Below are 56350 nucleotides of genomic sequence, written 5' to 3' on the forward strand. Positions count from 1 at the left end.
CGGGGAGTGGGCGGCCGAGGCCCGCGCACCAGCCGGCCCAGCAGCACCCAGGCCGCGATCAGCAGGACGACGCCGAAGTACACACCGACCAGACCGAGGGCCGCGCCGGCGGAGGCCGGGTGGAGGAGGTCCCGTACGGGCAGGGCGCCGGCCGTCTCACCGCCCGCCGCGAGGAAGGCGGTACCGGCCAGACCGAGTATCTGGCAGCGGCGGAGATCGACGGGGAAAGCCATGGCCAACACTCAGTCAGGGTGTCGACGTCGGATGGCCGGAAGCTGACGGGGTCTGTTCCAGGAGGAAGCGGCAGTGTGACCGGCCGGTGATCAGGCGCGGGCCGGTGGGGGCTTGTCGCGCCCACGCGGCGGAGCCGCACATCGATACAGCCCCGCGCCCGTGAGGGGCGCGGGGAACCGCCTTCAGAAGACGGAAAGGCCTGTCAGCGTCGTGAATCGGTCGAGGGCCGCCATGCCCGCCACCGAGTTGCCGCGCTCGTCCAGGCCCGGGCTCCACACGCACAGCGTGCAGCGGCCCGGGACGACGGCGATGATGCCGCCGCCCACGCCGCTCTTGCCGGGCAGCCCGACGCGGTAGGCGAAGTCGCCCGCCGCGTCGTACGTGCCGCAGGTCAGCATGATCGCGTTGATCTGCTTGGCCTGGCTGCGGGTGAGCAGTCGGGTGCCGTCGGCGCGGACGCCGTGGCGGGCCAGGAAGCTCGTGGCGAGGGCGAGGTCGGCGCAGGACGCGGTGATCGAGCACTGCCGGAAGTACTCGTCGAGCAGGACCGGCACCGGGTTGTCGATGTTGCCGTAGGAGGCCATGAAGTGGCCGAGGGCGGCGTTGCGGTCGCCGTGCGCCGTCTCGGAGGCGGCGACCTCCTCGTCGAAGCTCAGGTCCGGGTTGCCGCTCTCCGTTCTCAGGAACGCCAGCAGTTCGCCCGAGGCGTCGCCGGTACGGGTGTGCAGCCGGTCGGTGACGACCAGGGCGCCCGCGTTGATGAACGGGTTGCGCGGGATGCCGTTCTCGTACTCCAGCTGGACGAGGGAGTTGAAGGGGTTGCCGGAGGGCTCACGGCCCACGTGCTCCCACAGGGCGTCGCCCTCGCGGGCCAGGTCGAGGGCGAGGGTGAAGACCTTGGTGAGGGACTGCGCGGAGAACGGCTCCCGCCAGTCCCCCACGCCGTACACCGTGCCGTCCGGTTCGGCGACGGCCATGCCGAACCGGCGCGGGTCGCGGGCCGCGAGCGCGGGGATGTAGTCGGCGGGCCGGCCGCGGCCGGGGGTCCGCTCGATCTCCTCGGCGATGCGCTCCAGGACCGGCTGGAAGGTCGTCGACGCTGTCATGATCACCATTGTCCCTCCGTGCCGGTCCCGGTGCGCTCGGCTGGGTCAGGCCGTCGGAGCCGGGCCGCTGCCCGCCAGGACCTCCGGGCGCAGCAGGCCGGCGAGTGTCTCGGCGGGCAGCAGGCCCTTCTCCAGGACGAGTTCGGCGACGCCCCGGCCGGAGACGAGGGCCTCCTTGGCGATGTCGGTGGCGGCGGTGTAGCCGATGTGCGGATTGAGGGCGGTGACCAGGCCGATGGAGTTCTCGACGGTGGCGCGCAGCGCCTCGGTGTTGGCGGTGATGCCGGCCACGCAGCGTTCGGCGAGGGTGAGGCAGGCCGCGCGCAGATGGGTGATGGACTCCGACAGGGAGTGCAGGATGATCGGCTCGAAGGCGTTGAGCTGGAGCTGTCCGGCTTCGGCGGCCATCGTGATGGTGACGTCGTTGCCGATCACCTCGAACGCGACCTGGTTGACGACCTCGGGGATCACCGGGTTGACCTTGCCGGGCATGATGGACGAACCGGCCTGTACCGGCGGCAGGTTGATCTCGTTGAGGCCGGCGCGTGGGCCGGAGGACAGCAGCCGCAGGTCGTTGCAGCTCTTGGAGAGCTTGACCGCGATGCGCTTGAGCACGCCCGACATCTGGACGAAGGCGCCGCAGTCCTGGGTCGCCTCGACCAGGTTGGCCGCGGTCACCAGGGGCAGGCCGGTGAGGGCCGCCAGGTGGCGGCGGGCCGCCTCCGCGTATCCGGCGGGGGCGTTGAGGCCGGTGCCGATCGCCGTGGCGCCGAGGTTGATCTCATGGATCAGCTCGACGGCCTCGGCAAGACGGGACCGGTCCTCGTCGATCATGACGGCGTACGCGGAGAACTCCTGGCCGAGCGTCATCGGGACCGCGTCCTGCAACTGTGTACGGCCCATCTTGAGCACGTCGTGGAACTCGACGGCCTTGCCGGCGAAGGTGTCCTGCAGGACGGACATCGCCGAGAGCAGCCCGCGCACCGCGAACACCGTCGCGATCTTGACGGCGGTCGGGTAGACGTCGTTGGTGGACTGGCCGAGGTTGACGTCCTCGTTCGGGTGCAGGTACTGGTACTCGCCCTTGGCGTGGCCCAGCAGTTCCAGTGCCCGGTTCGCCACGACCTCGTTGGCGTTCATGTTGGTGGACGTGCCGGCGCCGCCCTGGACGACGTCGACCACGAACTGGTCGTGCAGCTCGCCGTCGCGGATCTCGCGGCAGGCGGCGACGATGGCGGCGGCCTTCTTCGGGTCCAGCAGGCCGAGTTCCTCGTTGGCGAGGGCGGCGGCCTCCTTGACGGCTGCGAGGGCGTCGATCAGATGCGGGTAGGCGGAGATGGGCGTACCCGTGATGGGGAAGTTCTCCGTGGCGCGCAGGGTGTGGACACCCCAGTACGCCTCAGCGGGGACGTCTCGGTCGCCGAGCAGATCGTGTTCGGAGCGGGTGACGGCGGTCATGAGAGTTCTTTCTGAGGGGAGGGGTGAGTACGCGCCCCGAAAGGGGCGCGGGGAACTGCGCGATCAACCACAACCGGCCCGCAGACCGGCGCCGCCCGCAGTCCCCCGTCGGGTCCGGCGCAGGGTCACATGTCGGCCGTCGCAAGAAGAGGATCCAGCGCACGAACGGGTCGCACACACCCCACCGGCTCCCCTCCCCCGAGCAGCGGCTCGCCCGCGAACTCCGCGAGCAGGCCCGGGTCGACGCCCGCCCGGGCCAGCGCGGCGGCGGCCACCGGCACCCGCGCCCGGTTCGCCCCGTCGGAGATCTTCACAGCGACGGCCCGCCCGTCAGGCAGGGCGGCGACCTGCACGCCCTCGAAGCCGTCCTTGGTGAGCAGCCCGGGCACGGCCCGCATCAGCGCGGCGACGTCCCGGCCGGAGCCGGAGGCCATCTCGGCGTGCTCGCGCATCGCGTCGGCCACCCGGGCCTCGGGCGTCCCCGGCGCCGCCGTGGTGATGCGGGCGGTGGCGCGGGCGAGGCCGTGCAGGGAGACGGAGAACAAGGGCGCGCCGCAGCCGTCGACGGTCACGCGGGCGATGCGCTGCCCGGTGAGGTCCTCGACGATCTCGGCGATGGCCTGCTGGAGCGGGTGGCCCGGGTCGAGGTAGTCCTCCAGGGACCAGCCGTTGAGCAGGCAGGTGTAGAGCATGGCCGCGTGCTTGCCGGAGCAGTTCTGCGCGAGCCGTGAGGGCATCCGGCCCTCACGCACCCAGGCGTCCCGGACGACCGGGTCGTACGGCAGATCCGGGACGTTGCGCAGTTGGCCCTCGGTGAGCCCGGCGAGTTCGAGGATGCGCCGGGAGCCGGCGAGGTGGCGTTCCTCGCCGGAGTGGCTGGCCGCGGTCAGCGACAGCAGCTCGCCGTCGAGCGGGAGCCCGGCCCGCACCATGGCCACGGCCTGGAGGGGCTTGACCGCAGAGCGCGGGTAGAAGGCGGCCTCGATGTCGCCGAGCTGGAGCTGTACCTCTCCGTCGGCGCCGAGGACGACGACGGAGCCGTAGTGGATGCCTTCGACGATCCCACCGCGGATGAGGTGGGCGACGGGGGCGTGGACGGGTTCGCGGACAAGGGGTGCGTCCGCAAGGGAACTGCTGTACATCACTGCCTGCTTCTCGGGGAGCGACGCGTCGGTCACGCATCGGCTCCGGTGGTGGACTTGCGTGCGACACGGCCGCGGATGCCGAACCATCCGACGACCAGTGCCCCGACGATCAGCGGCAGGCACAGCACGGTGGTGCGTCCCGCGCCGCCGTCGGCGTACATGAGGACCAGGACGGAGGCGAGGAACGCCAGCGTCACGATCTCGGTCCAGGGGGAGCCCGGGAGCCGGTAGTCCGGGCGGGTCAGCTCGCCCTTCTGGGTCTTCTGCCAGAAGAGGAGGTGACAGATCATGATCAGGCCCCAGGTGGCGAGGATGCCGATCGCGGCGAAGTTCAGCACGATCTCGAACGCCTCGGCGGGCACCACGAAGTTGAGGCCGACGCCCAGGACACAGACGCCGCTGGTGAGCAGGATGCCGCCGTAGGGGACCTGGCTGCGGCTCATCACGGAGGTGAACTTGGGCGCGGATCCGGCCATGGCCATGGAGCGCAGGATGCGGCCGGTGGAGTAGAGGCCGGAGTTGAGGGAGGACATCGCCGCGGTGAGGACGACGAGGTTCATCACGTCGCCGGCCGCCGGGATGCCGATGTTGCCCAGCACGGTGACGAAGGGGCTCTCGCCGGCGGTGTACTTGTTCCACGGCAGCAGCATCGACAGCAGGACGACCGAGCCGACGTAGAACAGGCCGACGCGCCACATGATCGAGTTGATCGCCTTCGGCATGATCTTCTCGGGGTTCTCGGTCTCACCGGCGGCGACGCCGACCAGCTCGACGGAGGCGTAGGCGAAGACGACGCCCTGGATGATCAGCAGCATGGGCAGCAGGCCGTTCGGGAAGACGCCGCCGCTGTCGCTGATGAGGGACGGGCCGGGGCTGTGGCCGTCGACGGGGTGCTGGGTGACCAGCAGGAAGATGCCGATGCACATGAAGAGGACGAGCGCGCCGACCTTGATGATCGCGAACCAGAACTCCAGCTCGCCGAAGATCTTCACCGAGATCAGGTTCACGGTGAGCACCACGGCCAGCGCGATGAGCGCTATCACCCACTGCGGGATGTCGGAGAACATGCCCCAGTAGTGGGTGTAGGTGGCGACGGCGGTGATGTCGGCGATGCCGGTGGTCGCCCAGTTCAGGAAGTACATCCAGCCCGCGGTGTAGGCGCCCTTCTCCCCCATGAACTCACGGGCGTACGACACGAAGGCGCCGGAGGAGGGCCGGTACAGCACGAGTTCGCCGAGGGCGCGCACGACGAGGAAGGCGAAGAGGCCGCAGACCGCGTAGGCGATGAAAAGAGAGGGGCCGGCGTCGGCCAGACGGCCGCCGGCACCGAGGAAGAGGCCGGTGCCGATCGCGCCGCCGATGGCGATCATGTTGACGTGCCGGGACTTGAGGGACTTGCTGTAGCCCTCGTCGCCGGCGTCGACATGGCTGGAACGTTTCTGCACATCGTCGTGCAGGGACTGCTCGCTCACGCCTCGGGTCCGCCTTCCATGGGGGTGTCCGTGCGCGGGGAACGCACGATGTCGGTGAGGGTCGTCTCGACACGGTCGAGGTGGTGGGCCATGGCCTCCACCGCGTCGTTCTCGGAACCGTCGATCAGCGCCTCGACGATCGCGCGGTGCTCGCGGTTGGACTGCTCGCGGCGGCCGCCCAGCTCGTTGAGGAAGGCGGACTGGCGGGCCAGCGCGTCCCGGATCTCCTCGATGACCCGGCGGAAGACCGGGTTCTGGGCGGCCTCGGCCACGGCGAGATGGAACAGCGTGTCCATGGCGACCCACGCGGTGGTGTCCGTCTCCTGTTCCATCCGGTCCAGGATGTGGGCCAGATGGTCGAGGTTCTCCGGGGTACGGCGCCGGGCCGCGTACCCCGCGACCGGGATCTCGACGTGGCGGCGCACCTCCAGCAGGTCGCTCGCCGCGTAGTCGCCGAAGGTGGGGTCCTCGACGGTGCTGGCGACGACGAAGGTGCCCTTGCCGGTCCTGGACACGGTCAGGCCCATGGTCTGCAGGGCCCGCAGGGCCTCGCGCAGCACGGGCCGGGAGACCTCCAGGGTGCGGCACAGCTCCGCCTCGGAGGGGAGCTTGTCGCCGATGGCGTACTCGCCTCGTTCGATGGCGTCGCGAAGGTGCGCCAGCACCGCTTCCATGGCACTGACGCGACGCAGGGGCTGTCCGGCTGTCCGGCTGTCTGACAGGTTCACGGTGGCGATCCTGCGGGGCGCGGGAGGTACCTGTCAAGAGGCCGAAAGGAAACGTTCAAGGGGCCGGAAGCCTGCGTTCAGGCGCCCGGCCCCTCACCTGTGCGGACGGTCAGCTGTGGATCACACCCGCTCCGAGCAGGCCGAAGAGCAGCACCCCGACGATGATCCGGTAGATCACGAAGGCGTTGAAGGAGTGCTTGGCGACGAACTTCAGCAGCCAGGCGATGGAGGCGTACGCCACGACGAACGACACGAGCGTGCCGGCCGCGAGCGGAGCCGCGCCCACCCCCGTGCCCAGGGCGTCCTTGAGCTCGTAGAGGCCGGCGCCGGTCAGGGCGGGGATGCCCAGGAAGAACGAGAGCCGGGTGGCGGCGACGCGGTCCAGGTCGAGGATCAGCGCGGTGGACATGGTGGCGCCGGAGCGGGAGAAGCCGGGGAAGAGCAGGGCGAGGATCTGGGAGCTGCCGACCAGCATGGCGTCCTTGAAGGAGGTGTCGTCCTCGCCGCGCTTGTGCCGGCCCATCTGGTCCGCCGCCCACATCACCCCGCTGCCGGCGATCAGCGAGCCGGCCACCACCCACAGCGAGGCGAGCGGGCCCTGGATGAGCGGCTTGGCGGCGAGTCCGACGGCGACGATCGGGATGGTGGCGTAGATGACCCACCAGGCGAACTTGTAGTCGTGGTGGTACCGCTCCTCGCGGTCGCGCAGGCCCCGCCCCCAGGCGGAGACGATCCGCACGATGTCCTTGAAGAAGTACACGAGCACCGCGGCGATCGCGCCGACCTGGATGACGGCCGAGAACCCGACCACGGCATGGTCGTCGACGGGGATGCCCATGAGCCCCTCGACGATCTTCAGATGGCCGGTGGAGGAGACGGGCAGGAACTCGGTCACCCCCTCGACGGCTCCGAGGACGACGGCCTGACCGACGCTGATGACGCTCATGGGATCCAGTTCTGCTCGGGGGGAAGCGGGAGCGGAGAGGACCGTCTTACTACACGCGGGCGAGAACGGATCTCATCCACGCGGCCGACACCCGCGCACGGCTCACATACGCGTGAGCGCGGCCCCCACGAACGCCGCCCCGAGGCCGGCCGCCACACTCGCCGCCACATTGACGGCCGCCTGGAGACGGGCCCCCGTCTCCGCCAGCCGCAGCGTCTCGTAGGAGAACGTCGAGTACGTCGTGAGGGCCCCGCACAGACCGGTGCCGAGCAGCAGCTGGAGGTGCGAGGCGGCACCGGTGAGCAGGCCGAGGACCAGGCAGCCGGTGACGTTCACCGTGAAGGTGCCCCAGGGGAAGCCCGAGCCGTGCCGGGACTGGACCGCCCGGTCGGTGAGGTAGCGGAGCGGGGCGCCGACGATCGCGCCGCCGATGACCAGCAGCCAGTTCACAACGACTCCTTACCCTTCGTGTCCGTCGTGCCCAGGGCCCAGCGGGCCGACCGGGCCCCGAGCCACACCGCCGTGAGGGCCGCGAGCGGGGTCGCCGCGAGGTAGGCCAGGCCGGTGCCGGCGTGGCCGCCCTCGAGCAGATTCCGGATGTCGACGGCGTACGTCGAGAAGGTGGTGAAGCCGCCGAGGACACCGGTGCCGAAGAAGGGCCGGACGAGGGGATGGACGGCCCGGATCTCGGTGACGACCACCATGAACACGCCGATCACGGCACAGCCGGCGACGTTCACCCAGAGGGTCGTCCAGGGGAAGCCGGCCGCGGCGGCGGGCCACCACAGGGAGGCCGCGTACCGGGCGGCCGCCCCCGCTCCCCCGCCGAGCGCCACCACGGTGACGACGGGCACCTGGGCACGCCAGGAAGGCGGACGTGGGGTGGGGGCCTGAACGCGCAGGCTCTCAGGGGCTGTCATGGGGCGTACGTCTCCTACTCGCCGGTGCCCGGGGTCGTGCGGGCGCGTGCCGTCGCAAGTAGGGACCGTTGGCGGCGTCCTCGCCGCGGTTCGGGTACGGCGGGCCCCACCGCCGCGCCGCGAGCGGTGTCGCGGCCGGGGTTCAGGTTAACCCCGGGCGGTGTTCCGGTGTCGCTGTCGAGCGGGTGGCCCGGGTCACTTCGGCGCGGGCGGCTCGCAGACGGCCACGCCGGGCTCCCAGATGCTGCCCAGCACCAGGTGCCCGTTCGCTTCGCACACGCTGGTGACCATGCGGTAGCCGGAGCGTCGGCGGGCGAGGTGGTGGATCACACGGCCCTCGTCGTCGAAGGCCAGCACGGCGATCGTGCCGGTGGGGCGGAACGGGGCGCGTACGGCCACGCGGGCGGCGGCGCGGCGGACCGCGGGTGCGCCGCGGTGGAGGAGGTCGAGGGGCGGGACGCGGGGTCCGGCCAGCGCGACCCAGACCGGTCCGTCCGGCGCGCCGCGCCAGAGGTTGTCGGGCATGCCCGGGAGGTTCTCGGCGAAGGGCTCGCTGCGTCCGGCCTCGGGCCCGGTGAGCCAGTGGCGGAGGAGCCGGCAGGCGCCGGTCTCGGCGACGACGAGGAAGGACTCGTCGGCGCCGACGGCGAGCCCGTTGGCGAACTGCAGTCCGTCCAGCACCACCTCGGGGGTGTCGTCGCCCGGCGCCAGGCGCAGCAGCCGTCCCGTTCCGACGTGCTCGACGATGTCGCCGATCCAGTGCTCCAGGGGGTGGCGGCGGCTGGAGACGGTGAAGTAGACGGTGCCGTCGGAGAGGGCCACGACGTTGCTGCAGAACCGCAGTGGCTCCCCCGCCACCGAGTCGGCGAGGATGCGGACCGTGCCGTCGCCGGTGTCGACGCGCAGCAGGCCGCGTTCGGCGTCGCACACCAACAGGTCGCCGTCCGGGAGGAGTTCCAGCCCCAGCGGCCTGCCGCCGGTCTCGGCGATCACCTCGGTACGGGCCGTGACCGGGTCCGCCAGACCGTCCAGACGCAGAATGCGGCCGTCCGCCACGCCGGTCAGCACACGGCCGCGTGGGTCGGCGACCACGTCCTCGGGGCCGTGGCCCATCGCGATGTAGTGGCGTGGGACGAGTGCGGGGGGACGGTCCATGGTGCGCATGCCCTTCATCCTCAGGGGGAGATACCGCTCTGCCGGGTCGCCTACCAGCCCTTTTCAAACATGCGGGCGACCTCGGCGATCCGCACCTCGTCGCGGTGGTAGTGCACTCGGCCCGCGGACCGGCTGGTGCGCAGCATGCCGGTGGCTTCGAGCAGCCGGAGGTGGGTGACGGCGACCGGGCGGGGCAGCGAGAACTTCTCGGCGACGGCGTCCGCGGTGACCCCACCCTCGGCGGGGCCGGGTTCCTTCAGCCAGGCCAGGATGCGCAGCCGCGTCTCGTCCGTGGGAGTCCTCAGCATGTCGTGCCCCTGCCTCGCGGCTCTCGCTCTCTTACCGCGTTCTTCCCACTGTCTCGCGGCTCAAGCCGCCGCGTCCGGCAGTCGGCATCGTTGACCGATACCGAACTGCCGTACGATCTGGCCAAGTTCGGGGCCGGGTGTCGCTCTGCCCCGGTGAGATCAGCGGTGGCGGAACCAGGACATCGACGAGAGGGCCCGGTCGTCGTAGCCGAACAGCGCCTGGTTCTCCCAGCCGTTGCCGGAGGAGGCGTCGGTCGGGTCCCAGCCGTTGCCGCCCACCGCGGTCCAGGTGGCCTCCCAGTAGAAGATGCCGAGGCCGCGGCCGTTCGGGACGGCCTCCACGATGCTCGCCACGTCGTTCATCCACCGGGTCTGGCCGGCCACGCTCGCCGGATAGCCGGAGACCAGCTCGTCAGCGGTGTCGATGATGTTCTCGTGCGCGTCCTCGCTGTCCAGGCGGAACGGGTAGGCGGTCTCGGCGACGTACACCGGCTTGCCGTAGCGGGAGGCCGCGTCGTCGAGGGTCGTCTGGAAGTCGGCCAGGGTGCCGTGCCAGTAGCCGTAGTACGACAGGCCGATCGCGTCGAACCTCACGCCGTTGGACCGCGCGCTGTCGAACCACCAGCGGGTGCCCTCCAGATCACCGCCCTCGGCGAGGTGCAGGGCGACGGTGGTGGTCGAGTTGACCGCCTTGACGGCGTCGTGGCCGGAGTTGAGCAGACCGGCCAGTTGCGTCCAGTTGGAGGTGGAGCCCTCGGTCCACAGCATGCCGCCGTTGATCTCGTTGCCCACCTGGACCATGTCGGCGGTGGTGCCCTGCGCCTTCAAGGCGTTCAACACGTCGTACGTGTGGTTGTACACGTCCGTCTTGAGTTGGCTGTACGAGTGTCCGGCCCAGGCGGCGGGCTTGTCCTGGCGGCCGGGGTCGGCCCAGAAGTCCGAGTAGTGGAAGTCGACCAGCAGCTTCATGCCCTGTGCCTTGACGCGCTTGGCCATGGCCAGGACTCGTGCCTTGTTGTTGTAGCCGTCGGCCGGGTTCACCCACACCTTGAGGCGCGCGTAGTTCATACCGGACGACTTGAGGACGGCCAGGGCGTCGCCGGCCGTTCCGGAGCTGTTGCGGTAGACGCCGCCCTTGGCCTCGCTCTTGGCCAGGGACGAGATGTCGGCACCCTTGATCGAAGTACCGGACGTGCCCGACGTGAAGGTCAGGTCGTCCACATTGATCCAGTTGCCGGGATTCGCGTCACTGTTGATGCTGATGGTGCATTGGTTGCCGGTCACATTGACCGGCACGACGATCCGGATCCACCCACTGGCGGAGACCGGCAGATCGGTGCGCTGCTCGGCGCCGCCGCAGTTCTTCAGCGCGATGTACGCGGACTTCTGTCCGCCGCCGGAGCGCACCCAGGCGGTGAGCTTGTACCGGCCGTTGGTGAGTCCGGACAGGTACTGCCAGGTCTCCGCCTTGTAGGCGGTGGAGGCCCAGTGGCTCAGGCGGTAGCTCCCGCCGTGGCCGCCGGACTCGACGAACGAGGCGCCGGTGTCGCCGTACTCGGACCAGCCGCTCGGCGTGGCCGCGCCCGAACCGTCGGTCTCGAAGCCTCCGTTGGTGAGGGTGCTCGCCGCCTGGGCGGTCTGGGCGGGCAGGGCGGTGAGGGCAAGCCCTGCGGCGAGCGGGAGCAGCAGGGCTCTGAGCGTGCGTCTGGGATGGAACATCGTCGTCCGTCGTCCCTTCGACGTCGGGGATGGGGGTGCCCCTCACAGCCGGTGAGGGGCCCCCTCCGCCCGCGGCTCGTGCGGCTCGCACGGGCGGAGGGAGTCGGTTCAGCCGTCGAGCCGGACGACCCGGACGGCTCCGGCCGGGACGGCCAGTCGGCCCGCGGCGCGTTCTCCGGTCAGCAGTTCGGTGCCCGGGGCCTCCAGCGGCACCTTGGTGTCCGAGCCGGTGTGGTTGACGGCGAACAGGTAGGTGCCCGACTCGCCGGTGCGGCGCACCACTTCGACGTCCCGGGGCAGGTCGGCGCGCGGGGCGAGGCGCGCGTCCTCGATCGCCAGGCCGAGCAGCGTGTCGAGGCCGTCGGTGCCGAGCCGGGTGGAGACGTACCAGGCGGTGCCCTCGCCGAGGCTGTGCCGGGTGACGGCCGGGTGGCCCGCGGTGAGGCCGTCGGCGTAGGTGCAGACGGTCTCGGCGCCGCGCGGCACCACGAACTCGGTCCACACGTCGGCGCCCAGTTCGGATCCGTCGGGGCCGGCGACGCGGACCCGTTCGCCGGGCAGCAGCGGTGAGAACTCCTCGACCGTGAGGCCGAGGACGTCCCGGAGCGGGCCCGGGTAGGCGCCCTCGTGGACGGCGTCGTGCTCGTCGACGATGCCGGAGAAGTACGAGACGACCAGCGTGCCACCGTTCTCGACGTAGTCCCTCAGGTTGTTCCCGGCCGTCTCCGTCATCAGGTACAGGGCCGGTACGACGACAAGGGGATACCTCGACAAGTCGGCTTCCGGGTGGGCGAAGTCGACGGTGAGGTGGTGGTCGTAGAGAGCCTCGTAGAAGGCGTCGGCGCGCTCGCGGGCGTCGTGGTCCTCGCTGGGGCGCCAGTCGAGGTTCTGCGCCCACCAGGAGTGCCAGTCCCACAGCACGGCCACGTCGGCCTCGGTACGGGTGCCGCGGATCTCGCTCAACGTCTCGACCGCCGCGCCGAGTTCGGTGACCTCGCGCCAGACGCGGGTGTCGGTGCCGCCGTGCGGGAGCATCGCCGAGTGGAACTTCTCGGCGCCGCGCCGGGACTGGCGCCACTGGAAGAACAGGGCGCCGTCGGAGCCGCGCGCCACATGGGCGAGGGAGTTGCGGGCCATCTGGCCCGGGGCCTTGGCGGGGTTGCGGGGCTGCCAGTTGACGCCCGAGGTGGAGTGCTCCAGGAGCAGCCAGGGGGCACCGCCCGCGACGGAGCGGGTGAGGTCGGCGGCCATCGCGAGGTTGACGTGGGTGCGGCGGCCGTCGGTGATCAGGTAGTGGTCGTTGGTGACGATGTCGACCTCGCGACCCCAGGCCCAGTAGTCGACGGAGTCGCACTGGCTCAGGGCCGTCATGAAGTTGGTGGTGACCGGGACGCCCGGCGAGAGGCGGTGCAAGAGGTCCCGCTCCGCCACGAAGTTCTCGCGCATGGTGGCGTCGGCGAACCGCTTGTAGTCCAGCGCCTGGCCCGGGTTGACGGACGTCGGGGTGAGCCGGGGCGGGTTGATCTGGCCGAAGTCCGCGTAGCGCTGGCCCCAGAAGGCCGTGCCCCAGGCCTCGTTGACGGCGTCGACCGTGCCGTACGTCGTCGCGAGCCAGCGGCGGAAGTGGGCGGCGCACGCGTCGCAGTAGCAGGCCGAGACGGGGACGCCGTACTCGTTGTGCACGTGCCACATCGCCAGGGCCGGGTGGTCGCCGTAGTGCTCGGCGAGCTTGGCGGTGATGGCCGCCGCGGCCGTGCGGTAGTCGGCGTTGCTGTGGCAGATCGCGGCGCGGGAGCCGAACTCGAGGCGCACGCCCTCCGGCGTCACCGGCAGGGCCTCGGGGTGGGCGCGGTAGAACCAGACGGGCGGGCAGACTGTGGGCGTACCGAGGTCGACGCGGATGCCGTTCGCGTGCAGCAGGTCGACCACGCGGTCGAGCCAGCCGAAGTCGTACACGCCGGGCGACGGCTCCAGCAGCGCCCAGGAGAAGATCCCGACGCTCACCATCGTGACGCCGGCCTCCCGCATCAGCCGGACGTCCTCCTGCCAGACGCTCTCCGGCCACTGCTCGGGGTTGTAGTCCCCGCCGAAGGCGAGCCTGGTGAGGCCCCTGGGGGTGGTCTCCGGCATGGATGGTCTCCCGGTCGATCGATCAATTGGGAACGTGCACACACAGCGGCGCAGTGCGGAGGCCAACATAACCGCACAGCAACAACCATTGACAAGTGTCCGGGATGTTTCTCTACTGTGAACGCTCACAGAAGCATGGCTGGTCTTCGCAGCAGGCGAGGACCCCAGGTCAGGGGAGAGATCCATGCCGTACACGAAGCGCCGCCGCCTCGTGAGAACCGCCGTCGCCGTCGCGCTCGGTGCCACCACACTCGCCGCCTGCGGGACGGAGTCCGCGGACAGCGAGACCGAGTCGGGTCCGGCGTCGCTGACGTACTGGACCTGGACGCCCGGCATGGACAAGGTCGTGGACCTGTGGAACAAGGGTCCGGGCAAGAAGGACCAGATCACCGTCACGGTGAAGAAGCAGGCGTCCGGCGACACACTGGTCACCAAGATCCTCACCGCGCACAAGGCGGGCAAGGCGCCCGACCTGGTGCAGGCGGAGTACCAGGCGCTGCCCACGCTGGTCAGCAATGACGCGCTCGCGGACATATCGAAGAACGTGGGCGACGCGCAGGGCAGCTTCGCCGACGGCGTCTGGCAGCAGACGACGCTGGGCACGGACGCGGTCTACGCGGTCCCGCAGGACATCGGGCCGATGATGTTCTACTACCGCGAGGACCTGTTCAAGGAGTACGGCCTGACGGTGCCGACGACCTGGGACGAGTTCGCCGAGACCGCCCGCAAGCTCAAGAAGGCGGCTCCCGACAAGGACCTGACCACCTTCTCCGCCAACGACTCCGGCCTCTTCGCGGGCCTCGCGCAGCAGGCGGGTGCCAAGTGGTGGACGACCTCCGGTGACCAGTGGAAGGTCTCCATCGACGACGCGGCGACCCAGAAGGTCGCGAAGTTCTGGGGCGGCCTGGTCGAGGAGGGCGCCGTCGACAACCAGCCGATGTACACGCCGTCCTGGAACAAGGCGCTCAACACCGGCAAGCAGATCGCCTGGGTCAGCGCCGTGTGGGCGCCCGGCACCCTGACCACGGCGGCTCCCGACACCAAGGGCAAGTGGGCCATGGCCCCGCTCCCCCAGTGGTCCGCGAGCGAGACCCGCACCGGCAGCTGGGGCGGCTCCTCCACCGCCGTGACCACGGACTCCAAGCACCAGGCGGCCGCCGCGAAGTTCGCCGCCTGGCTGAACACCGACAGCGACGCCCTCAACGCGCTGGCGAAGGAGAGCGGCATCTACCCGGCCGCGAAGAACGCCCAGACCAGCGGCGCCTTCCTCAAGCCGCCGGCCTACTTCGCGAACCAGGCCGACTTCTACACCAAGGCCGCCGACATCGCGGAGACCACGGCACCGTCTGCCTGGGGTCCGAACGTGAACGTCGCCTACACCACCTTCAAGGACGCCTTCGGCGCCGCCGCGAAGAACAAGTCCGACTTCGGCGCGGCCCTGAAGAAGATGCAGGACGACACCGTCGCCGACATGAAGAAGCAGGGCTTCGGGGTCGCTCGGTGAAAAGCACGGCACGCCGGCAGTCGTACGGGGTCAAGGGCGCCCCGTACGCCTTCCTCCTCCCTGCGGCACTCCTGTTCACCCTGTTCTTCGCCCTGCCGATCGGCTACGCGGTCTGGCTCAGCTTCCGCAAGGTGAAGGTCTCCGGCCTGGGCCTCGGCTCAGGGGCCCGCAAGGAGGTCTGGGCCGGTCTGGAGAACTATTCCGACGCCCTCACCGACAGCGAGCTGATGCAGGGGGCCCTGCGCGTGCTGGGCTACGGCTGCATCGTCGTACCCGTCATGCTCGGCCTCGCCCTGCTGTTCGCGCTGATGCTCGACTCCGAGAAGGTGCGGCTCGCGCCGTTCACCCGGCTCGCGATCTTCCTCCCGTACGCCATCCCCGGTGTGGTGGCGGCGCTGCTGTGGGGCTTCCTGTACCTGCCGGACGTGAGCCCGTTCTACTTCGTCCTCGACAAGCTGGGCATGCCGCAGCCGGACCTGCTGGACGGCGGGCCGCTGTTTCTGGCTCTCTCCAACATCGCGGTCTGGGGCGGCACCGGCTTCAACATGATCGTCATCTACACCTCGCTCCAGGCGATCCCGGCGGAGGTGTACGAGGCCGCGAGGCTGGACGGTGCCACACCGACGCAGATCGCGCTGCGGATCAAGATCCCGATGGTGGCGCCCTCGCTGGTGCTGACCTTCTTCTTCTCGATCATCGCCACGCTCCAGGTGTTCAACGAGCCGACCACCCTCAAGCCGCTCACCAACTCCGTGTCCACGACATGGAGTCCGCTGATGAAGGTGTACCGGGACGCGTTCGGCGAGGGCGACATCTACAGCGCCGCCGCGCAGGCCGTGATCATCGCCTTCGCCACGCTCCTGCTGTCCTTCGGCTTCCTGCGAGCCGCGAACCGTCGTCAGAAGCAGGAGGCAGCTCGATGAGTTCCAGTTCCCTTGCCGTCCCGAAGGCCCAGCCGGTGGCGGGCAGCACGTCCGGCACCGACCGGGGCCGCCCGCCGCTGCGCCGCCGGATCGCCCTGATCCCGACGGTCACCCTGCTCCTGGGAGCGGTCTACTGCCTGCTGCCGGTGGCCTGGGTGGTCATCGCGGCCACCAAGTCCGGACGTGAGCTGTTCTCCACGTTCACGTTCCTGCCGGGCTCGGGCTTCGCCGACAACGTCCGGGACCTGAGCGCCTACCGCGACGGCGTGTACTGGGCGTGGATGGGCAACTCCGCCCTGTACGCCGGGCTGGGTGCCCTGCTGTCGACCTGCGTGTCCGCGATCAGCGGCTACGCCCTGGCGACCTACCGCTTCCGGGGCCGCGAGGCGATCTTCAACGTGCTGCTCGCGGGTGTGCTGATGCCGCCGGTGATCCTGGCCGTCCCCCAGTACCTGCTGCTGGCCAAGGTCGACCTCACCGACTCCTACCTGTCCGTACTGCTGCCGCAGATCCTCTTCCCGTACGGCGTCTACCTCGCGCGGATCTACGCCGCCGCCGCTGTGCCCGCCGACGTGGTCGAGGCCGGGCGGATGGACGGGGCGAGCGAGTGGCGGATCTTCACGCGGATCGCGCTGCCGATGATGATCCCCGGCATGGTGACGGTGTTCCTGTTCCAGTTCGTGGCGATCTGGAACAACTTCCTGCTGCCGTACATCATGCTCAGCGACGACGAGAAGTTCCCGATCACGCTCGGTCTGTTCACGTTGCTGGAGCAGGGGGCCAACTCGCCGGCGCTGTACACGCTGGTGATCACGGGCGCGTTCCTCGCGGTGTTCCCGCTGGTCGCCCTCTTCCTGGTCATCCAGCGCTTCTGGAGTCTGGATCTGCTCTCCGGAGCCGTAAAGTCATGACCATGAACGCTGCGGGAGGCAGGCGCAGGCCGCCCACGATCCACGACGTGGCGCGCGAGGCGGGGGTCTCGCGCGGCACCGTCTCGCGGGTGCTCAACGGCGGCCACTACGTCAGCCCGGCTGCCCAGGAGGCGGTCAACGCGGCCATCCGCAGGACGGGTTACGTCGTCAACCGCCACGCCCGCTCCCTGATCACCGGGCGGTCCGACTCGATCGGCTTCCTGCTCACGGAGCCGCAGGAGCGGTTCTTCGAGGACCCCAACTTCAATGTCCTGCTGCGCGGCTGCACCCAGGCGCTCGCCGCGCACGACATCCCGCTGCTGCTGATGCTGGCGGGCACCGAGGACGAACGGCGGCGCATCACGCGGTACATCACCGCCGGGCATGTCGACGGGGTGCTGCTGGTCTCCAGTCACTCCGGGGACCCCGTCGCCGAGCAGCTGCGCGGGGCCGGGGTGCCGCTGGTGGCGTGCGGGAAGCCGATCGGGCTGGCCTCCAAGGTGAGCTACGTGGCCGCCGACGACCGCGACGGTGCCCGCGACATGGTGCGTCATCTGCTGTCGCTCGGGCGGCAGCGGGTGGGCATGGTGACCGGTCCGCTGGACACGCCGGGCGGTGTGGAGCGCCTCGCCGGCTACAAGGAGGTGCTCGCGGACTCGGGCCTGGAGTTCGACGAGCGGCTCGTCGTCTCCGGCGACTACAGCCGGGCCAGTGGCGAGGCGGGTGCCGAGCGACTGCTGGGGCAGGCCCCGGACCTGGACGCGGTGTTCGTCGCCTCGGACCTGATGGCCCAGGGGGTGCTGGCGGCGCTGCAGCGGGCGGGGCGGCGGGTGCCGCAGGACGTCGCGGTCGGCGGCTTCGACGACTCACCGGCGGCGCTGGGCGCCGTCCCGGAGCTGACGACCATCCGGCAGCCGTGGGACCGCATCAGCACCGAGATGGTGCGGGTGCTGCTCGCGCAGATCGGGGGCGAGGATCCGGCGGCGGTGATCCTGCCGACGGAGTTGGTGAAACGGGAGTCGACGTAGGTCCGGCCCCGGTCCCGGCCGACCCCGGAAGGACGTCACAAAAGACGCCACTCCATGCACAGTCATTGAACCTCGGACCGGTGTACCGTTCGGTTATGGCAGCGAAAACGGCTGGTGCGCGGCTCGAGGAACGGTGGCGGGACATCCTGTCGGCGCACGCGCGCACGATGTGCGAGATCGACCGGGCCCTGCATCCGCACGGCCTCGGCGCCTCCGATTTCGAGGTCCTGGACATGCTCGCGACCGCTGCGCCCGAGGAGGGCGAGCAGTGCCGGGTGCAGAATCTGGTCGGGCGGGTCCATCTGAGCCAGAGCGCGCTGTCGCGGCTGATCGCCCGGCTGGAGAAGGACGGTCTTGTGGCGCGTTCCGTGTGCGTGGAGGACCGGCGCGGCGTGTGGGTCGCTCTGACCTCCAGGGGCCGTGACCTGCACGCCGAGGTGCTGCCGCTGCAGCGGGCGGCGCTGGCCCGGACACTGGGCGCGTAAGAGGCCCAGGCCCGGACCGGGCCGATCGCCCTACGGACGTGCCAGCAGGGTGCGGACTCCCTCCGAGGTGAGCGTCAGGCGGTGCTCCGAGCTGCCGTCGATGGTGAGCGACAGGTCGTCGGCGGGCCACTGCGCGGCGAGGGCGCCGAGCGGCACCATGCGGTAGCGGGAGACGAACGGCAGCAGCCCGGCCATCTCCACCTCGGAGGTGAACACGGGCACCACCGGTTCGCCGCCCGGCTGCTCCAGCACCGGCAGCGCCACCGCGGAGGGGTTGGCGGCGTCGGCATCGTTCGCGTCGTCGGGCACGGGGATGAGCACGTCGCTGTCGGCGAGCGCGTTCAGAGCCGCCGCGTCCTCGGTGTTCTCGGCGAGGACGTCCAGAGCCCGCTGGGCGGGCGTGGGCGTGGGGTTGTTTGCAGGTGTCTCCATGGCAGATTCCCTGGTAGCGGCGGTCTTGCGGCCCACCCGGGACATGATCCGCCCCGGGCGCGGTCCTGCTCGCGTACCCGATCGTGGACGGGGCAATCCTGGTGGATCACTGAGGTTCAGGGGATCAGTGGGATCTGGCCGGAGGGCAGGCCGGGGCGGTCGCAGCCGACGCGCCTGGCCAGGGGTTCGGCCATGCCGGGGCCGATGTACGTCCAGTAGGTGGAGGCGTCCCGGAAGTAGCGCCGCATCCGCTCGCCGTCCCGGGCGTGCCGGGCGCCTGCCGTGCGGATGAGGGTGCCCTGAAGGAGGTCCCAGGCCATACGCCCGGCGTGCAGGAACATCAGCGCGAGGCGGTTGTCCTCGGCGACGGTGAAGGGGGCCTCCCCGGCGACATTACGGCGGCAGGCCTCCATCCACTGCTGAGCCGTCTGCTGGAGCGCGGCATGCGCGGTGTGGATGATGCCCAGGGATTCGCCGAGGTTGCGCTGGTAGTCGTGCAGGTCGGCGCGGGTGCGGTCGGGTTCCAGAATGAGCGGGCGGGCGGCGAGGATCCGGGCGTACTCGTCAGCGGCGGCGTACGCGGTGCCGATCATGATGGCGGCGAGTTCGCAGTGGAAGAAGCTCGGTGCCCGCCCGGCATACATGGGGTTGCCGTGCAGCTTCGAGCCGGGCTGCCGCCCTCGACGGGCAGGTCGAGCAGGCCGGTTCCGACCGTGTGGTGGGCGGGGATGCGGGCCTGTGCCATGCGGATGCTGTTGGATCCGCTGCCGCGCAGGCCGAGGACGCCGTGCCAGTCGTCGAGCACCGTCCAGACCTCGCGGGGTGCGCAGAACAGCACGAGCGGGCCCGGGGCGTCGCCGGGCTTCTCGGGGGCGCGCAGGGTCTGGCCGACGTAGTGCGTGGAGTAGGGGGCGCCGGAGGAGTAAGGCCAGGTGCCGTCGAGGATCACGTGGTCGCCGTCGGGCTGTGCGACGCCGACCGGTGCGAGGGTGGAGGCGGTGCGGAACTCCCCGTCGGCGCCGAAGATCTCGTCCTGCGCGCGTTCCCCGAAGGCCGACGCGACCTGCAGGACGTGGGCGGCGGTGAGGGACAGCGCCCAGCCACTGGAGGGACAGCCGCGTGCGACCTCGGTGACCACGCGACAGAAGGCGGGCAGGCCGAACTCGTACCCGCCGTAGCGGAGCGGCTGCAGCGCCCAGTGAACCCGGCCCGTGAGAAGTCCTCGTGGGTGGTCTGCGGGTAGTGCGTCAACCGCTCGATCTCCGCCTGTCGTTCGATCAGCGCGGGCCGCAACGCGATGGCTCGTTTCGACGAGTTCGGCTTCGGTCAGTCCGGGTTCGGGCGGGGCGATCACGGGTGTCACGGGTGTCTCCTGACGTGTGGGGACGTCGGTTCGTGACCGATCCGTGCCCGCGCCCCCGAAGCCGGAACCTGGTCGACCACGCCAAGGAGACAGCGGCTCAACGGGCGTGATGTGTAAGACCGCCGGGGCGACGGCATAGGCTGCGTAGATCATCATGGAAGGGGAACGCTCGTGTCTGGTCCAGTCGTACTGGAGGTCGCGCAGTGGCAGGGGTCGGGTGCCTCCACGGCCCGTCGGTTGGCCAGTGGTGCTGCCTGGCTGGCCGAGCTGATACCCGCAGGCCGGCGGCGTACGGTCACACTCGACAACTGCGTCGGCACCGCGCGGGGCGGCGTACGGAACGCCGATGTGCTGGAGCGCCATCTGCTGGCGGTGCGCGCGGCATTGGGCGACGTTCCGCCGGGCGCACGGCCAGTGATCATCGGCGGCGACTGCGGGGTCGACCTCGCCCCGATCGAGGCCGCGCTCTCCGCATTCGGGGACCGGCTGGCCGTGGTGTGGTTCGACGCGCACGCAGACCTCAACAGTCCGGAGTCGTCGCCTTCCGGAGCCTTCCACGGCATGGTGCTGCGCGCCCTCATCGGCGACGGGCCAGAGGGCCTGCGGCCCGCGCGGAGCCTGTCGGCCGACCGTGTGGTACTGGCGGGCGCGCGGTCACTGGACCCGGGTGAACAGGACCTTGTCGAGAGCCGCGGCATACGGCACCTCGGCGTCGAGCAGCTGACAGAACCAGGGCCGCTCCTGGCCGCAGTGCGCGCCACCGGCGCCGAGGCGGTGTACCTCCACATCGACCTCGACGTCCTGGACCCGCGGGTGTTCCCTGCCGTCGGCACACCCGAGCCCGGCGGACTCGGCGCAGAGGACCTGCTCGTGGCAGTGCAGGCGCTGACGCAGGAGTTCACCCTCGCCGGACTTGCGCTCACCGAGTACGAACGGACGGAAGCCGGCGGCGAGGAGGAGGCGGCGGTACTGCGGCGGATCGTCGACGGACTGTTCGGGCTCGACCGACACTGATCAGCGCCCTCTGCCGGCGCTCTCTCTCCCCCCCCCCACCAGCACAGTTCGGGGGTGAACGCCTACCGTGGCAGTGAGCTGGCAGGCCCGAGGACCCGGCAGGGCAGACCGTGCTCACGCGCCCCACCACTCCGGTCCGCCTCCACCCGGTACACCCCTGCTCGCGGATCCCGGGTGACGGCCTCCGTCGGCACACCCTCTGTGAAGAGCACTCCGGCCCCGTCCTCCACCGCCCAGCCCGCCGGCAGTCGCCCCGCCGCCACGGCCGCACGGTACGAGGGGCGCCGGCCCGGTTCACTGTCGTAGTGCGGGCAGACGGAGCCGGGCAGCAGTCCCAGGCCGTCGGGGAGGTACGTCAGCGGCCCGAAGGAGTCGGTGTGCGAGCCCTCGGCCCAGCAGTTGGCGCCGGCGCTGATGCCGCACAGCACCGTGCCGAGGTCGTAGGCCTCCCGCAGCAGCCGGTCCACACCGTGGGTGCGCCAGACCGCGAGGAGGTTGGCCGTGTTGCCGCCGCCCACGTACACGACGTCCTGGGCGAGCAGGAAGGAGCGCAGAGCGTCGTCGTCCAGCTCAGCCGTCGCCGGTCCTTGACCTAGAGCGCGGTCCAGCATCTAGCGTCCCCGTCATGACGACACCTCAGCACAAGATCGGATCGGGGTTCGGCGCCCGGAGCACCGCGGACGACGTCCTGAGCGGCATCGACCTGTCCGGCAGTACCGCGATCGTCACCGGTGGCTACTCGGGACTTGGCCTGGAGACAACCCGCGCCCTGGCGGGAGCCGGCGCCCGCGTCGTGGTCCCCGCCCGGCGACGGGCGGCCGCTCAGGAGGCGATCGAGGGCATGGACGGCGTCGAGACCGACGACCTCGACCTGTCCGACCTCGAAAACGTCCGCGGTTTCGCCGAGCGGTTCCTGACCTCGGGTCGCAACGTCGACATCGTGATCAACAACGCTGGGGTCATGGCCTGCCCCGAGACGCGGGTAGGCCCCGGGTGGGAGGCGCAGTTCGCCACCAACCACCTCGGCCACTACGCGCTGATCAACCATCTCTGGCCGGCGATCGCCCGCGGGGGCGCGCGCGTGATCGCCGTGTCCTCCGGCGCCCACGGCATCACCGGAGTGCGTTGGGACGACGTGCAGTTCGAGCGTGGCTACGACAGATGGCAGGCGTACGGACAAGCGAAGACGGCGAACGTGCTGTTCGCCGTACAGCTCGATGCGCTCGGCCGCGATGCCGGAGTCAGAGCGTTCGCGCTGCATCCGGGCAGCATCCTCACCCCGCTGCAGCGCCACCTTGCGAAGGCGGAGATGGTCGACGCCGGCTGGATCGACGAGAACGGCAACCCGACCGATCCCACCTTCAAGACGCCGGAGCAGGGCGCGGCGACGCAGGTATGGGCGGCGACCTCCCCCCAGCTGGCGGGCATGGGTGGCGTGTACTGCGAGGACTGCGACATAGCCGAGGCGGCCGACAACGGCTCGGAAGGCGGCGTGCACGCACACGCGACGGACCCCGAGCAGGCCGCGCGCCTGTGGGCGCTGTCGGCCGACCTCACGGGCGTCGACGCTTTCGCGGCGGCAACCTGAGGTGCCCCCGAACAACGGCGCCACCTGCCGCAACGTCAGGTTCGTGCGCCGGTACGTCGCCACCAGCAACGCCCGGTCCTCCAGCGGCAGCCGCCAGGGACGGGCCGCGCTGAACATCACCACCGCGACGCCGCACCAACGCCACCGGCCTGGCGAACTGCGACTCGGTCAGCCCGGAGAACGGCTCGATCCACTTCGGATCACTTGCTGAAATCACCCCACCCATGCCCAGCCGAATCACCAACCGTCCCACTGGTTACGGGACAACCTCTAAAGGGTGTTGCACAAGGCCGTGTTCGGGCAGGTCAGGGCTAGTGGAGGCAGTCCTCTGTTCATGACGCGAGGGCGAGGTTGTGCATGTGGGCGACGGCCTGAACTGCGTGGTGAAGTCCGTCGCCGCGTTGCCGGCAGTCGCGGAGGATCTTGTAGTTCTTCATCCGGCCGATCACATGCTCCACCCGCGCGCGGACCTTGCGGTGAGCCGCGTTGTCTTCTTCCTCGCCCGCCAGCAGGGCCCGATGAGGGCGTTTGCGGTGCGGGGTGACCATCCCGCAGTTGAGGTAGGCGCCGTCGCCCAGCACGGTCACGTCCTGGCAGTGCTCGGCCAGGCCGGAGGCACACCAGGCATGGGCGTCCGCGGTGGTGCCCGGCACCGGCCGGGCCGTCGCGATCACCAGACGTGTGTCGGCATCCACGATGACCTGCACGTTGGCCGAGAACCGGTAGTTGCGTGACGAAGAGCCCACGTGCCGGTCGCGGACCGGGACCAGGGTGCCGTCCACGATCCACAACCGGTCGGCCCCTTCAGCCGGACGGGAGACCGGCTCCAGTGCCAGCAGCGGACCGAGCCGCTGGATCACCCGGCACACGGTCGAGGAGGAGATCCCGAACAGCGGCCCGAGCTGTCGCATGGTCAGGTTCGTGCGGTAGTAGACGGCCACCAACAGCACCCGCTCGGCCAACGGCAGCGACCACGGCCGGCCTCGCAGCGTGCCGTTGCCGCCCCGCTCCCCGCACCACCTTCAGCAGCCCCGAAACCTGCGTCACCCGCAGCCCCGTGAACGTCTCCACCCACACCCGCTCAGCGCGTAAGACCCCGGCCATACAAGGAAGATGCCCAGCTCAGAGTCTTGTGCAACACCCTTTAGGGCCTGTCCGGCGGATCTTGCCGGGCCGACGTGCCCAAGGCGGATGAGGCAGTACTCGACGGGGTCGCGCTCATTAATCACTCGACCGCCCCTACGACCTGCGGGAGACTCCCCGCGATGACGCAACGAACCGATACGCCTCCCACCTGGGACGAGCGCACGCAGCTGATCACCTTCCTGGACTACGCCCGTGACACGGCGCGAGCCAAGTGCGAGGGCGTGTCTGTGGAAGACGCCCGCAGCGCCCCGCTTCCGAACTCACCGATGATGACCCTGTGTGGGCTGATCAGCCATCTGCGGTGGGTCGAGTACCACTGGGTCCAAGTGATGTTCCTGGGGGAGGAACCAGCGGGTCCGCTCACGTGGGCGAGTGACGGCGACCCCGACCCAGAGATGCGGACAGCTGTCGAGATCCCATTGCCCCAGCTTCTCGCCGAATATGAAGAGCAGAGCGACCGTTACCGTCGTCTGCTGTCCGACCACGACTTGAACTCAAGGGCCAAGCGCCCCATCAGCGACGGCCGCCACGTAGACCTCCGTTGGGTAATCCTCCACCTCATCGAAGAGATCTCTCGCCACAACGGGCATCTCGACATCGTGCGAGAGCTCGTCGACGGACGGACCGGCGTTTAGGTCCCTTCGGCTGGTCACAAGCGTTGCCAGAGTCTGATCGAAGCGACGGTGATGGTGCCGTGGAAGACGTAGGCACGCTTGTCGAACCTCGTGGCCACAGCCCGGAAGTTCTTGAGGGCATTGATCGTTCGCTCGACTTCGTTCCTCCTCTTGTAGATCGTCTTGTCGAAGCCGGTGGGTCGGCCGCCCCTGCTGCCCCGGCGCTGGCGGTTGGCCCGCTGGTTCCTCGGTTCGGGGATGGTGTGCTTCATCTGGCGTCGTCGCAGGTAGCGGCGGTTGCAGCGGGAGGAATACGCCTTGTCGCCGCCGAGATGGCCCGGCCGGGTGCGCGGGCACCCACCATCGAGACGGGCAATTCGGATGCGTTCCAATACAGGGATGAGCTGCGGGGCGTCGCCCCACTGACCTGGCGTGATCAGCAAGGCCAGCGGGCGGCGTCCGCCTTCACCGGCGAGGTGGATCTTGCAGGTAAGGCCGCCCCGGGAGCGTCCGAGTCCCTCGTCGGGGCGGTGCTGCCGGGGCGTCATTCTTTTCCCGGCACTCGCGGGCGTCTCTTGCGGGCCCCGGCGGCGTGCTGGTGGGCCCGGCAGGAGGTGGAGTCCACGCTCACCATCGACCAGTCGATGCGGCCCTCTGCATCGGCGTCGGCCAGGGCGGCCGCGAAGAGTCTGTCCCAGGTGCCGTCTGCCGACCAGCGTCGGTGCCGCTCGTATGCGGTCTTCCACTTGCCAAACGTGCAGGCAGATCCCGCCAGGGCACTCCTGTGCGGATCCGGTACAAGATCCCGTTGATGACCCTGCGATGGCTCGCCCAACGGCCTCCCCGCTTACCGGACTTCGGCAGATGCGGCCTCAGCCGAGCCCATTCCTCGTTCGTTGGATCTCCCCGCCCCATGGACATGCCAACGAGCCCACCCCGCAACGGTCACATGATCCGCCGGACAGGCCCTAGGTCGTGGGACCACTGTGCAGAGCGGCAAACACCCCCCGGGCGCGGGTGCCGTCCGGCAGTTGTCAGGAGCCGGTGACGTGGCCGGTCGCTCCCTGCGCGGGAGTCAACGGGCCGTCCGGGGCGGGCTGGAGGACCCGGTGCACGTGGAGGGTCGTGCCCTGGGGCGTGGTCAGTCGGGTGCCGTCCCGGTCGTCGATGGCGGTGAAGTCCGTGGGGAGGGGCCCTTCGCCGGTGCAGGAGGCGGTGACCTCGCGGTCGGGGACGTCGCTGAGGTTCTGGTCCTGGGCCTGCACTCGTCCCTCGATCAAGGCCGACAACTGGGCGAGCATCACGGGGTCGTGGCAGCCGTCGTAGGCCCAGCGCTGCCCGAGCACGCCGTGCTCCATGGTGCCGACGAGGGCGTGCTCCGCACCGTCGAGCGGGGCGCCGCGATAGGTGAGCGGCACCAGGTAGCCGGCCGGGCGGGCGCCGGAGGTGTCGGTGACGACGAGGAACTCGATCCCGACCTCGCCTCGCGGGTCGTCCAGCCGGAATCCGCCGGCCTTGACCAGCTTCGGGTCGTCCGAGCCACCGCGGTACCAGGGGCGGGAGGGCAGCCAGGAGGTGAGCAGTTCCAGCTTGGTCGGCTTGAGCGTGGTGCGGTGGATGACGGCCATGCCGAGGGTTCCCCTCCGTCAGGTCGGTGCGAGCCTTGAGATCACGCAGGATACGTTCGAGCGGATCCGGTTCGGGGTGTGGCACCGCCCCGAGCCGGCCGATCGCAGGCCCGGCTGAACGTGAGGAAGCGCCTTGATCTCGGACTACCAGCAGCAGTTGCGAGACCGGTTCCTGTCCGTCTCCGAGACTCCCGCACCCACCCCCTGGCATCCGACCCTGGACAGGCGGATACCCATCGGCGGACTCCTTGGCATCGGATTCGGCACCGCTCCCGGCACCGGCAAGGACCTGGCCATGGTGGTCTCGGTCGACGGGCACGGGCTATTTGACACCGTCACGGGAGAGAAGCTGGCCAGGGACCGTGACCCTGACCCCGACGACAGCACGCCGGACACATCGCCCGATCTCTCGTGTCCCGGCCTCGGGCCGCTCGCCGGAACGCGAATGCGTATCGCCGGTCTCTTCGGAGGCGGTCTCCACACCACCAGTTCCGACGGCTGGAGCGTGGAAGTCGTCAGCCCCGAATGGCCTCACCACCGGGTTCTGCTCTCCAAGGACGGAGGAATGCCCCACAGCGGACCGCACGGCGAGCGCTGGTGGCACATCTTCGACTCCCACTACTCGGAACTGCGGACCGTCGGCTTCTCCCCCTCCGGACGCACCCTCGCGGTCGCCACGAGCAGTGACCTCACCCTCTGGACACGCCGGACTACCGGAGAAGGCCCTGCGGGTACGGCCAACGCGTGACGTGTGAAGAACTCCCCGCCTCACCCACCAAAGGAGTCATCGCGTCAGGAACGGCCAAGACCAACACACCCTGCCAGGTGGCAATGTCGACCCCGGTGAACCCGTCCATCAGGCCCTCGCACGGGAACTCGACGAAAAGCTGGGCTTGGACCTCACGGACGCGAGCGGCGTCCCGCAGTGACCTGGATCCAGGAGGCCATGGTCACCCGCCACGGCAGCACCCCGCCCCGCAAGCTCCACCTCGTCTTCCGCATTCACATCGCCGACCCCACTCGCGTCCGTCTGCGCACCGTCGAGCACGACGACACCGCCGGCGTCGGCCACCTCATCTGGAGCCCCTACAGGGACACAGTCGACCAGGCGCCGTTCCCACCGGTCCCGCTCGCCGCACTCGCGACTCCCATGGCGTCGCTCGACGCTGCGCAGGCCTTCCTGCCGCCCCTCGATGACTCGAACTACCAGTGGATCTGACCTGCCGCTCGACACCATCCGTCATTCAGGCCCCGCGGGCGCATCAAGGTGCTTGTCGATAAAGGCATTGATGAACTCCACTCCGAAGGCGTGTATCTCCGGAGAGACGTCGGAGGGCGACTCGCCGAACCAGAGGACGGTCTCCGGATTCCGCTCGGCTTCATCGAGCCAACTACGCAGCCTGCCGAGTCTTCCCCCGCTCAGTCGGACCAGAGCCTGATGCACACGTTCGCGCTCCGCGCCTGCATAGAGTTCAAGGAGTGAGAGGGCGCTCGCATTCTCGCCATCCGAAAATGTGGCGTCGCAAATCTGACGTGTTGCGCGTGACACCGCCATGCCCGTCATCCTGCCCAGCATCGGCATGGTCGACAACGGTCGTCCGAGCCCGGCGTCAGCGCCCCGGAGGAAGCCGGCCAGTCCGGCCGCGTCCGTGAGGAGCGGCCGCAGCAGCATCTCCGTGGTGTCGGACAGTTCAGACGGCGTGTCAGGAGACCTGGGCCGTCCGCGATCGCGATCAGCGTGAGCATTCCCGGGGCTTGCGCTCACCCACGCTGCCCGAGGGATGTTGACGGACATCATGTTACCGGTAACATCAAACCGCTTCAGCCGTACGCGACTGTGCCCTCCGCCCACCCCACCCCGGTGGGCCGTCCTCCGGAGTCCGCGTGACCGACCAGCCGACCGCACAGCTCGCCTCTCGTCCCTCCCCCGCTTCGCCCGCCCCGGTCTTCAGCAGGTCCGCCGTCGTGGCGTCCTGTGTCGGCTTTGTGCTCATCGGGGCGTTGCAGGCGCTGTACGGGCCCGCGATCCCGGCCTTTCGTGCGGAGTTCGGGCTGTCGCCCTCCGCCGCGGGGCTGGGGCTGAGTGCCCACTTCGTCGGCGGTGTGGCCGGTGTGCTGCTGTTCGACCGGCTCTACGGCCGGGTCGGAAACCGGCACATCCTCGGCAGCTCCTATCTGCTGATGGCCGTCGGCGCGGCGGGCTTCGCGCTGGCGCCCGACTGGCCCACCGCCCTCGCGGCGGCCCTGCTCGCGGGGCTCGGTTTCGGTGGCATCGACTACGGCCTCAACCAACTGTTCGCCGTGGGCTTCGGTCACCGTTCGACCGCGATGCTGAACATCCTCAACGCCCACTTCGGCATCGGCGCCATCCTCGGCCCCGCCCTGATCGGCGTGGTCGGCTCGGAGCACTACCCGGCCGTCTTTCTCTGCTTCGCCCTCGCCAATCTGCCCTTGCTGCTGTGCCTGAGGGGCGTCCGGAACGACGTGCCCCTACCGGGTGGGACCGAGGACAGTCGAGGGCAGGTGCTGGGCCGGAGCCTCGGCTCCGTGCTCGCCGTCTTCGTCGCGCTCTACGTCCTGCACGTCGCCGTCGAGGCCGGTGTCGGCGGCTGGGAGCCCACACATCTGGAGACCGTCGGCTACGGCGCGGGCGTCGCGGCCACCGCCACCTCGGTGTACTGGCTGATGATGACCATCGGGCGCTTCCTGGTCGCCCCGCTCGCGCTGCGGTTCTCCGCCCAGGCCATCATCACCGTCTCGTGCGCGGGCATGACGGTGTGTCTGCTGGCCGCGTCCGTGCCCGCGCTGGCTCCGTACGCGTACGCCGGTGTCGGTCTGTTCATCGCGCCGGTCTTCCCCACCGGACTGCCCTGGCTGAACCGGGCCGCGCCGCGCGCCCGGCGGGCCGGTGCCGTGGTCATCGCGGCCTCCATGGTCGGCGGTGTCGCCGCCGGGCCGGCGCTGGGCAAGGCCATCGAGTGGTCCGGGATCCGCGCGGTGCCGCTCCTGCTGTGCGGTGTCTCGGCACTGTGCCTGGCCGCCACGCTCTGGCTGATCCGCGCCACCCGATCTCACTGACTCCCCCTACCCCGAAGGGAAGCCTCCGCATGCCCGCTCTGACTACGACGTCCGACGGATTCCTGCTGCACGGCGAGCCGTTCCGGATCCTCTCCGGCGCGCTGCACTACTTCCGTGTCCACCCCGACCTGTGGGCCGACCGGTTGCGCAAGGCCCGTCTGATGGGCCTCAACACGGTGGAGACGTACCTTCCGTGGAACCACCACCAGCCGGATCCCGACGGGCCCCTCATGCTCGACGGCTTCCTCGACCTGCCCCGGTTTCTCCGGCTCGCCCAGGACGAGGGGCTGCGTGTGCTGCTGCGTCCCGGTCCGTTCATCTGCGCCGAGTGGGACGGAGGCGGCCTGCCCGACTGGCTGACGTCGGACCCGGACATCCGGCTGCGGACCAGCGATCCGCGCTTCACCGGGGCCGTCGACCGCTACCTCGACCTGCTGCTGCCCGTCCTCCGCCCGCACATGGCCGCGGCGGGCGGTCCCGTCATCGCGGTGCAGGTGGAGAACGAGTACGGGGCCTACGGCGACGACAGCGCGTATCTGAAGCACCTGGCCGACGCGTTCCGTTCCCGGGGCGTCGAGGAGCTGCTGTTCACCTGCGACCAGGCCGACCCGGAACATCTGGCCGCCGGAAGCGTGCCGGGCGTCCTGGCGGCCAGCACCTTCGGCAGCCGCGTCGAGCAGTGCCTCGGGCGGCTGCGCGAGCACCGGAGCGAAGGGCCGCTGTTCTGCGCGGAGTTCTGGATCGGCTGGTTCGACCACTGGGGCGGTCCGCACCATGTGCGGGACGCGGCCGACGCCGCGGCGGACCTGGACCGGCTGCTGTCCGCCGGGGCGTCCGTCAACATCTACATGTTCCACGGCGGCACCAACTTCGGCTTCTCCAACGGCGCCAACCACAAGCACGCCTACACCCCGACCATCACGTCCTACGACTACGACGCCGCGCTCACCGAGTGCGGCGACCCGGGGCCGAAGTACCACGCCTTCCGCGAGGTCATCGCCCGCCACGCCGGCGTTCCCGACGAGCCCGTCCCGGCGCCGGGGCCCAAACTTCCGCCCACCGAGGTCGAGTTGGACGGCCGGGCACCTCTGCTTCCGCTCGCCGGCACACTCGCCGCACCCGTGCACGCCGACGCCCCGGTGACCATGGACGAGCTCGGACAGCGCACCGGCTACGCGCTCTACCGCACCACCCTTCCCGCTGCCGGTGACGGCCTGCTGCACTTCTCCGGCGGTGTCGGCGACCGCGCCCAGGTCTTCGTCGACGGCGCCCCGGTCGGTGTGCTGGAGCGCGAGCGTCACGACGAGACACTGCCCGTGCGCGTCCCACGCTCCGGCGCGACGCTGGACGTCCTCGTCGAGAACATGGGCGGCGTCAACTACGGGCCCCGTATCGGCGCGCCCAAGGGCCTGCTCGGGCCCGTCTCCTTCAACGGCACCGCGCTGCGGGGCTGGGACTGCCGCCCGCTGCCGCTGGACGACGTGGACGGGCTGCCGTTCGTACCGGCCGACGGGGCCGCGGTCACCGTTCCGGCCTTCCACCACGGCACCTTCGAGGTGGACACGCCCGCCGACGCCTTCCTCGCCCTGCCCGGCTGGACGAAGGGCCAGGCGTGGGTCAACGGATTCCACCTGGGCCGCTACTGGAACCGTGGCCCGCAGCACACCCTGTACCTCCCCGCCCCGGTGCTGCGGTCGGGCGCCAACGAGCTGGTCCTGCTGGAGCTGCACGGCACCACCGCCACCCGCGCCCAGCTCACCGACACCCCCGACCTCGGCCCGGAGAACACCTGGTGACCCGGAACCGGCTGCGCGTACCCGCGCCCCCCGCTCCCCCGCTCACCGGCCATCTGCCCCTGGCCGACGCGCCGGGCGTGCCCGATCCGGTCGACGTGACCAGCCGCTGGCTCACCCGTGGCGGCCGCCCCTGGTTCCCGGTCTCCGGCGAGTTCCACTATTCACGCTGTCCGGCCGGGGAGTGGGAGGAGGAGCTGCTGAAGATGAAGGCGGGCGGGGTGACCGCCGTCGCCTCCTACGTCATCTGGATCCACCACGAGGAGATCGAGGGCCGGGTCCGCTTCGACGGCGACCGAGACCTCCGGCGTTTCGCCGGGCTGTGCGCCCGCCACGGCCTGGACTTCGTCCCGCGCATCGGCCCCTGGTCACACGCGGAGGTGCGCAACGGCGGCCTGCCCGACTGGCTGCTCGCCCGCGCCTGCACGCCGCGTACCGACGACCCGGCCTATCTGGAGCCCGTACGCACCTGGTTCACGGCCGTCGCGGAGCAACTGCGCGGCCTGGACCGGGCGCACGGCGGTCCGATCGTCGCGATCCAGATCGAGAACGAGCTCTACGACCAGCCCGGCCATCTGCGCACGCTCAAGCGCCTGGCCCAGGAGGCCGGGCTGAGCGCACCGCTGTGGACGTCGACCGCCTGGGGCGGGGTGCGACTCCCGGGCGAGGAACTGCTGCCGCTGTACGGCGGCTATCCGGAGGCGTTCTGGACGGAGGCGGACGGCGGCTGGCCCGACACCTGCCGCAAGCACTTCTTCTTCACCCACGAGCGCGACGACGAGGGCATCGGCGCCGACCTGCGGCCCACGACCGTGCGCGGCACCGACCCGGCCGCGACGGGCCGGTTCCCCTGGGTCACCTGCGAGTTGGGAGGGGGGATGGCAGTGGCCTATCACCGGCGGCCTCGGGTGGAGGCCGCCGACGTGGCCGCGCTCGGGCTGACCAAGATCGGCTGCGGTTCGGTGTGGCAGGGCTACTACATGTTCCACGGCGGCACGAACCCGCCGGGAGAGCTGACCACCCTTCAGGAGTCGCATGCCACGGGTTACCCCAACGACCTGCCGGTCCTGAGCTACGACTTCCAGGCCCCGCTCGGCGAGTACGGCCAGGTGCGGCCCTCGTACCACGAGCTGCGGCTCCAGCACCTGCTGCTGGCCGCGTTCGGGCACCGGATCGCGCCCATGGAGTCCGTGCTGCCCGAGCGGCTGCCTACCGGGCAGCACGACCGTGACACCCTGCGCTGGGCCGTGCGCACCGACGGCAGCTCGGGCTTCCTGTTCGTGACCAACCACCAGCCGCACGAGCCGCTGCCGGACCACCCGGACACGACGTTCACGGTCGATTTCCCGGACGCGCCTTCGCTGACGCTGCCGAGCGCTCCCGTCACGGTGCCCTCCGGCTCCTACTTCTGCTGGCCACTGCGGCTGGACGTGGCCGGTGTCCGGCTGGAGTGGGCCTCCGCGCAGCCGGTGTGCACGGTCGAGGCGGACGGCCGTACGGTCCTGGTGCTGGCCGCGACCGACGGCATCGCGCCCGAACTGGCCCTGGACGCGGACACGGTGACATCCGTCGTCGTGCCGTCATGGGACGGGGAGGCCACGCCCGTCGACGGCCGGGTCCTGGTCACCGGTCTGCGGCCGGGCACCGACGCCCTGGTCGAGGTGGACGCGGCCGACGGTTCACGCGTCGGTCTGCTGGTCCTGGACGCGGCTACGGCCCGTACCGCCTACCGGGGTGTCGCGTGGGGAGCCGAGCGGCTGGTGCTCTGCGGGGACGGGGTGGTGTTCGACGGGGACGAGGTACGGCTGCACAGCCCGGCCGCCGAGCCGTCGTTCGCGGTGCTGCCCGCGCCTGGTTCCGCCCTGGTGGTGGAGGGGGAACGGGTGCGGGAGGAGGCGGACGGCGTGTGCACGCGCTACACCGTCGGGGCCGGGGCCGTCGGTGACACCGCCGCGCACGTCACCCTGGTCAGGCCCGCCGGTCCGGCCCCCGAGCCCGTGACCGGCGTGCAGGGACGGGCGAGCATGCCCGCCGCCACGTACGTGGACACCGTGGCCGCCGAGTACCGGGTCGACGTACCGGAGGAACTGGTGCGGGCGCCCGCCGGTGTGCTGCTGCGGCTGCACTGGACCGGTGATCTGGCACGGGCCTACGTGGGGGACGTCCTGGTCGCCGACCAGTTCTTCTCGGGGCGGGTCTGGGACATCGGCCTGGACCGGCTGCCCGCCGGGGAGTCGCGTGCTCGGGGGCTGCGGCTGAAGGTGCTGCCGCTGGCGGCGGACGCGCCGGTTCATGTGCCGGGGCAGGTGAGTGATGCCTGGCGGGCGGCCGGGGTGGGGCATGCCGAGTGGGTGGTCACGCGCGTGTGGGCGGTCCGGACCGGCTGAGGCCGTTACGGGCACCGCGCGGCCTATGCTGTGCTCCTTCCGGGCGGGTTCAGGACCGCCGTATCCGACGTCGAGGAATCACCCGCCATGACACCGAGCGCCACCGACGGCCCGGTTCCCAAGGGCCGCAGCAGGCGCAACTTCGCGGGGACGCGGCCGGTGATGGCCGACGTGGCCCGGCTGGCCGGCGTCTCCAAGCAGACCGTCTCCCGCGTGCTCAACGACCACCCGGCCGTCCGCCCCGAGACGCGCGAGGCGGTCCTGGACGCCATGCGCACGCTCGGCTACCGGCCCAGCCGCAGCGCGCGGTCCCTGGCCAGCGGCAGGACCCGGATGCTCGGGGTGATCTCCTTCGACGCCGCACGGTACGGGCCCGCCTCCATCCTGACCGCGATCAACACGGCGGCCCAGGAGGCCGGTTACCTCGTCAGCTCCATCGCCCTGGACACGGCCGACCAGGGCACCGTCGTCGAGGCCGTGAACCGGCTGTCGGCCGAGGGCGCGGACGGCGTCATCGCGATCGCCCCGCAGCAGTGGGTGGGCCGGGCGCTGGCGGAGACCGACCTCGGCACTCCGCTGGTGGTGCTGGAGAGTGCCCTCGACGCCAGCACTCCCCTGGTCACGGGCGATTCCCGCACCGGCGCCCGCAAGGCCACCGAGCATCTCCTCGGCCTCGGGCACGCCACCGTCTGGCACATCGCGGGCCCGACCGGCTGGACCTCCGCCGATCACCGGCTGGCGGGCTGGCAGGAGACGCTCCAGGCGGCCGGTGCCGACGTCCCGGCTCCTCTGGTCGGGGACTGGGGTGCCGACTCCGGTTACGAACTGGGCCGTCGGCTGGCCCGGCGCCCGGAGGTGACGGCCGTGTTCGCCTCCAACGACCAGATGGCGCTGGGCCTGCTGCACGCCCTGCACGAGTCCGGGCGGTCCGTCCCCGGGGAGGTCAGTGTCGTCGGCTACGACGACATCCCCGAGGCCGCGCATCTGCTGCCCCCGCTGACCACCGTCCGCACCGACTTCGCCGAGATCGGCACGCGTTCCCTGCGTCTTCTCCTGGATCGCATCGACGGCCCGGGCGAGCGGCCCAGCCTGGACACCCTCGTCCCCGTGGACCTCGTCGTGCGCGCGAGCAGCGGGCCGCCGCCGGTGGGCTGACGGGCTCAGGCACTCCCTTCGGCGGCGGCCTGCCGCCAGGCCGACTCCCTCAGCAGTCGCAGGCCGTTCAGTCCGACGAGGACCGTGGAGCCCTCGTGGCCCGCGACGCCCAGCGGCAGCGGCAGGTCACCGGCCAGGTCCCAGACGACGAGGCCGGCGATGAACACCCCGGCGATCACGAGGTTCTGGACGACCAGGGCGCGGGCGCGGCGGGAGAGGGCGACGGTGGCGGGGACGGCGGCGAGTTCGTCGCGCACGATCACGGCGTCGGCGGTCTCCAGGGCGAGGTCGGAGCCCGCCCGGCCCATGGCGACGCCGGTGTGGGCGGCGGCCAGGGCGGGTGCGTCGTTGACGCCGTCCCCGACGACCAGCACCTTGCGGCCCGCGCGCTCCATCTCCTGGACGGCGGCCAGCTTGTCCTGCGGCAGCAGCCCGGCGCGCACGTCGGCGATGCCGGCCTCGGCGGCGAGATGCGCGGCGGCCCTGGGGTTGTCCCCGGTGAGGAGTGTCGGGGCGGTGCCGGTGAGCCTGGCGAGGGCGGCGACCGTGGCGGCGGCGTCCGGGCGTGGCCGGTCGGCGATACCGAGCAGTCCGGTCGGGGCGCCGTCGACGACGACCAGGACGGCGGTGCGGCCGGACTCCTCCAGTTCCGCGACCCTTTCGAGGGCGTCGTCCGTCAGCCGGGCCGGGGCACCCACCGCGACCGCGTGGCCGTCGACGACGGCGGTCACACCCACGCCCGGCGCGGAGGTGAAGTCCGCCGCGTCGGGCAGGTCGAGGCCGCGCTCGCGGGCCGCGTCGACGACCGCCCGGGCCAGTGGATGCTCGCTGGGCCGCTCGGCGGCTGCCGCCAGGGTCAGCAACGCGTCCTCGTCCAAGCCGGATTCCGGCAGCGGCCGGACGTCGGTGACGCGCGGGCTGCCTTCGGTCAGTGTGCCGGTCTTGTCCAGTGCGACCGCGTCCACCTGGCCGATCCGCTCCATCACCACGGCCGACTTCACCAGCACACCGTGCCGCCCGGCGTTGGCGATGGCCGAGAGCAGGGGCGGCATGGTGGCCAGCACGACCGCGCACGGCGAGGCCACGATCATGAACGTCATGGCGCGCAGCAGCGCGTCGGTGAGCCGTTCACCGAAGGCGAGCGGCACCAGGAAGACGGCCAAAGTCGCGGCCACCATGCCCAGCGAATAGCGCTGTTCGACCTTCTCGATGAACAGCTGCGTGGGCGCCTTGGTCTCGGACGCCTCCTGCACCATCCGGACGATCCGGGCGATCACCGAGTCGGACGCGTCGCGCTCGACCCTGATCCGCAGGGCGCCGGTGCCGTTGAGGGTGCCCGCGAAGACCTCGTCGCCCGGCTCCTTCGGCACGGGGAGCGGCTCGCCGGTGATGGTCGCCTGGTCCACCTCGCTCGCCCCGTCCAGCACCCGGCCGTCGGCGCCGACGCGCTCTCCGGGGCGGACGAGGACGGTATCGCCGACCGTCAGCTCCTCGACGGGGACGACCTGTTCGCCGCCGCCGGGAGAAAGCCGGGTGGCCGTGGCGGGGGCCAGGTCGAGCAGGCCGCGGACGGAGTCGGCGGTGCGGGCGGTGGCCAGCGCCTCCAGGGCGCCGGAGGTGGCGAAGATGACGATGAGCAGGGCGCCGTCCATGACCTGCCCGATCGCGGCCGCGCCCAGTGCGGCGACCACCATCAGCAGGTCGACGTCGAGGGTGCGGTCCTTGAGCGCCTTCAGCCCCTCCCAGCCCGGCTCCCAGCCGCCCGTGGCATACGACACCGCGTACAGCGGGCCCCAGGCCCAGGCGGGGGCGCCGGTCAGCTGGAGCGGCAGCGCGAGCAGGAAGAAGGCGGTGGCCGTCGCGGCCCAGCGCGCCTCGGGGAGCGCGAGGACACGGGTGCGCCGCCGCGGCACGGTCCCGGTACGTGCGGGTTCCGCCTCCTGGACCGGCCGCGGCGTGAGGGTGGAAGTCAACAGGGGTCCTTCTGGCAGGGGCGCGTAGGCCCCTCACCATACAGGAACACATGAAGACTCCTTCATGCCTTCATGCACCCGGGACGACAGCCGGGAACGAGCGTCAGCGCAGCCTGTCCTTGGCCTTGTAGTAGGCGCCGCCGAACGGCAGGAACCAGGCGGTGCCGTTGTAGAAGGGCACCGGGACCTTCGGGAAGCCCAGGCCGCGCAGCGGGTTGGCCTCCGGGCGGCCGTCCATCATCTCGGCGACCGCGCGGCCCATGGAGGTGGCCATCTGGACCCCGTGGCCGCAGTACCCCATCGAGTAGTACAGGCCGTCGGTCTCGCCCGCGTGCGGGAGGCGGTCCCAGGAGAAGCCGACCATGCCGCCCCACACGTAGTCGATCCGCACCCCGGCGAGCTGCGGGAAGATCTCGGTCATCTCCCGCTTCAGGATGTCGCCGCTCTTGACGTCGGAGGCCGGGTTGGAGGGGGCGAAGCGAGCCCGGCCGCCGAAGGCGAGGCGGTTGTCCGGGGTGAGGCGGATGTAGTGGCCGATGTTCTTGGAGTCGACCACCAGACGGCCGTTCGGGATCAGCGACTTGGCGCGCTCCTCGCCGAGCGGCTCGGTGACGATGATGAAGCTGCCGACGTTGATGAGCCGCTTGCGGAACCACGGCATCGCCTTGTCGGTGTAGGCGTCGGTCGCGGCCACCACCTGCTTGGCCCGGATGGTGCCGTGGAGCGTCTCGACCACGAAGCCGCCGCCGGGGAGGCGGGTGAGGCCGGTGGCGGCGTTGCGTTCATGGATCTCGACGCCGGCCCGTTCGGCGGCCTCCGCCAGTCCGTGGACGTACTTGCCGACGTGCAGGGCGGCGCTGAGCGGGTCGAGCAGGGCTCCGTGGTAGTAGTCCGAGTTCAGTTCCGACTTCAGCTCGGCGCGGGTCAGGAGCCGGGTCTCGTGGCCGAAGTTGTCGGCCAGATCGCGCTGGGTGGCCCGCATCGACTCGAAGTGCTGCGGCTTGGCCGCGACTCCGAGGCGGCCGGCCCGGTGGAAGTCGCAGTCGATCTTCTCGGTCCGCGTGATCTCCTCGACCACGTCGACCGCCTCGCGGAAGGCGTCGTAGAGCTCGCGGGCGCGCTCCTGGCCGTAGCGTTTGCGGGCCTCGCCGACGCCGATGGTGAGGCCCTGGGTGCACATGCTGCCGTTGCGGCCGGAGGCGCCCGAGCCGATCTTGTCCTTCTCGACGAGGACGACCCGGGCTCCCTTGCGGGCGGCGTGGTAGGCGGTGGACAGGCCGGTGAGGCCGCCGCCGATGACCACCACGTCCGCCTCGTCGGGCAGGTCCTTTCCGGAACGGTCGGGCAGGGCGGGGGCGGTGTCGAGCCAGTAGGGGATCTGCTTCATGGCGTGCGTCCTGTCGTGTTCTCTGTCCTGTGTCGCCGAGTCGCCGTACGGTCAGCAGCCGAGCAGCTTCGGCAGGCCCGTCATGTCGGGCAGCTCGTCGTACGGCTGGTAGTCGGCGCTGCCGGGGCGGCCGAAGCGGTTGATCCATACCCGGCGCCTCAGGCCGAGGTCGCGGGTCGGGATGTGGTCGTACTCCCAGCCCTGGGCGGTGTGGATCACCTGGGAGGGCTCGACGCCCATGGTCTTGAAGGCGTGCTCGAAGGTCTGCCGGTCCGGCTTGTAGGCGCCGGCCTGCTGGGCGGTGATGACGTGGTCGAACTCGACGCCGATGTTCTCGACGTTCCGCGCGATCAGGTTGTCGTCGGTGTTGGAGATGATGGCGATCTCGTACTTGGTCTTCAGCGCGCGCAGGGCGTCCGGGACCTCCGGGAACGGGCCGAAGGTGGGGACGGCCTCCACCAGGGCGTCGCCGTCGGAGGTGCGGTACTCCAGGCCATGCAGCCGCATGGCGTTGCGCAGGCTGGAGTGCAGGATCTCGTGGTAGGGACGGTAGGCCTCCAGGACGGCCTGGAAGCGCATGACGCGGAAGTCGTCGAGGAACTCGTCGACGTCCAGGTTGTCCAGGTCCAGGCGGTCGGAGAGGACCTTGAGGGTGGTGGGGCCGAGCTGGAAGTCGACCAGGGTGCCGTAAGCGTCGAAGGTGACGATCTCTCGCATGGTGTTCAGCCTCGTTTCGCGGGTTCTGTAAGGGGGGTGTCAGACGACTTGCTCGCCGGGCGTGACGATCGCGTCGAGTGCGGCCAGGTCGGCGGGGCCGGGGATCCAGTCGGCCGCCGCCGCGTTGGCGGTGACCTGCGCGGGGGTCATGGCGCCGCAGATGACCGAGCCGACCGCGGGCAGGGCGGCCAGTGCGCCCACGGCGACCTGAAGCAGGGTCAGGCCGCGCTCGGCGGCGTAGGCGGTGAGCGCCTCGACGCGGTCGAGGGCCGCGTCGGTGAGCCAGCCCTGCCGCCAGGACAGCCGGCTGCCGGGCGGAGGCTCCTCGCCGCGCCGGTACTTGCCGCTGAGCAGGCCGTTGGCCAGCGGGTAGTACGGCAGCAGCCCCAGGCCGTGGCGCAGACAGGCGGGGATCAGATCGGCCTCCGCGCTCCGGTCGAGCAGGTGGTAGCGGGCCTGCGTCGAAACGAACGCGTCGGTGAGCTCCTCGGCCGGGAGGTTGGAGCAGCCGATGTACCTGATCTTGCCCTCGTCCACGAGCTCGGTCAGGGCGGCGACGGTCTCCTCCAGCGGGGTGAGGCCATCGGGCTCGTGGTACTGGTACAGGTCGATCCGGTCGGTGCCGAGCCGGCGCAGGGAGGACTCGACGGCGTACCGAATGTAGGGGCGGGCGCCCCGCCGGCCGTACAGGTCGGCGTCGAGGCCCATCTCCATGCCGAACTTGGTGGCGAGGACGACGTCGTCGCGGCGGCCCTTGAGGGCGGCGCCGAGGAGGCGTTCGCCGTCGCCGCGTTCCCCGCCCCGCTCGCCGAACCCGCCGTACATGTCGGCGGTGTCGAACAGGGTGATCCCGGCGTCGAGGGCGGCGTGGACGACCGCGTTCGTGCCCTCCTCGTCGAGGCGGGAGCCGAAGTTGTTGCCGCCGACGCCCACCGCCGAGACGACCGGGCCCTGCTCACCGAGCGTGCGATACCTCATGACCGGTCCCCGAATCCGATGCAGACGTTCTTGGTCTGCGTGTAACTCGCCAGCGCTTCCAGGCCCTTCTCCCGGCCCCAGCCGCTGTGCTTGTAGCCGCCGAAGGGCAGCTCGATGCCGCTGCCGGCGCTGGTGACGTTGACGTAGACCTGGCCGGCCCGGATGCCCTCGGCCAGGCGCATCGCCTGGTCGAGGTCGCGGCTCCAGACGTAGGAGGAGAGGCCGTACGGGCTGTCGTTGGCGATCCGGAGGGCCTCGTCGGCGTCGTCGAATTCGATGACGGTGACGACGGGGCCGAAGATCTCCTCGCGGGCGCACCGGGCCTGGTTGGTCAGGCCGGTGAGGACCGTCGGCTCGATGTAGTAGCCGTCGGCGAGTTCCGGGGCGGAGGGGGCGCCGCCGCCGACCCGGGCCACGGCGCCTTCCTGCCGGGCCAGTTCGAGATAGCCCAGGACGCGGTCGCGCTGCCGGGCGGCGACCAGCGGGCCGATGTCCGGGTCCGTGAGGCCGGGGCCGACGCGCAGGGCGGCGATCCTCTCGACCAGCCGGTCCAGGAACTCCTCGGCGCCGCGCTGGAGCAGCAGCCGGGTGCCGGCCGAGCACATCTGGCCGGCGTTGCTGAACGACCAGCCGAGGATCGCGTTCAGCGCCAGGTCGAAGTCGGCGTCGGCGAAGACGATGAACGGCGACTTGCCGCCCAGTTCGGTGACGGAGGGCACCACGTTGGCGGCGGCGGCCTGGGCCACCTTGATGCCGGTCGGGACCGAGCCGGTGAAGGTGACCTGGTCGATGCCGGGGTGCCCGGCGAGGGCCGCGCCGGTCTCGGCGTCGCCGGGTACGACGTTCAGCACGCCCGGCGGCAGCCCGCACTCCAGCGCGATCCGGCCCACCTCCAGCGGGGTGAGGGGCGCCTCCGGGGAGGGCTTGAGCACCACCGTGCAGCCTGCCGCGAGGGCCGGGGCGGAACCGCGGGCGGTGTTCTGGAGCGGGTAGTTGAACGGAATGATCTGGCCGGAGACGCCGATGGGTTCACGGAGGGTGTAGTCGATCAGGCCGGGCCCGAGGGGGATCGTGGAGCCGCCGAGCTTGTCGGCGATGCCGGCGTAGAACTCGAAGTAGCGGGCGGCGGACTCGACGTCCGCCCTGGCCTGGCGGAGGGGCTTGCCGACGTCCTGGCACTCCAGGCGCGCCAGGCGCTCGCCCTCGCCCCGGATCGCGTCCGCGATGCGGTGCAGCAGCCTGCCCCGGTCGGCGGCCCGCATCCGGGCCCACTCGGGTGCGGTGAAGGCCGCGCGGGCCGCCGCCACGGCCTGGTCCACGTCCGCCGGTCCGGCCAGCGCCACCTGGGTGAGGGCCGTGCCGTCCGCCGGGTCGAGGACGGTGAAGGCGCGCCCGTCTGCGGCGGGGATCCGCTTGCCGTCGACCAGCAGCAACTGGGGATCGCCGCTCATGGCTTGATCTCTCCCTGCACCTCGCCGAAGATGACGACCTCGTCGCCGGGCCGGACGGTGCGGATCCGGCGCACCCAGAGCACGATGCCGTCCTGCGGGGCGCGGACCTCCTCCAGCGTGTTGCCGTAGTGGTCGACGATGTGGGCGATCAGGTCGCCTTCCTTGCAGTTCTCGCCCGGTGCGGCGTGGCCGAGGAAGAAGCCGCCGGCGGCGGAGCGGGCGAAGGTGCCGGAGACGGCGATGTAGTCGTCCCGCAGCTCGGCCCCGCCCTCGGTCATGTTCAGCTGCCGCATGATGTTGAGGACGGAGTCGATGTGCAGTTGGACGTTCTCCTCGCGGTAGGTGCCGCCGCCCGCCTCGATGGTGATGGCCGGCTTGCCCGCCGCGAGTGTGGGGTGGCGGACCGTGCCGCCCCACTTGCCGCCCTTCCAGATCAGCCGGTGCCCGGCGGCCAGGCCGATGCCGGTGGCCAGGTCCTCGTAGCCGCCCTGGACGATGGTCAGCGGGGCGATCTCGCCGAAGGTGCCGCCGGTGTGCAGGTCGACCAGGGCGTCGATGGCCGGGACGACCTGCTCGACGAAGGTGGCGGCCAGGCGCAGCGAGTAGGAGCCGTCCGCGTCGCCCGGGAAGATGCGGTTGAGGTTGAGGTGGTCGAGGCCGCTGGTGCGGGCGGCCGCCTCGAAGGCGGGGGTGTTCATGCAGGGGATGCCGACGAGGGTGCCGCGAAGGCCCACCGGGTCGATCTCGGCGAGGACGCGGCGGATGGCCTCCTGGCCGTCGTACTCGTCGCCGTGCACACCGGCGTCCACGCACAGGACCGGGCCGTCCTCGGTGCCGTTGACGACGATCAGCGGGATGCCGAGCTCCATGCCGTAGGTGCTGGTGCCGACGGGGATCAGACCCTGGGCGCGCTCGCCGGGGGCGACGGTGAGGGGGCCGATGGAGTACATGTCGTTCCTTTCCAGAACGTGTGTCAGATCCAGAACATGGGTCAGAGGCGGGCGGAGGCCTCGTCGAGGGTGGCCGCGATGATGTCGGCGATACGGTCCAGGAGTTCGCGGTCGCTGATCAGCGGGGGCGCGATCTGGACCAGCGGGGCGGCGCGGTTGTAGACGCGGGCGAGCAGCCCGGCCTCGCGCAGCCGGCGCGGGATCAGGTCGGCGACGAGTGCGGTCCGGGCGGTGTCGCTGAAGCCGCCGCCGTCGAGGTCGCCGACGAGTTCGCAGGCGTAGAAGTAGCCGGCGCCGCGGACGTCGCCGACGATCGGCAGGTCCACGAGTTTCGCCATACGCTGGGCCAAGTGGTCCTGGTGGCCGCGGACGTTCTCCAGGATCCGGTCCCGCTCCATGATCTCCAGGCTGCGCAGGGCGATGGCGGCGCTCAGCGGGTGGCCGGCGAAGGTGTAGCCGTGGTTGAGGACCACGCCGGGCTGGTTGATGACCTCGACGACGCGGTTGCTGACGAGCGTCGCCCCCATGGGGGCGTAGCCGGCGGTGATGCCCTTGGCGACGGTGACGATGTCCGGGCGGGCCCCGTACAGGTCGCCGCCGAACCACTCCCCCAGCCGTCCGAAGGCCGTGATGACCTCGTCGGCGACGAGCAGGAAGCCGTACCGGTCGGCCAGGGCGCGCAGGCCCGGCCAGTAGCCCTCGGGCGGGGTGATGCAGCCGCCGCGGTTCTGCACGGGCTCGGCGATCAGCATGGCGATGGTGTCCGGGCCCTCGGCCAGGATCGCGGCCTCCAGCTCGGCGAGCAGGCGGGACGTGAACGTCTCGTCGTCCGTGCACGCGGGGGCCTCGGCGGCGAGGCCGAAGCGGTTGGTGTTGGACACGAACCGGGTCTCGATCGCGCCCGGCCCGTACGGTTCGCGCAGCCCGGGGTCGTCGGTGAGCGACAGAGCCCCGAGGGTCAGGCCGTGGTAGGCGCCGCGGCGGGCGATGGCCTTGGTGCGGCCCGCTTCGCCGCGCAGGGCGTGGTAGCGGCGGGCGATCTTCCAGGCGGTCTCGACGGCTTCGGCGCCGCCGCCGGAGAAGAAGGTGTGCTCGACGTCGACGGGGGCGATGCGCGCGAGGCGCTCGGACAGGTCGATGGCCGTGGGGTGCGCGGAGGAGGACCACAGCGGGCTGAAGCACAGCTCGCGCAGCTGGCGGTCGGCGGCCTCGGCGAACTCGGGGGCGTAGGAGTAGCCGAGCTGGCAGCAGTACAGGCCGGAGAGGCCGTCGATGTAGCGCTTGCCGTCCGCGTCGTCGACGTACGGTCCTTCGCCGCGCCGGACGACGAAGAGGTTCTCGCCGGCGCGGCCGAGCGAGCCGTTGGGAGTCATGTTGAGGAGCAGGTGTCTGGCCGCGGTGGCGGAGAGTTCGCCGGCCGGAGCCTGGGTGCTGGTGGTCATCGGGTCTCACTTCCGGCGGGGAGGCTCACGGCGGATTCCGTGGGCAGCAGGCCCGCCTGCTTGCCCGGGCCGCCCAGTCGGCGCACGGCGGCGACCAGGGCGAGGGCGACGACGGCGACCGCGATGAGGATCGCGCTGATGGCGGTCACCGACGGATCGACGTTGTACTGGAGGACGTTGAACACCTGGACGGGCAGCGTCACGGTGTCCACGGAGGACAGGAACTGCGAGATGAAGAACTCGTCGAAGCTGGTGATGAAGGAGAAGATCGCGGCGGCGATCATGCCCGGCGCGGCGAGCGGGAAGGTGATGCGGCGCCAGACGGTCAGCCTGCTCGCGCCCATGCTGGCCGCCGCGTCCTCCAGGCGTTCGTCGATGCCCTTCAGCGTGGCCATGAGGATCATCACCGCGATGGGCGAGGCCAGCACGGTGTGGCCGAAGGCGATGGCGATCGGGCTGCCGAGCATCGCGGCCGGTTCGAAGAGCAGGAACAGGCCGAGGGCGATGACCACCTGGGGGATCACCAGCGGGGCGAGGACCAGGCCGTAGACCGCGGAGCGCAGGGGCAGGTCGCTGCGGACCAGTGCCGTGGCCGCCGTGATGCCGAGGACGAGGGAGAAGACGGTGGTCAGGGAGGCGACCAGGACACTCAGCGAGAGCGCGGCCGGCCACTTGCTGCCGTCGGCGAACAACTGCTCGTACCAGCCGAGCGTCCAGGCCTCCGGCGGGAAGGAGCCGAAGGCGTCCTTGCCGAAGGAGGTGACGACGATGACGATGATCGGCAGCGCCAGGAACAGCAGGATCAGGGTGGACAGGACGGCCAGGGTGATGCGTCCGGCCAGGGTGGCACGCAACTCGATCATGACGCCGTCCCCCGGTTGCGGTAGGCCTCGCCCGCGGACTTCAGCAGCCGCAGCAGGATCAGCCCGGCGAAGGTGAGGAGCAGCAGGATGATGCCGAGCGCCGAGGCGCCGTTCCACTGGTTCTGCTTCATGACCTGCTCGTCGATGAGCGAGGCGACCATGGTCTGCTTCTCGCCGCCCATCAGGGCGGGCGTGAGGTAGTAGCCGAGGCAGAGGATGAAGCACAGGACGCCGGCGTTGACCAGGCCGGGTGCCACCAGGGGCACGTAGACGCGGCGGAAGATGGTGATCTTTCCGGCGCCCATGCTGGCCGCGGCGGCCAGGAGCCGGCGGTCGATGCCCTTCATGACGGCGTACAGCAGCAGCACGGTGTACGGCAGCATCACGGCGGTGGTGCCGATGACGACGCCGATCTCGTTGTAGAGCAGCTGGAACGGGGCGCCGGGGAAGTGCGTGTCGGTCAGGGCGTTGTTCACCACGCCGTTGTCACCGAGCAGGATGATCCAGCCGTAGGTGCGCACCAGGGCACTGATGAAGTGCGGGACGACCACCACGAGCATCGCGAGGCCCGCCCACAGGGGCTTGAGCCGGCAGATCGCGGAGGCCAGCACGAAACCGACGACCAGGCTGATCAGCGAGGTCTCGGCGGAGATCCGCAGGGTGGTGAACAGGATCTCCAGGTTGGCGCCGCGGAAGGCGTCGGCGTACCAGTGGAGGGTGAAGCCGCCGGCCTGGTCCTTGAGGCTCAGCATCAGGGTGCTGAAGATCGGATAGACGAAGAGGATCAGCAGGTAGAGGACGACGGGCGCGGCGTTGAGCAGTCCGAAGCGGGTACGGCGGTCGGACAGCACGCGGGCCGGTCGTTTCCTGCGGGGCACCGGGGCCGCGGGGCGGGATGCCGGAGCGAGTACGGCCACGGTCCTCACCCCCCGTGTTCCGTGTCGGGGAAGACGCTGACGTTCGCGGGGTCCGCGGTGAGGCCGACGCGCTCGCCGAGGGCGGGGGCGCGTCCGGCGGGCAGTTCCAGCCGTACCAGTTCGGTGTCGGCGCCGCCCATGGGGCGGACGGTGACACGTACGAGCGTCCCGACGTAGGTGACCGTGTCGACGGTCCCGGTACAGAACCCCTGGTCGGGCGGGCACAGGACGAGCCGGCCGGGCTGGACCGCCGCGCGCACCCGCGCTCCGTCCGGGACGGCCTGCGGGCGGGCCGTGATCAGGCCGCCCGAGTCGAGCCGGACGGTGACGCGCTCCCCCGTCTGCGCCTCCAGGTGGCCCGGGAGGAAGTTGGCGGCGCCGAGGAAGTCGGCGACGAACGGGGTGCGCGGGCGTTCGAAGAGTTCCTGTGGGGTGTCGAACTGGTCGATCCGTCCGTCCCGCATGACCGCGATGCGGTCGGAGAGGACCAGGGCCTCTTCCTGATCGTGCGTCACGTAGATGACGGTCAGGCCTAGTTCCTGCTGGATGCGTTTGATCTCGGTCTGGAGCTGGTCGCGCAGTTTCTTGTCGAGGGCGCCCAGCGGTTCGTCCATCAGGATGACCGGGGGCCGGTAGACCAGGGCCCGGCACAGCGCGACGCGCTGTTGCTGGCCGCCGGACAGTTCGCGCGGCCGGCGGCGGGCCATGGCCGACAGGCCTGCCATCTCCAGGGTCTCGCCGACCCGGCGGCGCTGGTCCGCCTTGGACACGCCGCGCAGGGTCAGCGGGAAGGCGACGTTGTCCCACACCGTCATGTGCGGGAAGAGCAGGTACTGCTGGAAGACGAAGCCCAGTCCGCGTTTCTGCGGGGCGAGGCGGGTGACGTCACGGCCGCCGACGACGATGCTGCCGGAGTCGGGCTCGCAGAACCCGGCGATCATCATCAGGGTGGTGGTCTTGCCGGAGCCGGACGCTCCCAGGAAGGTGACGAACTCCCCCGCCGCGATCTCCATGGAGACCTCGTCGACAGCGGTGACGCCACCGTAGGTCTTGCGAAGTCGCGTGACGGACAGGGGCTTTCCGGTGCCGGTCGGCATCGACGGGGCGGCGAGCGAGGGTTCGGGCATCACGTTCAGGTCAGGCATGCGTCCACTCCTGCCAGCGCTTGGACACGGCGTCCTGGTTCTTGATCCACCACTCGACGTCCAGGTCGAAGCCGCTCTTCAGGTGCTCGGGCGAGCTGCCCAGGTTGGCGGCTGTGGCGGGCTTGAGCTTCTTGTAGGCGGCGGGCACCGAGGGGGCCATGGGGTAGATCTCGGCGTAGGCGGCCTGCACCTCGGGGCGCAGCGAGAAGTCGATGAGCCGGTAGGCGGCGTCCAGGTTGGCGGCTCCCTTGGGGATGCCGAGCCCGTTGCTCTGGCGGCGGGCGCCGTTCCACTGGTAGGCGAGGGGTGCGCCGCCCTTGATCAGGGCGTCCAGGCGGCCGTGCCAGACGCTGGAGGCGTCGACCTCCTTGCGGCCCAGCAGCACGCCGGGCAGTGCGCCGGTGTCCCAGAACTTCCGGACGTGGGACTTGATCTCGTCGAGGACCTTGAAGGCACGGTCGACGTCGAGGGGGTAGAGCTTGTCGAGGGGCACTCCGTCGGCGAGGAGGGCGAATTCCAGCTCGGGCAGGTCGGCGTCGAGGGCCTGGAGGGCGCGGTTGCCGGGGAACGCTTTGGTGTCCCAGAAGTCGGCCCAGGAGGAAGGTTTCTTCCCTCCGAAGGCGTCCGTGCGGTACGCCATCACGCTGGCCCAGTAGTTCTTGCCGACCGCGTTGGGGGTGACGAGGTTCTTCGCGACGCCGGCCTTCTTGAAGTTCTTCAGCCGGTCGTAGTCCAGGGCCTGGGTGCCGCCTTCCTGCTGGAAGAGCACGAAGTCGGCCATCGAGTCGTCGATGACGTCGAACTCGGGGCGGCCCTGCTTGATCTGGGCGAGCATCTGGGCGTACTCGATGTTCACCACCTTGACCTGGATGCCGGTCTCCTTGGTGAACGGCTCGTAGATCGCCTGCTGGTTGGCGTCGCCGTAGGAACCGCCGCTGTTGCGGACGACGAGCGTCTTGGAGCTCTTGCCGCCGCTGCCGACGGAACGGCTGGTGCCGGTGCCGCAGGCGCTGAGGGTGCCGGCGGCCGCGATGCCTGCGGCGGCTCCGCCGACGCCGCGCAGGAACGCTCTGCGGTCGATCCGGGCGCCACGCGGCTGAGCCGCAAGTCGATTCGGCACGGGGGCCTCCTGGGGGTGCTGTTCGGGATGGGGAGCGTGGGGGTGAGGCGTGCTCTGGGGTCTCGTTCTGTGGGGTGCGGGCGTACGTCAGGGGGGTGGGATCAGGGGGCCGGGTCCCGGGGAGCGGGTGCGGCGATGGCGGCGAGTTCGGCGCCGGGGGCGACGGTCAGTCCGTGCATCGCGTAGAAGACGCGTCCGGAGGCGGGGGTGTGGATCTTGTGCTCCCGGCCGTCGGCCGGGTCGATGACGTGGCCGATGACCTGGCCCTCGGTCACGTCGTCGCCGAGGGAGAACTCGGGGTACCAGAGGCCGGTGGCGTCGGACGTGATGCCTGCGACCCAGACCCATGCGCGGACGGCGGTGCCGTTCTGGACCTCGGTCTCCAGGGCGCCGAGCCGGGCCAGCACTCCGTACAGGCCGTCGACCAGGCGCCGGGCGACGGCCTGGTCCCGTTCGCCGAGCTTGCCCGTCTCGACGAGGATCGCCGGGATGCCCTGGCGGGCGGCGGCCGCGTGGCTGTTGCCGCCGTCGGCGTTCAGCCCGAGGATGATGTCCTCGATGCCGGCCGAGCGGGCCATGTCGGCGGTCCTGGCGTCGAGTTCGGGGGTCCCGGTGAGGCGGTAGCCGACGAAGTCGCGCAGGACCTCGTCGATGCCGCCGGAGTGCAGGTCGATGTACGCTTCCGCGCCGTCCAGCAGCTGCGCGAAGATCCAGGCGGCGAGCCGCTCCGTGGGGCTGCCCTCGGGATCGCCGGGGAAGACGCGGTTGATGTTGACGCCGTCGACCGGGGAGACGCCGAGCCGGCCCTGGTACACGGCCGGGGGGTTGGCGACCGGGCAGAGGACGATCTGGCCGCGCACCTGGCCGGGCTCCAGCAGGGCCGCGAGCCGGGTGGCGGCGTCGATGCCGGTGAACTCGCCGCCGTGCACGCCCGCCGTGATGACGACGCGGGGGCCGGGCCGGGCGCCGTTGACCAGGGTCAGCGGGATGTCGACGGTGAGAGTGCCGAGGTCGGCGGGGACGGTGCCGCGGGTCTTGGTGCCGGGCTCGGCACTCAGGGAGCCGACGGTCAGTTGCTCGGTCATGGTCGTCAGGCCTCCGTGCGGTCCTGGGTGGAGATGAAGTCGATGGGCCGGGACGAGGTGCCGTCCAGCGCCAGGTCCGCCGCGATGTCGCCGAAGGCGGGCGAGAGCTTGAAGCCGTGGCCGGAGAAGCCGGCGAGCAGGACGACGTTCTCCGCGCCGGGCAGGGGGCCTACGAGCGGGCGGCTGCTCTCGGTGTAGCCCTCCATGTACACGGAGAGGCGGACCGGGTCGGGGTTCAGGTCCGGCATGTAGCGGCCCATCAGCTCCGTGAAGATCTCCAGCTCTTCGGGCGCGACCGTACGGTCGAGGCGGTTCGGGTCGCCGGCCGGGCGGTGCAGGGCGCGGGACAGGCCCAGCTTCACGGAGACGCCGTCCGGGGAGGGCAGTCCGTAGCAGTGGGTGGGGGCGGTGCGGATGAACGCCGGGCGCTCCTCGCCGAACCAGGCGTCGGTGGTGGGCACGTACCAGGCGCTGAGCAGCCGGCGGACGTCCACCTCCCACGGCAGGTCGGGCAGCAGGTCGTTCACCCACGGGCCGGGGCTGACCACGGCCGCGTCGAACCGCTCGCGGCCGGCGTCGGTGCGGACCTCCACCCCGTTGCCGGTGGGCACGATCTCGCGGACGGTGGTGTAGCGGTGGATGCGGGCGCCCAGCTCCTCCGCGCGGCGTGCGGCGGTCTGGACGGTCAGCTCGGGCCGGATGAAGCCCGCGCGCCGGTCGAGCACGGCGGCGTCGCCGTCCTCGATCCGGAACTGTCCGAAGCGCTTGGCGAGCGCGTCGGCGTCGAGCACCTCGTGGTCGAGGCCGTGCTCGGCGATCGACTGCAGGACGGTGGCCATCTGCTGGTGCGCGGTGGGCCCCATCAGCAGGCATCCGGTCAGACGGCGCAGCTCGCGGCCGGTCTCCTGCTGGAGCGTCTCCCACAGGGCGTCGGCGTGCTGGAGCAGCGGCACGTAGCGGGAGTCCTCGAAGTGGGCGCTGCGGAAGATCCGGGTCTCGCCGCCGGCGGCACTGCGGTCGTGGCCCGGGGCGAAACGGTCGAAGCCGACGACTTCGGCTCCGCGGGCGGCCAGGCGCCAGGCGGCCTGAGCGCCCATCGTTCCGACGCCGACGACGGCGACGCGCTTCTTGGCAGACACGAGGGGGTTCCTTTCGTCTCCCGGGGCGCGGATGCTGTACGCCCGGTATGCGGACTCTGGAATTCCGGAAGGGACGGCGTTAGGCGATGGACCCAAGGGCCATGGCTCGCACTGTCCGGGGGGAGGGGGCTTCAGGTTGCTTCTTCGCCCACCTGCTGTGCCACATTGTGGAACGGTGTGCTAGAATCTGGCACGAGAATGGCAGTGGCGAGGAGGGGAGTCAAGGGGTGTACGCAAGGGATTCCGCGAGTTAACGGGGGAAATCAGATGGAAATGAAGAGCGTGACCAGGTCTTTGCGAATCCTGGAAGCGGTCGCGCAGCACCAGCCGGTGACAGTGGGGGAACTGACCAAGCTCTTCGGGCTGCCCAAGTCGACCGTGCAGCGCACGCTGGTCACTCTGAACGAGGCCGGGTGGCTGCGGGCGAACCGCAAGGACACCACGCGCTGGGAGATCGGCGCCCGCGTGCTCGCGGTGCGGCCGGCGGCGCTTCAGGGATCGAGTCTCTTCGCGGCCGCGCGGGAGCCCATGATCCGGCTGCGGGACGCGCTGAACGAGACGATCCACCTGTCGGTGCCGGACGCGCTGCAGTGCATGGTGGTCGTGGACCGGGTGGACTGCCACCACGCGGTGCGGACGTTCCACGCGATCGGCGACACCTCGCCGCTGCACGCCACCGCCACGGGTCGTACGGTCCTGGCCCACCTGCCGCCCGCCGACGTCGAGGAGCTGGTGGAGCGAGGGCTGGAGAGCTACAGCGACGCGACGCTCGTCGATCCGGCCGAGCTGCGCGCCGAGCTGAAGCGGGTGCGCACCGACGGCTACGCGCTCAACCGCAATCAGTACCGCCCGGACGTCTGCGCGATCGCCGCGCCCGTCCTCGACGAGGACGGCACACCGCTCGCCTCCGTGGCCGTCTCCCTGCCCGACTCGCGCTACGACGAGGCACGGCTGCCCGAGTGGGGCCGTCTGGTCGCCGACACGGCGACGGAGATCACCAACCGCCGCCTGGGCGCGTAACGGCCCGGGACGCGTGACAGGCCCCCTGGTGACGACCGGCACCAGGGGGCGTGGCACGTCACGGAGTCAGGCGCCCGGACGCGTCGGTCGGGTAGGCCCTCACCGCACGGGCACCGCGACGTACTGGTACTCCAGGAACTCGTCGATGCCGACCCGGCCGCCCTCACGGCCGAGCCCGGACTGCTTGACCCCGCCGAAGGGCGCGGCCGGGTTGGAGACGAGGCCGGTGTTCAGGCCCACCATGCCCACCTCCAGGCCCTCACTGACGCGCAGGCCGCGGTCGAGCCCCTCGGTGAAGACGTAGCCGACGAGACCCCAGGGCGTGTCGTTGGCCCGGCGCAGGACCTCGTCCTCGTCGTCGAAGGTGAGGATCGCGGCGACCGGGCCGAAGATCTCCGTGTCCATGAGACGGCTCTCGGGGGAGACCTCCGCGAGCACGGTCGGCGGGTAGAAGCAGCCCGGCCCCTCCGGCGTCCGGCCACCGACCAGCACCTGGGCGCCGCGCTCCACCGCGTCGGCGACCAGCTCCTCGACCTTGGCTCGCCCGACGGTGTCGATCAGCGGGCCGACGTCCACGCCGTCCCGGGTGCCGGGGCCCACCACGAGCGCGCCCATCCGCTCGGCGAGCCGCCGCCCGAACTCCTCGGCGACCGACCGGTGGACGAAGAAGCGGTTCGCGGCGGTGCAGGCCTCTCCCATGTTGCGCATCTTGGCGACCATCGCGCCGTCGACGGCCACGTCCAGGTCGGCGTCGTCGAAGACGATGAACGGCGCGTTGCCGCCCAGCTCCATCGACGTCCGTACGACGGTGTCGGCGCACTGCGCGAGCAGCAGCCGGCCGACGGCCGTGGAGCCGGTGAAGGACAGCTTGCGGATCCGTCCGCCGCGCAGCAGCGGTTCGCAGACCTCTCCGGCGCGGGAGGTGGTGACGACGTTCAGCACACCGTCCGGCAGCCCGGCCTCCTTCAGGATCCCGGCGAGGGCGAGGCTGGACAGCGGGGTCTGCGGGGCCGGCTTGAGGATCATCGTGCAGCCCGCGGCGATCGCCGGGCCGATCTTGCGGGTGCCCATGGCCAGCGGGAAGTTCCACGGCGTGATCAGCAGGCAGGGGCCGACCGGGCGGCGGGAGAGGAACATGCGGTTGCGGCCGTCGGGCAGCGTGCCGCACCCCCCGTCGATCCGCACGGCCTCCTCGGAGAACCAGCGGAAGAACTCGGCGGCGTACGCCACCTCTCCCCTGGCCTCGGCGAGCGGCTTGCCCATCTCGGATGTCATCAGGTGGGCCAGTTCGTCGGTGCGCTCCAGGATGATCTCGTGCGCGCGGCGCAGGATCTCGCTGCGCGCCCGGGGTGCCGTACGGGCCCATGCGGCCTGGGCCTGGACGGCCGCCTCCTCCGCGAGCCTGGCGTCCTTGGCACCGGCGTCGGCGACATGGCTGAGGATCTCGCCGGTGGCGGGGTCGTCGACGGGCATGGTGGCGCCGTCCGCGGCGTCCACCCAGGCACCGCCGATGAACAACTGGTTCAGAACCTCGGTCATGATGTCTCTCCTGGTCGGTCGGCGGAGGGGTCGAGGAGTTCCGCGAGGTGCAGGGCGCGGATGCCCCGGTCACCGGCGAGGTGGTCGATCTGGGTGGCGCAGCTGAAGCCGTCGGCCACGACGCTCCGCCCGTCCAGGGCGTCGAGGCGAGGCTGGAGAGCCAGGTCCGCGACCGCCATCGAGGTGTCGTAGTGCTCCGCCTCGAAGCCGAAGTTCCCGGCGAGTCCGCAGCAGCCCTCGGCCTCGTCGACCGTGCGGACGCCGAGGCGGCGGAGCAGGTCGGCGGGGCGGCGGCCCTTGAAGGTGGCGTACTCGTGGCAGTGGGTCTGCAGGACGACGTCCTCGGGCAGCGGCGGCGGGGTCCAGCCCTGCTTCGCAAGGTCGGTGAGGGCCCCGGTGAAGGTGTGGACGCGGTCCGCGACGCGCTGCGCGGCCTCGGTGCCGAGCAGTTCGGGCACGTCGCGTTTGAGGGCGGCGGCGCAGCTGGGCTCGGCCACGATGATCGGCCGATCGTCGCCGTCGTCGAGGTGGGCGACCGTACGGGCCATGACCCTGCGGGCCACGGACAGCTGGCCGGTGCTGACCCAGGTCAGTCCGCAGCACAGGCCGTCCTGCGGTGTGCAGGGGATGCCGGCGTCGGCGAGCACGCGGCTCGCCGCTCCCGCGACCTGAGGACGGAAGGCGCGGGTGAAACTGTCGACGAAGAGCAGGGCCTTCGCCGGCCCGGGGGTCTTCGCCGCACGCAGGGTCTTCCGCAGGGCGCGCCGGGAGGCGAAGGCGGGGATCCTGCGCTTCGTCGTCACGCCGCCGAGGCGGGCGAGGAGCCTGCCGAGCGGCCCGCGCAGCAGCAGATTGACCGGCCGGGCCGCGTACCCGGCGAGGGCGGAGGTCCTGGGCAGCCAGCCGAGCGAGTAGTGGGAGCGGGGCCTGAGCCTGCCCTTGTAGTGCTGGTGCAGGAACTCCGCCTTGTACGTCGCCATGTCGACGCCGACCGGGCAGTCGCTGGAGCACGCCTTGCAGGACAGGCACAGATCGAGGGCTTCCTTGACCTCGGTCGAGCGCCAGCCGTCCTGGACGGCCTCGCCGCGCACCATCTCCTGGAGCATGCGGGCCCGGCCGCGGGTGGAGTCGTTCTCCTCCCCCGTGGCCCGGTAGCTCGGGCACATGACGCCGCCGGAGTCACTGCGGCAGCGGCCGATACCGACACAGCGGCGCACGGCGCCCGTGAAGCCGTCCGTGTCGTGCGGGAAGGTGAACGACGTGTCGAGGAGCGGGAGTTCACGCAGCGCGAGATCGGCGTCCAGTGGAGCCGGCTCAACGATGACGCCGGGGTTGAGCAGCCCGTCCGGGTCGAAGATCCGCTTGAACGCGGCGAACGCGCGGATCATGCGGTGGCTGTACATGACCTCCAGCAGTTCACTGCGGGCCCGTCCGTCACCGTGCTCGCCCGACAGGGTGCCTCCGTGCGAGACGACCAGCGTGGCCGCCTCGGAGAGGAACCGCCGCATGACGGCCCGGCCGGTGTCCGTGGCCGGGTCGAAGTCGACCCGTACGTGGACGCAGCCCGCGCCGAAGTGCCCGTACAGCACACCGGTCAGCCCGTGCGAGGCCAGCAGTGTGCGGAAGTCGCGCAGATAGGCGGCGAGGTTCTCGGGGGCGACGGCCGCGTCCTCCCAGCCGGGCCAGGACTCCCCGCCGTCGACCAACCGGGCGGCCAGCCCGGCCCCGTCCTCCCGGACCCGCCACAGCGAGCGCCGCTCGGCCGGGCTCTCGACGACCCGTCCGCCGGTCAGCCTGCCCTGTGCCTTCAGCACGTCGAGCAGTTCGGCGGCGCGGGCGTCGACCGCGGCCTGGTCCTCGCCCTCGAGTTCGACGTAGAGCCAGGCGCGTCCCTCGGGCAGGCCGGTGACGGAGTCCGGGCCGCGCCGGACGCGCATGGTGGCCACGATCGCCTCGTCCATGCCCTCCACCGCGCTCGGCGAGAAGCGCAGGATCTCCGGCACGTCCTCGGCCGCCTCGACCACATCCTCGTAGCCGAGCGTCAGCAGCGCCGATGCCTGTGCGGTCGCCACCAGGCGGACCGTCGCGGCGGTGACGACCGCACAGGTGCCTTCGGTGCCCACGAGCGCGCGGGCCATGTCGAAGCCGTTCTCCGGCAGCAGGCGGTGCAGCTGGTAGCCGGAGACCTGGCGCGGTATCCGGCCCAGTTCGGTACGGATCGGCTCCAGGTTGTCCTCGATCAGCTTCCGGAGGTCGGATTCGAGCCGGGCGATGATTCCGGCGTCGCTGGGATCGACCGGGTGCAGCCCGGAGCGGTCGGCGACGGCCCGCACGCCGTCCGCCGTCACGACCTCCAGGGCCTCGACATGGCCGCTGGTCCGCCCGTCGCGCACCGACCGGTTGCCGCACGCGTCGTTGCCGATCATGCCGCCGAGGGTGCAGCGGCTGTGCGAGGACGGGTCGGGGCCGAAGTCGAGCCCGTGCGGGGCGGTCGCGCCGCGCAGCGCGTCCAGGACGACACCGGTCTCGACCCGCGCGGTGCGGGCCTCGGGGTCGATGTCCAGGATCCGGTTCAGGTGCCGGGAGAAGTCCAGGACGACTCCGAGTCCGACGGCGTTGCCCGCCATGCTGGTGCCGCCGCCCCGGGCCGTGACCGGCACGCCCGCCTCCCGGCAGGCCCGCAGCACCGCGACCACGTCGTCGGCGGTGCGCGGGAAGGCCACGGCCCACGGCAGCACACGGTAGTTGGAGGCGTCGTAGGCGTACGGGCCCGTCGCCCCCGGGCCGGTCTCCACCCGCAGGCCGGGCGCGATCTCGGCGATACGGGCCGTCAGACCCGCCAGGTCGCGGGTGGCGGTGGTCATCGGTCTCCGGCTCCCGACGTGCCGGCCTCGACCGCCTTCGCCCAGGCCCGCAGGCCGTCGTCCACTCCGGCCTCGTCGATGACGAGCGCCGGGATCATCCGGACCACCTGGTTCCAGGCGCCGCACAGCAGCAGGAGCAGTCCCTCGTCGACGGCGGCGCGCTGCACCCGGGCGGCGGTCTCGGGGTCGGGGCTGCCGTCCTCGGTGACGAACTCGCTGGCGAGCATGAGGCCGAGGCCGCGGACGTCGCCGATGCCGGGCGTGCGGTCGGCCACCGCCTCCAGGCCCTGGCGCAGCCGCTTGCCCATCGCCTCGGCGTTCTCGACGAGCTTCTCGTCCCGTACGACGTCGAGGGTGGCGCAGGCCGCGGCGCAGGCGACGGCGTTGGCGCCGTAGGTGCCGCCCTGGGAGCCGGGCCAGGCCTTGGCCATCAGCTCCTCGGAGGCGGCGATGCCGGAGATCGGGAAGCCGCTGGCCAGGCCCTTGGCGGTGACGAGGATGTCCGGGGTGACACCGAAGTGGTCGTGGCCCCAGAAGCGCCCGGTGCGGCCGACGCCGGTCTGCACCTCGTCGAGGATCAGCAGGAAGCCGTGCCGGTCCGCCCGCTCCCGCAGCCCCTCAAGGAAGGCGCGGTTCGCGGGCACGTACCCGCCCTCGCCGAGCACCGGCTCGACGATGATGGCGGCCGTGTCGGCGGGCGACGAGATCGTCTGGAGGGTGTAGTCGAGTTCCTGGAGGGCGAAGCGGGTGGCGGCCTCCTCGTCCCAGCCGTACCGGTAGGCCGTCGGGAACGGCGTGACGACCACACCGCTCATCAGCGGGGAGAAACCGGACCGGAAGCGGATCCCGGAGGTCGTCATGGAGGCGGCGGCGACCGTACGGCCGTGGAAGCCGCCGTGGCAGACCAGCACGTTGGGACGGCCGGTGGCCTGGCGGGCCAGCCGCAGCGCCGACTCGACGGCCTCGCTGCCGGAGTTGGTGAAGAACAGGCTGTCCAGGCCCGCCGGCAGCACCTCGCCGAGCTTGTCGACGAGGCGGCGCAGCGGCTGGTGCATGACGGTCGTGTACTGGCCGTGGATCAGCGTGCCCACCTGCTCCTGCGCCGCCGCCACGACCTTGGGGTGGCAGTGACCGGTGCTGGTGACGCCGATGCCGGCGGTGAAGTCGAGGTAGCGGCGGCCGTCCTCACCGTAGAGATGGACGCCCTCGCCCCGGGCGGCCACCACGGGCGTGGCCTGGCGAAGGTGCGGCGACAGTGCGGTCATGTTGGTCTCCCGGCCGTACGTCGAGGTCTGCTTGCGGTGATCCGCGGTACTGGTCCGACACCCCGAGCATCCGGGCCGCCGCGCGACGCGACAACGCGTGATCTGTCCAGCCGAAACGCGTTGTT

49 protein-coding genes and 5 pseudogenes (1 of these 54 cut by a window edge) are annotated in these 56350 nt (G+C 71.0%); 16 read left to right on the forward strand and 38 right to left on the reverse strand.

The annotated features are described in order from the left end of the window. The 13 genes from mptB to OHU35_RS02955 form a co-directional block, all read right to left on the reverse strand. Positions 1-233 carry the 5' portion of a polyprenol phosphomannose-dependent alpha 1,6 mannosyltransferase MptB gene (gene mptB / locus OHU35_RS02895; protein ID WP_405504456.1) on the reverse strand. The gene continues 1162 nt to the left of window position 1, outside the view, so 233 of the gene's 1395 nt are visible here — the first part of the coding sequence; it begins with the start codon at positions 231-233; its stop codon lies off the left edge, out of view. Between the two features lie 183 nt (positions 234-416). Continuing rightward, positions 417-1349 carry a glutaminase gene (locus OHU35_RS02900; protein WP_189725184.1) on the reverse strand — a complete coding sequence of 311 codons (933 nt, stop codon included), beginning with the start codon at positions 1347-1349 and terminating at the stop codon, positions 417-419. A gap of 36 nt (positions 1350-1385) precedes the next feature. Beyond that, positions 1386-2798 carry an aspartate ammonia-lyase gene (gene aspA, locus OHU35_RS02905; protein WP_189725183.1) on the reverse strand — a complete coding sequence of 471 codons (1413 nt, stop codon included), beginning with the start codon at positions 2796-2798 and terminating at the stop codon, positions 1386-1388. Between the two features lie 125 nt (positions 2799-2923). Further along, entirely contained in the window at positions 2924-3940 is a 1017-nt protein-coding gene (locus OHU35_RS02910) for an asparaginase (protein WP_189725460.1), read from the reverse strand. A 32-nt stretch (positions 3941-3972) separates the two neighbouring features. Further along, positions 3973-5415, reverse strand: a complete 1443-nt coding sequence (locus OHU35_RS02915) for an amino acid permease (RefSeq protein WP_189725182.1) — start codon at positions 5413-5415, stop codon at positions 3973-3975. Beyond that, complete coding sequence (locus OHU35_RS02920; RefSeq protein ID WP_189725459.1) at positions 5412-6089, reverse strand: FadR/GntR family transcriptional regulator; 678 nt, start codon at positions 6087-6089, stop codon at positions 5412-5414. The genes OHU35_RS02915 and OHU35_RS02920 overlap by 4 nt, the downstream gene beginning before the upstream one ends. Positions 6090-6252: 163 nt before the next feature. Further along, positions 6253-7089: an undecaprenyl-diphosphate phosphatase gene (locus OHU35_RS02925; RefSeq protein ID WP_359894778.1), complete on the reverse strand. Its 837-nt coding sequence runs from the start codon at positions 7087-7089 to the stop codon at positions 6253-6255. A 102-nt stretch (positions 7090-7191) separates the two neighbouring features. Then, complete coding sequence (gene crcB, locus OHU35_RS02930; RefSeq protein ID WP_189725180.1) at positions 7192-7539, reverse strand: fluoride efflux transporter CrcB; 348 nt, start codon at positions 7537-7539, stop codon at positions 7192-7194. Then, positions 7536-8009, reverse strand: a complete 474-nt coding sequence (gene crcB / locus OHU35_RS02935; protein ID WP_189725179.1) for a fluoride efflux transporter CrcB — start codon at positions 8007-8009, stop codon at positions 7536-7538. The genes crcB (OHU35_RS02930) and crcB (OHU35_RS02935) overlap by 4 nt, the downstream gene beginning before the upstream one ends. A gap of 195 nt (positions 8010-8204) precedes the next feature. Then, positions 8205-9164: an SMP-30/gluconolactonase/LRE family protein gene (locus OHU35_RS02940; RefSeq protein ID WP_189725458.1), complete on the reverse strand. Its 960-nt coding sequence runs from the start codon at positions 9162-9164 to the stop codon at positions 8205-8207. Between the two features lie 50 nt (positions 9165-9214). Continuing rightward, a complete protein-coding gene (locus tag OHU35_RS02945; protein WP_184595606.1) occupies positions 9215-9472 on the reverse strand; it encodes a helix-turn-helix transcriptional regulator in 258 nt (85 codons plus the stop codon). A 159-nt stretch (positions 9473-9631) separates the two neighbouring features. Continuing rightward, entirely contained in the window at positions 9632-11191 is a 1560-nt protein-coding gene (locus tag OHU35_RS02950; RefSeq protein ID WP_189725178.1) for an arabinogalactan endo-1,4-beta-galactosidase, read from the reverse strand. A 108-nt stretch (positions 11192-11299) separates the two neighbouring features. Beyond that, positions 11300-13321: a beta-galactosidase gene (locus tag OHU35_RS02955; protein WP_189725177.1), complete on the reverse strand. Its 2022-nt coding sequence runs from the start codon at positions 13319-13321 to the stop codon at positions 11300-11302. Positions 13322-13505: 184 nt separating this feature from the next. On the opposite strand from OHU35_RS02955, the gene OHU35_RS02960 reads away from it, so the two are divergent. The 5 genes from OHU35_RS02960 (at position 13506) to OHU35_RS02980 (ending at position 18172) form a co-directional block, all read left to right on the forward strand. Continuing rightward, positions 13506-14825 carry an ABC transporter substrate-binding protein gene (locus OHU35_RS02960; protein WP_189725176.1) on the forward strand — a complete coding sequence of 440 codons (1320 nt, stop codon included), beginning with the start codon at positions 13506-13508 and terminating at the stop codon, positions 14823-14825. Next, the gene (locus OHU35_RS02965) at positions 14822-15748 is read left to right on the forward strand and encodes a carbohydrate ABC transporter permease (RefSeq protein ID WP_189725175.1); all 927 of its coding nucleotides are present in this window, start codon (positions 14822-14824) and stop codon (positions 15746-15748) included. The genes OHU35_RS02960 and OHU35_RS02965 overlap by 4 nt, the downstream gene beginning before the upstream one ends. Then, positions 15745-16659, forward strand: coding sequence for a carbohydrate ABC transporter permease (locus tag OHU35_RS02970; RefSeq protein ID WP_189725174.1), 915 nt, complete (start codon positions 15745-15747; stop codon positions 16657-16659). The genes OHU35_RS02965 and OHU35_RS02970 overlap by 4 nt, the downstream gene beginning before the upstream one ends. After that, positions 16656-17687: a LacI family DNA-binding transcriptional regulator gene (locus tag OHU35_RS02975; protein ID WP_189725173.1), complete on the forward strand. Its 1032-nt coding sequence runs from the start codon at positions 16656-16658 to the stop codon at positions 17685-17687. The genes OHU35_RS02970 and OHU35_RS02975 overlap by 4 nt, the downstream gene beginning before the upstream one ends. 95 nt (positions 17688-17782) lie before the next feature. Continuing rightward, the gene (locus OHU35_RS02980; RefSeq protein WP_189725172.1) at positions 17783-18172 is read left to right on the forward strand and encodes a MarR family winged helix-turn-helix transcriptional regulator; all 390 of its coding nucleotides are present in this window, start codon (positions 17783-17785) and stop codon (positions 18170-18172) included. 30 nt (positions 18173-18202) lie between these two features. Here the strand turns inward: OHU35_RS02980 and OHU35_RS02985 are convergent, their stop codons facing one another. The 3 genes from OHU35_RS02985 to OHU35_RS02995 form a co-directional block, all read right to left on the reverse strand. Beyond that, positions 18203-18604 carry an SseB family protein gene (locus OHU35_RS02985; RefSeq protein WP_184595591.1) on the reverse strand — a complete coding sequence of 134 codons (402 nt, stop codon included), beginning with the start codon at positions 18602-18604 and terminating at the stop codon, positions 18203-18205. Between the two features lie 116 nt (positions 18605-18720). Further along, positions 18721-19248 carry a hypothetical protein gene (locus OHU35_RS02990; protein WP_405504463.1) on the reverse strand — a complete coding sequence of 176 codons (528 nt, stop codon included), beginning with the start codon at positions 19246-19248 and terminating at the stop codon, positions 18721-18723. Next, a complete protein-coding gene (locus OHU35_RS02995) occupies positions 19194-19742 on the reverse strand; it encodes a hypothetical protein (RefSeq protein WP_229873015.1) in 549 nt (182 codons plus the stop codon). The genes OHU35_RS02990 and OHU35_RS02995 overlap by 55 nt, the downstream gene beginning before the upstream one ends. Before the next feature lie 396 nt (positions 19743-20138). Here OHU35_RS02995 and OHU35_RS03000 point away from each other — a divergent pair, with 396 nt between their 5' ends. Next, on the forward strand, positions 20139-20981 hold the full coding sequence (locus OHU35_RS03000) for an arginase family protein (RefSeq protein WP_189725171.1): 843 nt from the start codon (positions 20139-20141) through the stop codon (positions 20979-20981). Positions 20982-21043: 62 nt separating this feature from the next. Here the strand turns inward: OHU35_RS03000 and OHU35_RS03005 are convergent. Beyond that, positions 21044-21553, reverse strand: a pseudogene (locus tag OHU35_RS03005) (Type 1 glutamine amidotransferase-like domain-containing protein); the annotation flags it as partial. A gap of 53 nt (positions 21554-21606) precedes the next feature. On the opposite strand from OHU35_RS03005, the gene OHU35_RS03010 reads away from it, so the two are divergent. Next, complete coding sequence (locus OHU35_RS03010; protein ID WP_405504466.1) at positions 21607-22569, forward strand: SDR family NAD(P)-dependent oxidoreductase; 963 nt, start codon at positions 21607-21609, stop codon at positions 22567-22569. 6 nt (positions 22570-22575) lie between these two features. On the opposite strand, the pseudogene OHU35_RS03015 reads toward OHU35_RS03010, so the two are convergent. Further along, positions 22576-22795 (reverse strand): annotated as a pseudogene (locus tag OHU35_RS03015) (transposase family protein); the annotation flags it as partial. Positions 22796-22901: 106 nt separating this feature from the next. Beyond that, positions 22902-23673, reverse strand: a pseudogene (locus OHU35_RS03020) (transposase family protein). 161 nt (positions 23674-23834) lie between these two features. On the opposite strand from OHU35_RS03020, the gene OHU35_RS03025 reads away from it, so the two are divergent. Next, positions 23835-24350: a DinB family protein gene (locus OHU35_RS03025; RefSeq protein WP_189725169.1), complete on the forward strand. Its 516-nt coding sequence runs from the start codon at positions 23835-23837 to the stop codon at positions 24348-24350. Between the two features lie 14 nt (positions 24351-24364). On the opposite strand, the pseudogene OHU35_RS03030 reads toward OHU35_RS03025, so the two are convergent. Both OHU35_RS03030 and OHU35_RS03035 read right to left on the reverse strand, forming a co-directional pair. Next, positions 24365-25244: pseudogene (locus OHU35_RS03030) on the reverse strand (IS5 family transposase). A gap of 119 nt (positions 25245-25363) precedes the next feature. Beyond that, the gene (locus tag OHU35_RS03035) at positions 25364-25957 is read right to left on the reverse strand and encodes a maltokinase N-terminal cap-like domain-containing protein (protein ID WP_405504468.1); all 594 of its coding nucleotides are present in this window, start codon (positions 25955-25957) and stop codon (positions 25364-25366) included. A 133-nt stretch (positions 25958-26090) separates the two neighbouring features. On the opposite strand from OHU35_RS03035, the gene OHU35_RS03040 reads away from it, so the two are divergent. From OHU35_RS03040 to OHU35_RS03050, 3 genes and pseudogenes are all read left to right on the forward strand, one after another. Next, positions 26091-26705 (forward strand): hypothetical protein, encoded by a 615-nt coding sequence (locus OHU35_RS03040; protein WP_189725167.1) that lies wholly within the window; start codon positions 26091-26093, stop codon positions 26703-26705. A 40-nt stretch (positions 26706-26745) separates the two neighbouring features. Further along, positions 26746-26886 (forward strand): annotated as a pseudogene (locus tag OHU35_RS03045) (NUDIX domain-containing protein); the annotation flags it as partial. Then, entirely contained in the window at positions 26883-27176 is a 294-nt protein-coding gene (locus OHU35_RS03050; RefSeq protein WP_405504470.1) for a hypothetical protein, read from the forward strand. The pseudogene OHU35_RS03045 and the gene OHU35_RS03050, both read left to right, overlap by 4 nt. Positions 27177-27197: 21 nt before the next feature. On the opposite strand, the gene OHU35_RS03055 is transcribed toward OHU35_RS03050, so the two are convergent. Beyond that, positions 27198-27629, reverse strand: a complete 432-nt coding sequence (locus OHU35_RS03055) for a hypothetical protein (RefSeq protein ID WP_405504472.1) — start codon at positions 27627-27629, stop codon at positions 27198-27200. 212 nt (positions 27630-27841) lie between these two features. Between OHU35_RS03055 and OHU35_RS03060 the strand changes: the two genes are divergently transcribed. The 4 genes from OHU35_RS03060 to OHU35_RS03075 all read left to right on the forward strand — a co-directional run bounded on the left by OHU35_RS03060 (position 27842) and on the right by OHU35_RS03075 (position 34370). Next, positions 27842-29035 carry a sugar MFS transporter gene (locus OHU35_RS03060; RefSeq protein WP_189725165.1) on the forward strand — a complete coding sequence of 398 codons (1194 nt, stop codon included), beginning with the start codon at positions 27842-27844 and terminating at the stop codon, positions 29033-29035. Between the two features lie 29 nt (positions 29036-29064). Then, a complete protein-coding gene (locus OHU35_RS03065) occupies positions 29065-30831 on the forward strand; it encodes a beta-galactosidase (protein ID WP_359894797.1) in 1767 nt (588 codons plus the stop codon). Further along, positions 30828-33215, forward strand: a complete 2388-nt coding sequence (locus OHU35_RS03070) for a beta-galactosidase (protein WP_405504473.1) — start codon at positions 30828-30830, stop codon at positions 33213-33215. The genes OHU35_RS03065 and OHU35_RS03070 overlap by 4 nt, the downstream gene beginning before the upstream one ends. An 87-nt stretch (positions 33216-33302) precedes the next feature. Continuing rightward, positions 33303-34370 carry a LacI family DNA-binding transcriptional regulator gene (locus OHU35_RS03075; protein WP_405504475.1) on the forward strand — a complete coding sequence of 356 codons (1068 nt, stop codon included), beginning with the start codon at positions 33303-33305 and terminating at the stop codon, positions 34368-34370. A gap of 5 nt (positions 34371-34375) precedes the next feature. On the opposite strand, the gene OHU35_RS03080 is transcribed toward OHU35_RS03075, so the two are convergent. The 13 genes from OHU35_RS03080 to solA all read right to left on the reverse strand — a co-directional run bounded on the left by OHU35_RS03080 (position 34376) and on the right by solA (position 49537). Then, entirely contained in the window at positions 34376-36343 is a 1968-nt protein-coding gene (locus OHU35_RS03080; RefSeq protein WP_405504477.1) for a heavy metal translocating P-type ATPase, read from the reverse strand. Between the two features lie 103 nt (positions 36344-36446). Next, positions 36447-37730, reverse strand: coding sequence for an NAD(P)/FAD-dependent oxidoreductase (locus OHU35_RS03085; protein ID WP_405504479.1), 1284 nt, complete (start codon positions 37728-37730; stop codon positions 36447-36449). A gap of 51 nt (positions 37731-37781) precedes the next feature. After that, entirely contained in the window at positions 37782-38447 is a 666-nt protein-coding gene (locus OHU35_RS03090; protein WP_189725160.1) for a haloacid dehalogenase type II, read from the reverse strand. A gap of 39 nt (positions 38448-38486) precedes the next feature. Then, the gene (locus OHU35_RS03095) at positions 38487-39425 is read right to left on the reverse strand and encodes an aldo/keto reductase (RefSeq protein WP_405504481.1); all 939 of its coding nucleotides are present in this window, start codon (positions 39423-39425) and stop codon (positions 38487-38489) included. After that, positions 39422-40876 carry an aldehyde dehydrogenase family protein gene (locus OHU35_RS03100; RefSeq protein ID WP_405504483.1) on the reverse strand — a complete coding sequence of 485 codons (1455 nt, stop codon included), beginning with the start codon at positions 40874-40876 and terminating at the stop codon, positions 39422-39424. The genes OHU35_RS03095 and OHU35_RS03100 overlap by 4 nt, the downstream gene beginning before the upstream one ends. Continuing rightward, positions 40873-41826 carry a succinylglutamate desuccinylase/aspartoacylase family protein gene (locus OHU35_RS03105; RefSeq protein WP_405504485.1) on the reverse strand — a complete coding sequence of 318 codons (954 nt, stop codon included), beginning with the start codon at positions 41824-41826 and terminating at the stop codon, positions 40873-40875. Before OHU35_RS03105 ends, OHU35_RS03100 begins: the two co-directional genes overlap by 4 nt. 41 nt (positions 41827-41867) lie before the next feature. After that, positions 41868-43268 (reverse strand): aminotransferase class III-fold pyridoxal phosphate-dependent enzyme, encoded by a 1401-nt coding sequence (locus OHU35_RS03110; RefSeq protein ID WP_359894809.1) that lies wholly within the window; start codon positions 43266-43268, stop codon positions 41868-41870. Next, on the reverse strand, positions 43265-44131 hold the full coding sequence (locus tag OHU35_RS03115; protein WP_189725155.1) for an ABC transporter permease: 867 nt from the start codon (positions 44129-44131) through the stop codon (positions 43265-43267). The genes OHU35_RS03110 and OHU35_RS03115 overlap by 4 nt, the downstream gene beginning before the upstream one ends. Then, on the reverse strand, positions 44128-45048 hold the full coding sequence (locus OHU35_RS03120; RefSeq protein ID WP_229873014.1) for an ABC transporter permease: 921 nt from the start codon (positions 45046-45048) through the stop codon (positions 44128-44130). Before OHU35_RS03120 ends, OHU35_RS03115 begins: the two co-directional genes overlap by 4 nt. A gap of 5 nt (positions 45049-45053) precedes the next feature. Then, complete coding sequence (locus OHU35_RS03125; RefSeq protein ID WP_189725154.1) at positions 45054-46193, reverse strand: ABC transporter ATP-binding protein; 1140 nt, start codon at positions 46191-46193, stop codon at positions 45054-45056. Then, positions 46186-47313 carry an extracellular solute-binding protein gene (locus OHU35_RS03130; protein ID WP_405504487.1) on the reverse strand — a complete coding sequence of 376 codons (1128 nt, stop codon included), beginning with the start codon at positions 47311-47313 and terminating at the stop codon, positions 46186-46188. Before OHU35_RS03130 ends, OHU35_RS03125 begins: the two co-directional genes overlap by 8 nt. A gap of 101 nt (positions 47314-47414) precedes the next feature. Beyond that, positions 47415-48398 (reverse strand): succinylglutamate desuccinylase/aspartoacylase family protein, encoded by a 984-nt coding sequence (locus OHU35_RS03135; RefSeq protein WP_405504488.1) that lies wholly within the window; start codon positions 48396-48398, stop codon positions 47415-47417. A 5-nt stretch (positions 48399-48403) separates the two neighbouring features. Continuing rightward, positions 48404-49537 carry an N-methyl-L-tryptophan oxidase gene (gene solA, locus OHU35_RS03140; protein ID WP_405504490.1) on the reverse strand — a complete coding sequence of 378 codons (1134 nt, stop codon included), beginning with the start codon at positions 49535-49537 and terminating at the stop codon, positions 48404-48406. 273 nt (positions 49538-49810) lie between these two features. On the opposite strand from solA, the gene OHU35_RS03145 reads away from it, so the two are divergent. Then, positions 49811-50557 carry an IclR family transcriptional regulator gene (locus tag OHU35_RS03145; protein ID WP_189725453.1) on the forward strand — a complete coding sequence of 249 codons (747 nt, stop codon included), beginning with the start codon at positions 49811-49813 and terminating at the stop codon, positions 50555-50557. A 99-nt stretch (positions 50558-50656) separates the two neighbouring features. On the opposite strand, the gene OHU35_RS03150 is transcribed toward OHU35_RS03145, so the two are convergent. From OHU35_RS03150 to OHU35_RS03160, 3 genes are read right to left on the reverse strand one after another with little or no spacing between them, the layout of a single operon-like run. Next, positions 50657-52096, reverse strand: a complete 1440-nt coding sequence (locus tag OHU35_RS03150) for an NAD-dependent succinate-semialdehyde dehydrogenase (protein WP_359894819.1) — start codon at positions 52094-52096, stop codon at positions 50657-50659. Then, positions 52093-54960: an FAD-binding and (Fe-S)-binding domain-containing protein gene (locus OHU35_RS03155; protein WP_405504492.1), complete on the reverse strand. Its 2868-nt coding sequence runs from the start codon at positions 54958-54960 to the stop codon at positions 52093-52095. The genes OHU35_RS03150 and OHU35_RS03155 overlap by 4 nt, the downstream gene beginning before the upstream one ends. Then, on the reverse strand, positions 54957-56225 hold the full coding sequence (locus tag OHU35_RS03160; RefSeq protein WP_189725149.1) for an aspartate aminotransferase family protein: 1269 nt from the start codon (positions 56223-56225) through the stop codon (positions 54957-54959). The genes OHU35_RS03155 and OHU35_RS03160 overlap by 4 nt, the downstream gene beginning before the upstream one ends. Positions 56226-56350: the final 125 nt, after the last annotated feature.

This window comes from Streptomyces purpurascens (assembly GCF_045040895.1).
Taxonomy (GTDB): Bacteria; Actinomycetota; Actinomycetes; order Streptomycetales; family Streptomycetaceae; genus Streptomyces; species Streptomyces purpurascens.

What these genes read in the sequence shown, in the direction of transcription:
- OHU35_RS03100 (WP_405504483.1), bottom strand. Translation starts at nt 40,876, where the DNA reads ATGAGCGGCGATCCCCAGTTGCTGCTGGTCGACGGCAAGCGGATCCCC.
- OHU35_RS03025 (WP_189725169.1), top strand. Translation starts at nt 23,835, where the DNA reads ATGACGCAACGAACCGATACGCCTCCCACCTGGGACGAGCGCACGCAG.
- OHU35_RS03075 (WP_405504475.1), top strand. Translation starts at nt 33,303, where the DNA reads ATGACACCGAGCGCCACCGACGGCCCGGTTCCCAAGGGCCGCAGCAGG.
- OHU35_RS02920 (WP_189725459.1), bottom strand. Translation starts at nt 6,089, where the DNA reads ATGGAAGCGGTGCTGGCGCACCTTCGCGACGCCATCGAACGAGGCGAG.
- OHU35_RS03145 (WP_189725453.1), top strand. Translation starts at nt 49,811, where the DNA reads ATGAAGAGCGTGACCAGGTCTTTGCGAATCCTGGAAGCGGTCGCGCAG.
- OHU35_RS03115 (WP_189725155.1), bottom strand. Translation starts at nt 44,131, where the DNA reads ATGATCGAGTTGCGTGCCACCCTGGCCGGACGCATCACCCTGGCCGTC.
- OHU35_RS03085 (WP_405504479.1), bottom strand. Translation starts at nt 37,730, where the DNA reads ATGAAGCAGATCCCCTACTGGCTCGACACCGCCCCCGCCCTGCCCGAC.
- OHU35_RS02955 (WP_189725177.1), bottom strand. Translation starts at nt 13,321, where the DNA reads ATGCCGGAGACCACCCCCAGGGGCCTCACCAGGCTCGCCTTCGGCGGG.
- OHU35_RS02925 (WP_359894778.1), bottom strand. Translation starts at nt 7,089, where the DNA reads ATGAGCGTCATCAGCGTCGGTCAGGCCGTCGTCCTCGGAGCCGTCGAG.
- OHU35_RS02990 (WP_405504463.1), bottom strand. Translation starts at nt 19,248, where the DNA reads ATGTATGCCGGGCGGGCACCGAGCTTCTTCCACTGCGAACTCGCCGCC.
- OHU35_RS03125 (WP_189725154.1), bottom strand. Translation starts at nt 46,193, where the DNA reads ATGCCTGACCTGAACGTGATGCCCGAACCCTCGCTCGCCGCCCCGTCG.
- OHU35_RS03105 (WP_405504485.1), bottom strand. Translation starts at nt 41,826, where the DNA reads ATGTACTCCATCGGCCCCCTCACCGTCGCCCCCGGCGAGCGCGCCCAG.
- OHU35_RS03135 (WP_405504488.1), bottom strand. Translation starts at nt 48,398, where the DNA reads ATGACCGAGCAACTGACCGTCGGCTCCCTGAGTGCCGAGCCCGGCACC.
- OHU35_RS03110 (WP_359894809.1), bottom strand. Translation starts at nt 43,268, where the DNA reads ATGACCACCAGCACCCAGGCTCCGGCCGGCGAACTCTCCGCCACCGCG.
- crcB (WP_189725179.1), bottom strand. Translation starts at nt 8,009, where the DNA reads ATGACAGCCCCTGAGAGCCTGCGCGTTCAGGCCCCCACCCCACGTCCG.
- OHU35_RS02910 (WP_189725460.1), bottom strand. Translation starts at nt 3,940, where the DNA reads ATGTACAGCAGTTCCCTTGCGGACGCACCCCTTGTCCGCGAACCCGTC.
- OHU35_RS03010 (WP_405504466.1), top strand. Translation starts at nt 21,607, where the DNA reads ATGACGACACCTCAGCACAAGATCGGATCGGGGTTCGGCGCCCGGAGC.
- OHU35_RS02900 (WP_189725184.1), bottom strand. Translation starts at nt 1,349, where the DNA reads ATGGTGATCATGACAGCGTCGACGACCTTCCAGCCGGTCCTGGAGCGC.
- OHU35_RS03095 (WP_405504481.1), bottom strand. Translation starts at nt 39,425, where the DNA reads ATGAGGTATCGCACGCTCGGTGAGCAGGGCCCGGTCGTCTCGGCGGTG.
- OHU35_RS02980 (WP_189725172.1), top strand. Translation starts at nt 17,783, where the DNA reads ATGGCAGCGAAAACGGCTGGTGCGCGGCTCGAGGAACGGTGGCGGGAC.
- OHU35_RS02945 (WP_184595606.1), bottom strand. Translation starts at nt 9,472, where the DNA reads ATGCTGAGGACTCCCACGGACGAGACGCGGCTGCGCATCCTGGCCTGG.
- OHU35_RS02975 (WP_189725173.1), top strand. Translation starts at nt 16,656, where the DNA reads ATGACCATGAACGCTGCGGGAGGCAGGCGCAGGCCGCCCACGATCCAC.
- OHU35_RS03160 (WP_189725149.1), bottom strand. Translation starts at nt 56,225, where the DNA reads ATGACCGCACTGTCGCCGCACCTTCGCCAGGCCACGCCCGTGGTGGCC.
- OHU35_RS02960 (WP_189725176.1), top strand. Translation starts at nt 13,506, where the DNA reads ATGCCGTACACGAAGCGCCGCCGCCTCGTGAGAACCGCCGTCGCCGTC.
- OHU35_RS03150 (WP_359894819.1), bottom strand. Translation starts at nt 52,096, where the DNA reads ATGACCGAGGTTCTGAACCAGTTGTTCATCGGCGGTGCCTGGGTGGAC.
- OHU35_RS02950 (WP_189725178.1), bottom strand. Translation starts at nt 11,191, where the DNA reads ATGTTCCATCCCAGACGCACGCTCAGAGCCCTGCTGCTCCCGCTCGCC.
- OHU35_RS03155 (WP_405504492.1), bottom strand. Translation starts at nt 54,960, where the DNA reads ATGACCACCGCCACCCGCGACCTGGCGGGTCTGACGGCCCGTATCGCC.
- OHU35_RS03035 (WP_405504468.1), bottom strand. Translation starts at nt 25,957, where the DNA reads ATGGCCGTCATCCACCGCACCACGCTCAAGCCGACCAAGCTGGAACTG.
- OHU35_RS03065 (WP_359894797.1), top strand. Translation starts at nt 29,065, where the DNA reads ATGCCCGCTCTGACTACGACGTCCGACGGATTCCTGCTGCACGGCGAG.
- OHU35_RS02970 (WP_189725174.1), top strand. Translation starts at nt 15,745, where the DNA reads ATGAGTTCCAGTTCCCTTGCCGTCCCGAAGGCCCAGCCGGTGGCGGGC.
- aspA (WP_189725183.1), bottom strand. Translation starts at nt 2,798, where the DNA reads ATGACCGCCGTCACCCGCTCCGAACACGATCTGCTCGGCGACCGAGAC.
- OHU35_RS03090 (WP_189725160.1), bottom strand. Translation starts at nt 38,447, where the DNA reads ATGCGAGAGATCGTCACCTTCGACGCTTACGGCACCCTGGTCGACTTC.
- OHU35_RS02985 (WP_184595591.1), bottom strand. Translation starts at nt 18,604, where the DNA reads ATGGAGACACCTGCAAACAACCCCACGCCCACGCCCGCCCAGCGGGCT.
- OHU35_RS02940 (WP_189725458.1), bottom strand. Translation starts at nt 9,164, where the DNA reads ATGGACCGTCCCCCCGCACTCGTCCCACGCCACTACATCGCGATGGGC.
- OHU35_RS03055 (WP_405504472.1), bottom strand. Translation starts at nt 27,629, where the DNA reads ATGCTGCTGCGGCCGCTCCTCACGGACGCGGCCGGACTGGCCGGCTTC.